We start from the raw sequence: 41,219 nt of genomic DNA, 5'->3' as shown, positions 1-41,219 counted from the left end.
TTTATTGAAGCTTAAATTTATTGCTGAAAACACACCAGATAGCATGCAGAAGTTTTGTATTGATTTAATAGAGAAAGAAATTGATAATAAAATCAAAGAGCTAACAAAGTAGTATGATTCGATATAGTCTCATATCATACTATATCATATTATTGCTATTCCCTAACCTCGTTACTGCTGGGAATAGCGAACCTATTTTTAATTCTATAAAACCTCACTCCATTACAATTATTGGCGAACAACACCGTCACCCTGAATCAATTGAGTTCTTTCAATCTTTAATAAAAGGTTACCTAAAAAAAGACTCTTGCCTTACGGTAGCTTTAGAAATAAATAGTAACCAACAGCCTATTATTGAAAAAATAGAGCGGGGGATGGCGGTTGCTTCTGATTTCGAAATATCACAAATTATTGACCAACCAGCATTACGGAGAATTATAGCACCCCAAAGAGTCAAGACAGATTTTTCAACAATCCTTATTCCATATTCCTAAGCCGCTTCATTCTGCTGTTCATTAGCTAAAATACTTTCTCTATATACATTCATTGGTTTTTTATAGTCCAGGGTTTCATGAAACCGTTGATGATTATAAAACTCAATATAGTCATCAACATCTTCTATTAACGCTCTAATTGAACCATATTCATTTAAATAAATACGCTCACATTTTGCACTTCGCCAAAACCGTTCAATACAAATATTATCCGTTGCTCGTCCTTTTCCATCCATAGAAATAGTAATGCCTTTGTTTTTTAGTCGTTGGGTATGAATTTCACTGGTGTATTGACTGCCTTGATCCGTATTAAAAATTTCAGGTGTTCCGTAGAGAGAAAGCGCTTCATCTAATACATCCATAACTAAAAAAGAATCCATTGTGTTTGATATTTTATGGGCGAGCACTGCTTTTGAGTGCCAATCAATAATCGCCGCTAAATAAACCATCCCTTCTTTGGTTTTAATATAGGTTATATCTGTACTCCAAACTTGGTTAGCGTGTGATATATCAAGATCTCTAAGCTTATAAGTATATTTTTTATGTTCTTTTATGGGGATCGTTGTATTGACTTGTTTTACCGCTAATACGGCTTTCAAGCCCATCTGCTGCCGATAACTCGCCACCGTGTTTAAACTGACTTTAAAACCACCTTCAAGCAACTGCTGGTGTACTTTAGCCGCACCATAAATAGGGATGTCTTTAAAAATGTGATTAATCTGAGTTTTGATCTCTTCTTTCTTTTTATTCTCTCTTTTTTTGTAATAGAGATTGCTTCTATTTAATCCTAATAATGCACACTGCTGTGTTAGAGGTAGAGTGTTAAGCTTGGGCTCAATCAACTGTTTTCTATCAGATGAGTCCAAGCTTTTTAGCTTTTTTTCGAGCCACTCCTTTTCAACCGTCATTTTTCCTACGATTTTTGTGAGCATCTCATTTTGTTCTTGAGCTGCTAACTACAGCGTTATGATGCGGAGCGAATAAAAGCCGCTATTGACTTTTTGCAAGACAATTATCAAGAGGTACACGCAGCAGGGCTAGGCAATTTCAAGGCTGTTAATCGAAAGTTAGACACACGTACATTAGGACAATTTTTAAAGAGATTCGGGTTGAAACATAAGCGCGTAGGAAAAAACCTCGCCGGGAATTACCAGATAACTGAGGACTCATTAATTCAAATGCAGGATATTAATAAACGCCGTAAAGCAAAGAAAATCAGTGTCTATAATCAGTCGCAGGCATGGTCTAAAAGCATAGATGGAATAAAGATGGCTGCCTAAAAAAGTCATCGAAAGTTTCAGAACTAATATGAGGGGACAATAAAGATAGTCCCTAAAGACCGGACTTATGCCACTAGCCAAATGATAATATTTTATTCAGCTATGAGTTTATTACAGGGTAAAGGTCTACAGCCCCACGTATTCATTAAAAAAGGGGACAGATAAACTGTTTATATAACACAACCTATTCATCTGTCCCCTTTCAGCAAACACGGGAATATCACTACCCAGAGGAGCCAACAGCACAACCCGAGGTTGGCTTGACTGAAAAGCGACATAACTTAGATTAATAAATAAATTAACACTGCAAAGGATATAGAGAAATGGACAAAAAAACACCCCTGTTGCACCCCGGGGAACGTGGAGAACTTGAAGGACTGATGAAACGCTTTGGCGTGGATGCCAGTTATAATGAAATTTCAAACGCGCCAGTAATAAAAGGCTCTTCAGGCGTAGAAGGAAATGAACTGAAAGACTTGATAGCGTACACCAAAGTTATTTGCAGGAACTACAAGCTTAGCAGGACGATTGTTGATGAACAGTTAGGATCTATCATTGAAAGCAATGTTATTAATCCCGTTAGAGATTGGCTTACAGGCATTACACGCACCAAGACAAATAACCCAGTCCATGAACTTGTAGATAACTTGCCAGTGGAAGATAAGGAATGGGTTAAGGTCGCCATGTATAGATGGCTAATACAATGCTGTGCAGCCGCTGATATGGCAAAGCATGAAGGTAAGCATCCAGATGCTATCCCCAAATATGAATGTGTGCTGGTGCTAGGTGGAGATCAAGGACTCCATAAAACTTCATTTATTAAATACCTACTCCCTGCGGAACTTCATAAATACATAAAAGACTCTGTTCGCCTAGATACAAAAGACCGGGATTCTATGCTTAATATTATTAGGTGTTGGATACCTGAACTTGCAGGCCTAGATCCTGCGTTGAAGAAGAAAGGGCTGCCCGAGTTAAAAGGATTTTTGGCAAAAGAGGTGGATGAAATAAGATTAACGTACGCTAGGAAACCTACAGTCATACGTAGGCATGTATCGTGTATGACTTCTGTTGAGGGAGAATATCCACCCAAAGGTGCTAGGTGGGATAGAAGGCTTCTACCCGTTATTGCTAAAGGTCGGTTAGATTATCCACGCGTTTCTAATTTTGATTATACAGACTTGTGGGCGTTTATCTGGCATGCCTATACACATGGTGGGCAATGGTGGCTTACGCCCGAAGAAGAGGCTCTACGTGCGGAAATCTTAGGCTATCCTGACAATAGGTCATTGAAAGATATAGTTTTGGAGGTGTTTGAGTTTACTGCTGACAAAACTGGTGAGGCACTTAGCAATAGAACAATAAAAATGACTAGCTCCGAGATAATAAATGAGTTACCTAAGAATATAATAAATAACAGATCGAACCAGATGGCTGTAAAAAAAGTGTTAACGGGTCTTAATGTGAAGCACAATAGGAGGACTTATTTTATGCCGCCTTTAAGTAAAGCTGATAGCTCAACCCATTAGAGTCAGATGAAAATCATGGAAACGTAGCTTAGCGAAGTGGTGATTTTTAGTCCCTGATAGGCGACAGGGCAATTTGCTGATTCGACGTGTGCTAGCAGCACGCTAGAGGAGCAAGAATTGCATTCCGAATAGCCGTCCAGCCAGTGAGGTAGTAATGACGAAGCGGCTTTTGTGCGTAGTCGTTGCGGACGCAGGGCGTTCAGGGCATCTCCCATCCGCTGCGTAGGTGAACGAATTATGGCGACAGGAGTCCCGGAATTTCGTGAGGTAGCATGGCGCGCCTGGATTCCCTTGTATTTTCTTATATAAGGGAATCTTCATATATCGAGTATACGCTAAAAAAAGTTACTTTCCCCTAGGGCTGAGAGTCTGCTAAATTAAAGGTCTACTCAAATTGCTCTGATGAACAAGCGATTGGTTATATTATACAGTTTAAGGGATTGCAGTAATTAAACCCAAAGGGAATCTATGGTTCCCCTTAGCCATGATAATTTATCCTAATTGAGCAAGAAATTGATTTCATTCACGTTTAATAATTAGTTGAAATGAAGTCATACGCGTGTTATCCCCAAAGAGGAGTAACTATAAAACCATAAATTGTAAATGTAATGTTTCGTATAAATATCCATAGGTTGTACATGACAGTAACCCTAGTCTTTGATTATAAAAGGATTATAGATATAGTACAATCTGTGTTATATTGTACACTAAATAGCGTTTTATTATGAAGTTTAAAAAGTTACTTCCTCCCTAGGGTAAAGAGTCCCCAGAATACTGTTGCTTGTTGCAATAAGCCAACCCTTTATTTTGGAATGGTTTACCGTTTAATCTTTGTTTTCTGCAACAGCTATAACAAACCACATACCACACACCCAAATTAGTCAATCGCTTATTGGCGGGCATGTAAGCCCCTTAAAGACCCACAAAAACCCTTAATTGGTGTATATGGTAGGGGTTAGCTGTTAAAGTGCCTTAAAAGCGATATAAAGCGCCTTAGCGAAGAGCTGGCGCGCCATGTGTACTGTGAGTTATCCTTTTTAGAGTACTCGGATTCAATTGTAAAAACATCAGGCGCGCCCAAGATAGAAGATTACAGATACGATAAAAAAGTTACTTACCCCCTGGGCGAAGAAAAAAAACAGGTTCATACGCTGAAAATCAGGGAAACGTAGCCTAAGCGAAGTGATGATTTTTAGTCCGCGATAGCCGTAGGGCCGTTGTTTTGTCGGAGTCTGAGCGTTAGCGAAGGTGGAGACAAAATAAAAGGCCATCCGACACGGCGTCAAGTCATTTGGAGCCTATGTTCCGACCCCTTGTTGGGTCGGGACGAGGTGACGAGGACGAATGGGGGCCGCCGGAGGCATAAGTGGTCGCGTTAAGTTTTTGCTGCTTGCTTGGGCTGGGATGCCCAAAACAAGCTTTCGCAAAAATAGCGACTCCCCGTACCAGGTTTACACAAATACGTATCTTTTGCGACAGAACCCGCCTGTGTGCTTTAACCCGCTGGGATAGATCGTGCCAATTCTAGGAGTCTCTGTCTCACCCCCTCATCCTTAGCCCCGTTTTTCTCAACATACAGTGTGTAATCTTTTGAATCCGTTACCCAAGAGACTAAAGATACAGCGGCCCCTGAATTACTCACATTAACTCTGTATTCCGCAGGTACACCGTGAACCTCTTCATTAATTAACTCCTCAGTCATTTGTATGCGACCTCCACTCGTAATATAATCAACTTCACTCAGTTTCACTACTCCCAAATCATCGAATTTATAAAAACGGTCTATATCTGTCCATTTTCCGTCATGATTAGAGCCTCCCGTGTGTGCGCCAAGTAGTTCCCCATCATCAAATGGCGTACCCTCTAAGTTTGCGGGTTCTTTAACCAGTTGGTTAGCGGCTTCGTCATAAGATAACATCAGATGTTTAAATCTAGGCTCAAGGACTCTAGAAATCGTACGTACATTTGATTCCTCAACTGACGCGTATCCTCGTTCTGCCATCTCTTCAACAGCCTTCTTTGTCAGATCTTTAAATAGTTGAGGTATTGGTTGGTCTTTATATGAAACTATTGAAACCCCCTCCTCCATCGTATCAAAAGAGGGACTTGCTAATGGATCATTTAAGTCTAACTCTTCCTGATCATGATCAGGATCAATCTCCACATGCACCTTTGGTTTGCTAGGCACCTCTGGGACATAATCAGTAAAGGTTTCTCTGACAACCTCAGCAGTCCGTGGTTGCTTAGTCTCACTTACTGGTATATCAGGTTTATTGCCCCAACCTGATAATGCATAAGCTGTACCAAATACCAACAGCAATGCAGGTATAATAATAACGTGTTCTTTGTAATATGCCATCTTCTCATCCTCTATATTTTTAATGAAACTAGGGAATCCTAGTTTCACATGGTCATTTATCTATACTAATTAAAAATTACAACTGTTACTCGATGTTCAAGTTTTTCCATCCCATTGCCATCAAACTCTTACCTTCACCCAGCAGAACAATACTTTAATGATGCTGTTGGCCCTAAGCGCCCGCTGAAAATCATGGAAACGGAGCTTAGCGAAGTGGTGATTTTTAGCCCCTGATAGGCGACAGGAGTCCCGGAATTTCGTGAGGTAGCATGGCGCGCCTGCACTACAAAAAAATAGGATTATTTTCTTATTCATACTTTCATATTATGTGTATTGATATGCCATAAACAACATGTATACTATAACTTTCATAAAGTATGAAAGTAGCAGCATACCTTCATACTTTCGTGTATTGAAAGGTGAGGCAATGAAAAAACCAGACATAAAAAGTTTAGACGGGCTAACGCCTGATGATGCTTTTACACAGACAGCACAGGCCGAGAGTGACAAGGGGCAAAAGGCAGCAAAAAAAACCTTTTCTCTACAGCAAAGGGATATTGACTATATCAATGCTCAAGCGGTGATAATGGCGCAAGAGGTTGGGAAAGTTGTTAGCGCAAGCGAAGCCCTAAGATATATCATTCAAAGAGACAGGAGCGCGAAAGTATGAAAGGTATAGCAATAGTTGGAACTAAGGGCGGAGTAGGGAAAACTTCTATAGCCCATCTTTTAGCGTTAGGCGCAGCATGGAAGAATACCCCTGCTTATTTAATGCACACAGACGACAGAGAGCCTATAGAGGTTAATGGGCGGCCTTATATGTATTATGATGCAAGACAACCCTTTTTATGGGGTTCTGTCGCATAAATCCCCCTTCCCGACGTTATCTGCTATCATAATTATCAATTTCAATAAAAGGTGGATCACATGCTCAGCTTCAAAGGCACTCACTTTCAAAAAGATGTCATTCTTTCGCTGAAAATCATGGAAAAGTAGCTTAGCGAAGTGGTGATTTTTAGTCCCTGATAGGCGACAGGGCAATTCGCTGATTCGACGGGTTCTGTCGCAATAATTATCAAAAGCGCAGACCTCCTGGTCTTCAGGCATAACTATCCTGCTAAAGCCATAAACTGCTTATAAGCAGGAATATTTTCCTCAGACAATTGTCCCTTTCGGATCATATGTGCTGTTTCAATTCCATCAATGGTTGCTTGAGCGGAGTGAAACGCTTTAAAGCCCATCATCGGTTTTGTTATTTTTTTGATAAATCGATGATCCTGTTCGATGATGTTATTCAAATATTTAACCTGTAATATGTCGATCATAGTGGCAAACCCAGCAAGGATTAACAAGAGGTTAATATTGGCTAATCCTGCATAGTTAGCGCCACTTTTATCCATAACGACCTTATCAGGAAAGCCATTATTGTTAATCGTTTGTTTGAAAAAGGCTGTTGCAGCCGCTGAAAATCATGGAAACGGAGCTTAGCGAAGTGGTGATTTTTAGTCCCTGATAGGCGACAGGGCAATTCGCTGATTCGACGTGTGCTAGCAGCACGCTAGAGGAGCAAGAATTGCATTCCGAATAGCCGTCCAGCGAGTGAGGTAGTAATGACGAAGCGGCTTTTGTGCGTAGTCGTTGCGGACGCAGGGCGTTCAGGGCATCTCCCATCCGCTGCGTAGGTGAACGAATTATGGCGACAGGAGTCCCGGAATTTCGTGAGGTAGCATGGCGCGCCTGTTGATATACGTTTCATCCATGCGCCACGATTTATTGGTTTCTCGTTTCTGAGATTTAGCTTTTACAGCAATGGCAGGAGAATAACGGATAACCCAACGGTTGAGCGTAGCATGATCCACTTCAACACCTCTTTCTTCCATAATTTCTTCAAGGTCGCGATACGAAACACCATACCTGACATAAAAGAAAACAGCATAAAGAATGACATCTTTTGGAAAGTGAGTACCTTTGAAGATGAGCATGTGATCCACCTTTTATTGAAATATGAGAATTATGATAGCAGATAACGCGGAGAATGGGGATTTATGCGACAGAACCCAATTAACACAATGGGTAGTGGGCAAAGTTGATATTATTTCAATAAACGTAATCTGGGCATATATGGACGAAAGTCTCTGTAATCCTAGTGGTGAACAAGTATATTCAAGAGCACAAGAAACACTATTCATTTAACGGCTATATATCGCCACAGGGCGCATTTTGCAAATTCTGCGGCGTGCGGGTGCACAATTTATATTAGGAATGATGTACGAACATGGTAAAGGTGTTGATCCGGACGACAAAGAAGCCGTTAAGTGGTACAGGATGGCGGCAGAACAAGGGCATCCTGGCGCGCAAAAAAATTTGGTAAGGGTAGAAAATGGACTGTAGCCTATGGTATTAACATCCTAACCAAGTCGAAACGCTGAGAAGCGTCTATCCGGGATTATCTCCTGATACTGATGAGACAGATTCTTAGTTTAATGGTAAATTAAAATGAAAAAATCAAAATTGTTCCGTTCACTGCCTATCGTGTTAACTGTAGGTTTAATGTCATTTAGTAGTGTTTCTAGTGCTAAGTTGTGGCAGTTTAGTAGAGCAAATTGCTTTCCGCCGGGAGGAGCTGATTATGGAAATGAGTCAATAACATTCATGAGCTCGGAGAAGAGATTGTCGAGGGTTTTTAGCAGGCACTATAAGCATGGAAAGATGAGACATCAGCTTGACACTGGATGGGAATATTTATGGAATAATAACGGGGCAGCCCATAGAGATAATACAGGTCAATCCTTATGGACTGTTGTGGGATTCCATTATTTGAAATCTGGAAATAATAAAACGTTCCTTTCTAAACGTAGCCAAACTGACAATTGTAATTTTTCTTTACCGTACTAAACTTAACAATTGTAATTTGTAACTACTCAGCGTAAATAATTAAAAAAGTTCTTGACAGGGTTTTAGCCTGGTTTTTGTGATTTTTAGTGAACTGCCCAACAGTCGATTAATCCACGCTTTATTGCTTCTATCGCTATAGTCATCACAAAATGTCCCCTTAAACATCTACGACCTCGAAGAGCTTTTTTATTCGCCTTACAATCGCTTAAAACAAGGAAAATTCGGGATTTAAAACCCATGAGATAATAAGCCTGTCCTTAAAGCAATACAGGTTACCCTTTGAAAATAGACTTCATCCGCTGAAAATCCTGGAAACGGAGCTTTAGCGAAGTGAAGATTTTTAGTCCGCGATAGCCGTAGGGCCGTTGTTTTGTCGGAGTCTGAGCGTTAGCGAAGGTGGAGACAAAATAAAAGGCCATCCGACACGGCGTCAAGTCATTTGGAGCCTATGTTACGACCCCTTGTTGGGTCGGGACGAGGTGACGAGGACGAATCGGGGCAGCCGGAGGCATAAGTGGTCGCGTTAAGTTTTTGCTGCTTGCTTGGGCTGGGATGCCCAAAACAAGCTTTCGCAAAAATAGCGACTCCCCGAGATGTTGATTCCGCAATCAGTCATGCCAAACAGTTACTTGAAACTGAGCGTGATATATCTCCTGCGCTAAAATCAGCACTGGAAGTGATTCTATTATTAATCACGGTATTACTCAATCGAGTGACACTGAACAGCAAAAATAGCAGTAAACCACCTGCAAGTGATCCCAACCGTAAAAAAGGGAATCGCAAAAAATCAGATAAGCCTTCTGGCGGACAAGAATCGCATGTCGGCACGACACTTCAAAAAATAGATGACCCGGATGAAATCGAGATCATTACCATTGATCGCCGTACCTTGCCAAAAGGGCGATACACGGCAGATGGCTTTGAAACACGCCAGGTATTCGATATTGATATCTCAAGGGTAGTGACAGAATACCACAGGCGCGCCATGCTACCTCACGAAATTCCGGGACTCCTGTCGCCGTAATTCGTTCACCTACGCAGCGAATAGGAGATGCTCCAGCCGCCCTGCGTCCGCCACAGACTGAGCACAAAGCAGCTCAGTCATGGCTACCACAAATGGCTCTACGGCTATTCGGGATAAAATTTTAGCCTCCCTCGCGCGCTATCGCGCACTTCGGATTGGCAAATTTCCCTGCGCCTTCTGGAGACTATCAGCCCGTCCGGGGCTGACAGCGGGCGCAACGGTTGATAAATGAAAAAGGTCAGTGTTTTATCGCTCCTTTTCCAGATGAGGTTACTAAGGCTGCGCAATATGGTAATGGGATAAAAGCCCATGTGGTTTATCTTTCGCAATATCAGTTATTGCCCTACAACCGAATACAGGAGTATTTCGCTGATCAATTAGGTATGCCGATTAGTGAAGGCTCTATCTATAATTTCAATGAACTGGCCTATGAGAAGTTGGCTGGGTTTGAAACTATCAGTAAAGAACACTTAGTCGAATCACCGTGCATTCATGCGGATGAAACAGGCATTAATATTAATGGTAAGCGCCATTGGCTACATGGGACGTCCAATGATCAGTGGACACACTTCTTTCCCCATGCCAAACGTGGCACAGAGGCAATGAATGACATTGGGATTTTACTCCATTTTCATGGGATTTTATGTCATGATCATTGGAAGCCCTACTATAAATATGACTGTACTCATTCGCTTTGTAATGCACATCATTTGAGGGAATTAACGCGCGCCTGGGAGCAGGATAAACAGGAGTGGGCGCTTGAAATGAAACGACTACTTGAAAAAATGAATGATGCCGTCAATGAAGCAGGTGGCATGCTACTACATAAAGAAGCAGAAAAATGGAAAGTACAATACAGAGAATTACTTGGCAAAGCGGAGATTGAATGCCCACCACCCGATAAGCCTAAAGAAGTAAAACGGGGGCGAATAAAACGCAGTAAAGCTAGAAACTTACTGGAAAGGCTGATTAATTATGAAGAGGATGTCTTGCGCTTCATGACAAATACCTGGGTGCCATTTACCAATAATGCCGCAGAAAATTCGATTCGGATGACCAAGGTTCAACAGAAAATATCCGGCTGCTTTCGTAGTACCAAGGGTGCAGAGATATTTTGTCGTGTCAGAGGGTATTTATCAACTTGCCGTAAACAAGGTCTAAGTGCAACTCAGGCAATGACCCTGGTCTTTGAGGGAAAGTTACCTGAATTTGCTTTATAATTTCATTGGGCTACTCAGCTTCGCTGAGTAGTTACTGTAATTTTTCTTTAACTTAACCTTAAAACGATGTAGCTCAGAGGATTACATCGTTTTAACTATCAATAGGATAGAACTATGAGTACATGTAAAAAATACGGGTTAACAGTGTTTTTTCTAGTAGGCTTGTTTTCAATTTTAGCTTATGCGAGATACACATTAACCGGGGACGAAGGTAATTCTGAAGAGGGAGGTGTAATTGAAAAAGTAAGTAAAGTTGAAAAAGTTTCACCAACTTTTGTTCCAGAAAAAATTCGTCATAACCCATCCCAAAAACCCCCTGAGGTATCAGAGAAGGTGCATTCGGGATATAAGGCGTGGGAGCCACCTTCAGATATGGAATATGCCTATACTGAATATCCTGATACTGAAAATTCAGATACTGAACATTCCGATGAAAATAAAAAGAATATAGAGTCAGAATTTGAAGCTATGGAAGAGTTCTTTGGGGGGCAGGAAGAGGATGTATCCTTCGCTCCAATGGAGGATTTTCCTATACCTGACTATGTTAAAAAGGAAACGGAGTTGTCTATACGACAAATGAAAGAACGGGGGTATGTTGATATGACTGAAAATAGTATAACTCCAATCCGAGACGAGATGACTCCAAAAAGTAAAAAATTTGAGAAGACCCATGAGGAAGCGGTTAAACTTTTAACGGTAGAACCCACTAATTTAGATGAAACACCCTTCGAAGGTAAAAAGGTGGTTTCCAGACAGGTGAGCGGGCTCTATGATGAAGGGAAGTGGACTACTTTAACAAGAGTTTATGAGTTTGACAATTTAAGCTTGGTTCAACTTTCGGAGGATGATTATCATACCGGAGGGGGTAAAGTGGTATTTACCGAAGAGGCAGTTAATGAAAATATTAATGGGAATCCTGCTATATACGAAGTGGGGATAAGTCCCAGCGGGAAAGCTACAACTTCCCTAGTATGGACAACAGATTCTAAATATTATGAATTAACCCTAGAGAAAAACGCATCAAGTAGTAAAGAAATGAAAGAGGAATTCTTAAATTTAGCACGTTCAGTACCTATAGATTAAGAATTTAGGTGGTTGTTCAAATCGTGATCTTCTTATTGAACAACTTGGGATGTTTATCCACATATACCCCGCATTCGTGACTGTGCGAGGTATTTTAATATAAAATCGGGGGTGGGTCGCTTTTGATAAGTATTGCGACAGAATCCAAAGGTTTAAAATAAATGAATAAAATATATACAGTGCAAGTATACCCTGGGAGTGGTTGCTACGGGTGATTGTGGTCTTAATTTTAAAACGTTATGGCATTACTGAAGGTGTGTTGGCATTTGTGGAACGCAAACTGGTTCTGTCGCAATAATTATCAAAAGCGCAGACCTCCTGGTCTTCAGGCATAACTATCCTGCTAAAGCCATAAACTGCCTATAAGCAGGAATATTTTCCTCAGACAATTGTCCCTTTCGGATCATATGTGCTGTTTCAATTCCATCAATGGTTGCTTGAGCGGAGTGAAACGCTTTAAAGCCCATCCTTGGCTTTGTTATTTTTTTGATAAATCGATGATCCTGTTCGATGATGTTATTCAAATATTTAACCTGTAATATGTCGATCATAGTGGCAAACCCAGCGAGGATTAACAAGAGGTTAATATTGGCTAATCCTGCATAGTTAGCGCCACTTTTATCCATAACGACCTTATCAGGAAAGCCATTATTGTTAATCGTTTGTTTGAAAAATGCGGTTGCAGCCTCTTCATCACGGCGCTCAGAAAGCATGAAATCAAGCGTATCCCCGCGACTATCAACAGCTCGGTATAAATAGGTCCACTGCCCCTTCACTTTGATATACGTTTCATCCATGCGCCACGACTTATTGGTTTCTCGTTTCTGAGATTTAGCTTTTACAGCAATGGCAGGAGAATAACGGATAACCCAACGATTGAGCGTAGCATGATCCACTTCAACACCTCTTTCTTCCATAATTTCTTCAAGGTCGCGATACGAAACGCCATACCTGACATAAAAGAAAACAGCATAAAGAATGACATCTTTTGGAAGTGAGTGCCTTTGAAGCTGAGCATATGATCCACCTTTTATTGAAATTGAGAATTAGGATAGCAGATAACGTCGGGAAGGGGGATTTATGCGACAGAACCGTTGAGCGTAGCATGATCCACTTCAACACCTCTTTCGCTGAAAATCCTGGAAACGGAGCTTTAGCGAAGTGAAGATTTTTAGTCCGCGATAGCCGTAGGGCCGTTGTTTTGTCGGAGTCTGAGCGTTAGCGAAGGTGGAGACAAAATAAAAGGCCATCCGACACGGCGTCAAGTCATTTGGAGCCTATGTTCCGACCCCTTGTTGGGTCGGGACGAGGTGACGAGGACGAATCGGGGCCGCCGGAGGCATAAGTGGTCGCGTTAAGTTTTTGCTGCTTGCTTGGGCTGGGATGCCCAAAACAAGCTCAGGCGCGCCATGCTACCTCACGAAATTCCGGGACTCCTGTCGCCGTAATTCGTTCACCTACGCAGCGAATAGGAGATGCTCCAGCCGCCCTGCGTCCGCCACAGACTGAGCACAAAGCAGCTCAGTCATGGCTACCTCAAATGGCTCTACGGCTATTCGGGATAAAATTTTAGCCTCCCTCGCGCGCTATCGCGCACTTCGGATTGGCAAATTTCCCTGCGCCTTCTGGAGACTATCAGCCCGTCCGGGGCTGACAGCGTTCGCAAAAATAGCGACTCCCCGACTTCCATAATTTCTTCAAGGTCGCGATACGAAACACCATACCTGACATAAAAGAAAACAGCATAAAGAATGACATCTTTGGGGAGTCGCTATTTTTGCGAAAGCTTGTTTTGGGCATCCCAGCCCAAGCAAGCAGCAAAAACTTAACGCGACCACTTATGCCTCCGGCGGCCCCGATTCGTCCTCGTCACCTCGTCCCGACCCAACAAGGGGTCGGAACATAGGCTCCAAATGACTTGACGCCGTGTCGGATGGCCTTTTATTTTGTCTCCACCTTCGCTAACGCTCAGACTCCGACAAAATAACGGCCCTACGCCTATCGCGGACTAAAAATCTTCACTTCGCTAAAGCTCCGTTTCCAGGATTTTCAGCGTTTGGAAAGTGAGTACCTTTGAAGATGAGCATGTGATCCACCTTTTATTGAAATATGAGAATTATGATAGCAGATAACGCGGAGAATGGGGATTTATGCGACAGAACCTTAATGAGCCCATCTCAAAATAAATCGGCTATGCAAGACCATATACCGCAATGGCAAGCCAGTAGCTTAACTCAGATCGAGTATTGCAAAGCCCATGATATCAAGCCGCATATTTTCAGTTATTACAAAAAGCAATTCAGCTCAGCGACCTCATCAGTGAAACAATCCAGCCAATTAGTTCCAGTAAAACTTGTTTAGGCGCGCCTATGCTACCTCACGAAATCCCGGGACTCCTGTCGCCGTAATTCGTTCACCTACGCAGCGAATAGGAGATGCTCCAGCCGCCCTGCGTCCGCCACAGACTGAGCACAAAGCAGCTCAGTCATGGCTACCACAAATGGCTCTACGGCTATTCGGGATAAAATTTTAGCCTCCCTCGCGCGCTATCGCGCACTTCGGATTGGCAAATTTCCCTGCGCCTTCTGGAGACTATCATCCCGCCCGGGGCTGACAGCGACTGAAGACACGCTCATCGGCTCAAGGTTATCTGCTGGTTTGTCAGTGATCAAAATAACTCATAGTAATGGTTTCAGCCTGGAAATCCTTGCCGATACGGAGCTTTCATCTTTAAAGCCATTATTAGAATTACTTAGGTCGGTATCATGATAAACGGACTGTCTGTTAATTACGTATACCTGGCGACAGGCGTGACTGATATGCGTAAATCGATTAATGGCTTGTCACTGATTGTTTCGGAACAGTTTGAACATGATCCATTTACAGGCGCGCCATGCTACCTCACGAAATTCCGGGACTCCTGTCGCCATAATTCGTTCACCTACGCAGCGGATGGGAGATGCCCTGAACGCCCTGCGTCCGCAACGACTACGCACAAAAGCCGCTTCGTCATTACTACCTCACTGGCTGGACGGCTATTCGGAATGCAATTCTTGCTCCTCTCGCGTGCTGCTAGCACACGTCGAATCAGCGAATTGCCCTGTCGCCTATCACTCGATGTTCAAGTTTTTGATATTGAGAAGGTAAAATCAGGTATTCTGAGGTTGTTGTAATTTTATCGGTGTAAGCCCATGTTAATGAATGCCCCAGCCACCTTTATCCAAAGCTATATTGACGATTTAAATGATGCGCTCAATCAGCTAAAACCCGGAGCCGCTTTGACACGGATTCAAGCCGCTTGGTTGGGCACTTGTTTAACGTGCATACTGCTAATGAACTCTGTTTGCTGGGCTAAGTTTGAGCGAGCAAGCCTTGGAGATTGCAAAGTAGCCGCATTATCCTGGGTGTTTCGTAAAGCAAGTATACCCTGGGACTGGTTGCTACGGGTGAGTGTGGTCTTAATTTTAAAACGTTATGGCATTACTGAAGGTGTGTTGGCCTTTGATGAATCAGACCGAGCACGATCTAAGTCTACAAAACGTATTTATAAGGTTTACAAGCAGAAACACAAAGGCTCCGGCGGGTATGTTAATGGACAAACGATAGTATTATTGCTGCTAGTTACCTCATCCATTACAGTGCCTGTCGGTTTTTTCTTTTATATGCCGGATCCAGCCTTAAAGCAGTGGGATAAAGAAGATAAACGGTTGAAAAAGAGCGGTATAGCAAAAAAAGATCGGCCTATTAAGCCTGAACGTGACAGTGCCTACCCGACCAAAACAGAGATTGCATTAGGCTTATTAAAAGAGTTTAAAGTTGCGCATAGCCTGATTAAAATTAAAGGCGTACTGGCTGATGCGCTGTATGGTGAAAAAGCCTTTATGGACGAAGCCGCTAAAGAATCTGGAGGCTCGCAGGTGATTAGCCAATTACGTAAAAACCAAAAAATTGAATATAGAGGTAGAATAAGGTCAGTCGAGAGCTACTTTAATTCGATTAACAAAGGCATTGATCAGATAATACGTGTACGTGGCGGCAAAGAGATTAAAGTGACTGTCAGCAGTGCACGATTAAAGGTGAGTTCTCACAGTAAAAAACGCTTTGTCATTGCCTTAAAATATGACGGTGAAAACGACTATCGCTATTTAGTGGCGACAGACCTGACTTGGCGCACACAAGATATTATTCAAGCCTATACGTTGAGATGGCTGATTGAGGTTTTCTTTGAGGACTGGAAGCTTTATGAAGGATGGGGGCGTGAGGCCAAACAATTAGATGAAGAGGGATCAAGCCGTGGCCTGATTCTGAGTCTTTTGTTTGACCATTGCCTCCTCCTTCACCCAGAGCAAATAGCCCGCATTGAAAGCAAACTACCTGCGTATACCGTAGGAAGCTTACAGCGCAAGTCTCAAATGGATGTACTGCTTGAGTTCATCACGTCATTGCTAGAGTTTCCAGATCCTGGTGATAAGCTGAAAGAGTTAGGTGAATTAATAAAGGATGTGTTTCAACTGCTGCCATCAGGAAAACATATGATTGGCAGAGATTTAGGGCGCTTAGGGCCAACAGCATCATTAAAGTATTGTTCTACTGGGTGAAGGTAAGAGTTTGATGGCAATGGGATGGAAAAACTTGAACATCGAGTATCAGGGACTAAAAATCACCACTTCGCTAAGCCCCGTTTCCATGATTTTCAGCGAGGGAAGTTTCCTTGCAAGCTACAATTTCGGAGTTTTCAAAGAAAGAATGAAACTCTATGGTTAAATTAGAATTTAAAAAACAAAGAGCTTCTGACGTGGGTTTTAATTTAAATTAAGTCACCTCTAAACTATCTATTTTTTTATGCAACCTAGAGAGGTGTTCTCCTGACATATCTAATAATGGCTCAAACATAAAAGAATTAATGTGGATATTCTCTGGTGTCATTAAGTTTACTTGTTCAATAAGCTTAATGTTGTCTGATTCAGTATCTATTGATTCAAAATAAACCTTATATTCTTTGATTAATTTATCTGTTTGATTCGAGTTGATATTTGCGACCAAATCTGGATTGTTTATTTTTGAAATAAGAAATTCTTCTGCTTTCAGCCTTATTGAAATAGACAGAACAATCTTTTTTTCTAAATCATTAAAAGAACCATTTTGAGTTATTTTAGTCGCCTCATTAAAAATCAGGTTTTTAACATTGTCTTCACTTTGGGTAAGATTTCCAAAATCTTGCCCTTTAAGAATTTTACCGAATATATCAATCAATGATTTAACTGTAATATTATCGGTATCCCTCTTAATGTGTAATAAAGATGTTAATTGCTTAAATTCTTCATCAAATCCGCAATATTCAGCCAAATTTCTCACAAAAGGTATCATGGCAATGAGTATTTCTTCGTTATTTTCTTTATGTATCTGTGCCTTCCATTTTTGGAAAGGATCTTTATACATTGATTCTTTTATCAAGCTAATACTTTCAGCGTTCTTTGAAATATGAAAGTTTGCTCCATTTAAGTCAAAGCGTTTCCAGATTGTTCGGTAGAAGTCGTAATTATGAGTTAGTATAATTTGTTTGAAGTCTCCTTCATGCAAAATATCATGTAGGTATTCTACGATGGCATATTTATTTTTATAATCAAAAGAATCGGCTATATCATCTACAATGAAAAGTGTTGGTATATTACCTTGTTTCCTGGCTTCGACTTCAAAAATAATATTAAGGATATAAAGCGCACGCTTTTCACCATTACTGAGAATATCAATAAGGTCTTTGCGATCAACTGAAACAGGCTCTCCCCCTTCATCTGAAAACTGAAACTCAATATTTGGTGTGTCACGTTTGAGGATTACATCTTGTTTGTTAGCTATACTTACTTTGAATGGAACTGAAAAACGACTATTGAATATATTTATAACTTCTTGCCATTTTGTCACTTGAGTAGATGCTGTATCGGTAATCTCTTCTATTCTTTTCTTGCCATTATCATATTCAGCCATAAGTAGGTTGAATGACTCTATGTGTTTTATAATATATGCTTTCCAAAGTTTTTCTTTAAATAATTCTGGATTAGTAAGCTCTGGAATTATACTCATATTATTAAGTAAAAACTCTCGAAAAGAGCGTAAATCTTGATTTGCTTTTAATTTAGTATCAATTTCTGTGAATGATTTTTTAAGTTTTGGGTCATCCATTATGGATCTCATTTCATCAGCGATTACTTCTTTAAGCTGGTCTTCTGAGGTGATTTCTTTCTTTTCTGTGTCTGCATTAAGATATATTGTATGGTCTGCTTTAAAAAATCCGTGTGTTTTTAATTGTCTTGCGATTTCTCCAGCTTGATAGTGATTAAATATCCCTTTACGAAAAAATGCAGAATTATCTAAAAGCGAATCATAATTTTTTGTGTATTCACTTAATTTATCTTTTAAATCTTTCGTAGATAAAAACTTTTCAACTTTTTCATTAAATATGTTTATATATGATATGTTAGCTAATAGACTTTCTTCTTCATTTACTTCTGTTCGTACTCGTTCAAGTGCTCTTAAAAAATTATCTTTTTCTTTTGAAAATACAATAGAAACGATGTCTTCAAGACCTTTATTTATTCCAGATGAGTCACGTAAAAGTTGGACAAAATCTTTTTCTTTGCTTTCTATAGTTTTTAATATTCTATCATATTCGGATTTTAGTGTTTTATTAACCATCAAAGTAGAGATTCGGCTTGATTCATAATCAGAAACATAAGGCTCAATGACAAATATTTCATCTACATTAATAGCATTACTATTTTCATCGGTGATTTTTTGAACAGGGTTTCTATCTGGATACATTCTGTCCTTACTTTGAATATTATCGCTGTAATCCTTAAAAGTACGAGCAAATGAGGTTTTCATCATGCCATTTGGTGCATAAATTAAATTTGCTTTCTTTTTTGAAAAATCAAATTCAGCATCGAAAGATCGAATGCCATAGCAATTTTTGATATGTACAGTAATTTTTTGCATCGGTAATACTCTATTTAAATATAACTAAAGTTTCGGACTTCAAAGAATCAATAAACAATCTAGTAACTTTATAGCACCCCAAAGAGTCAAGACAGATTTTTCAACAATCCTTATTCCATATTCCTAAGCCGCTTCATTCTGCTGTTCATTAGCTAAAATACTTTCTCTATATACATTCATTGGTTTTTTATAGTCCAGGGTTTCATGAAACCGTTGATGATTATAAAACTCAATATAGTCATCAACATCTTCTATTAACGCTCTAATTGAACCATATTCATTTAAATAAATACGCTCACATTTTGCACTTCGCCAAAACCGTTCAATACAAATATTATCCGTTGCTCGTCCTTTTCCATCCATAGAAATAGTAATGCCTTTGTTTTTTAGTCGTTGGGTATGAATTTCACTGGTGTATTGACTGCCTTGATCCGTATTAAAAATTTCAGGTGTTCCGTAGAGAGAAAGCGCTTCATCTAATACATCCATAACTAAAAAAGAATCCATTGTGTTTGATATTTTATGGGCGAGCACTGCTTTTGAGTGCCAATCAATAATCGCCGCTAAATAAACCATCCCTTCTTTGGTTTTAATATAGGTTATATCTGTACTCCAAACTTGGTTAGCGTGTGATATATCAAGATCTCTAAGCTTATAAGTATATTTTTTATGTTCTTTTATGGGGATCGTTGTATTGACTTGTTTTACCGCTAATACGGCTTTCAAGCCCATCTGCTGCCGATAACTCGCCACCGTGTTTAAACTGACTTTAAAACCACCTTCAAGCAACTGCTGGTGTACTTTAGCCGCACCATAAATAGGGATGTCTTTAAAAATGTGATTAATCTGAGTTTTGATCTCTTCTTTCTTTTTATTCTCTCTTTTTTTGTAATAGAGATTGCTTCTATTTAATCCTAATAATGCACACTGCTGTGTTAGAGGTAGAGTGTTAAGCTTGGGCTCAATCAACTGTTTTCTATCAGATGAGTCCAAGCTTTTTAGCTTTTTTTCGAGCCACTCCTTTTCAACCGTCATTTTTCCTACGATTTTTGTGAGCATCTCATTTTGTTCTTGAGCTGCTAATAGATCCTCTTTGTAATCTTTAACGGCTTTGGAGGGCTCCATTGCTATTTCTGCATTGTCTAAGAATATTTTTTTCCAGTTTTGTAGGTTCTTAGGTGTGATGTTATTTGCACTGGCAATTTCTTGCAGTGTTTTTTCATTCTTTAAAACTTCTAATACCAACTTGCTTTTAAATTCAGCACTGTAGACCGTTCTTTTTCTGCTCATTTTAATACTCCAATTTTTTACAAATAGTAACTAATTTGGAATAAGATTGCTTTGATTTCTTGTCTGGATTTGCTGGGGGATTATAATCATCATGATCATTTCAATAAAAGTATCACTGCTCGCTAAAGCACTATTTCAAAAAGATGTCATTCAGCTGTTCTTTTAGTCAGGATCGTTTGAGCGACCTAAGATTTAAGACACGAGTTTGAAGATCATGCTATCAATCTATAGCACCCCAAAGAGTCAAGACAGATTTTTCAACAATCCTTATTCCATATTCCTAAGCCGCTTCATTCTGCTGTTCATTAGCTAAAATACTTTCTCTATATACATTCATTGGTTTTTTATAGTCCAGGGTTTCATGAAACCGTTGATGATTATAAAACTCAATATAGTCATCAACATCTTCTATTAACGCTCTAATTGAACCATATTCATTTAAATAAATACGCTCACATTTTGCACTTCGCCAAAACCGTTCAATACAAATATTATCCGTTGCTCGTCCTTTTCCATCCATAGAAATAGTAATGCCTTTGTTTTTTAGTCGTTGGGTATGAATTTCACTGGTGTATTGACTGCCTTGATCCGTATTAAAAATTTCAGGTGTTCCGTAGAGAGAAAGCGCTTCATCTAATACATCCATAACTAAAAAAGAATCCATTGTGTTTGATATTTTATGGGCGAGCACTGCTTTTGAGTGCCAATCAATAATCGCCGCTAAATAAACCATCCCTTCTTTGGTTTTAATATAGGTTATATCTGTACTCCAAACTTGGTTAGCGTGTGATATATCAAGATCTCTAAGCTTATAAGTATATTTTTTATGTTCTTTTATGGGGATCGTTGTATTGACTTGTTTTACCGCTAATACGGCTTTCAAGCCCATCTGCTGCCGATAACTCGCCACCGTGTTTAAACTGACTTTAAAACCACCTTCAAGCAACTGCTGGTGTACTTTAGCCGCACCATAAATAGGGATGTCTTTAAAAATGTGATTAATCTGAGTTTTGATCTCTTCTTTCTTTTTATTCTCTCTTTTTTTGTAATAGAGATTGCTTCTATTTAATCCTAATAATGCACACTGCTGTGTTAGAGGTAGAGTGTTAAGCTTGGGCTCAATCAACTGTTTTCTATCAGATGAGTCCAAGCTTTTTAGCTTTTTTTCGAGCCACTCCTTTTCAACCGTCATTTTTCCTACGATTTTTGTGAGCATCTCATTTTGTTCTTGAGCTGCTAATAGATCCTCTTTGTAATCTTTAACGGCTTTGGAGGGCTCCATTGCTATTTCTGCATTGTCTAAGAATATTTTTTTCCAGTTTTGTAGGTTCTTAGGTGTGATGTTATTTGCACTGGCAATTTCTTGCAGTGTTTTTTCATTCTTTAAAACTTCTAATACCAACTTGCTTTTAAATTCAGCACTGTAGACCGTTCTTTTTCTGCTCATTTTAATACTCCAATTTTTTACAAATAGTAACTAATTTGGAATAAGATTGCTTTGATTTCTTGTCTGGATTTGCTGGGGGATTATATTCTTTATGCTGTTTTCTTTTATGTCAGGTATGGCGTTTCGTATCGCGACCTTGAAGAAATTATGGAAGAAAGAGGTGTTGAAGTGGATCATGCTACGCTCAATCGTTGGGTTATCCGTTATTCTCCTGCCATTGCTGTAAAAGCTAAATCTCAGAAACGAGAAACCAATAAATCGTGGGGCATGGATGAAACGTATATCAAATTGAAGGGGCAGTGGACCTATTTATACCGAGCTGTTGATAGTCACGGGGATACGCTTGATTTCATGCTTTCTGAGCACCGTGATGAAGAGGCTGCAACCGCATTTTTCAAACAAACGATTAACAATAATGGCTTTCCTGATAAGGTCGTTATGGATAAAAGTGGCGCTAACTATGCAGGATTATCCAATATTAACCTCTTGTTAATCCTCGCTGGGTTTGCCAATATTTTCGACATATTACAGGTTAAATATTTGAATAACATCATCGAACAGGATCACCGCTTTATCAAAAAAATAACAAAACCGATGATGGGATTTAAAGCGTTTCACTCCGCTCAAGCAACCATTGATGGAATTGAAGCGGCACATATGATCCGAAAGGGACAATTGTCTGAGGAAAATATTCCTGCTTATAAGCAGTTTATGGCTTTAGCAGGATAGTTATGCCTGAAGACCAGGAAGTCTGAGCTTTTGATAATTATTGCGACAGAACCTATTGAACACCTGGTAGAACTTATCGTAGCCTCTGCCATGCAAAATGATGAAGAACACTGGCAAGCATTACAAAAGGCTAATCATTCCCTTTTTGTTTTTTGCAAAGTATTTTTCGAGTTGAATCAAGCACATTTGAAGGTCATTAAAACCATCTTTTGTAAAGCCGAGGTAAACCTCTCTTTTTTTAAGATTAATTCCGCTAAAACAACCTATTGCTTCTACATCATCTGAATTTCTCCCCGTTCTAAAATCCAGCCTATTGCCCAGCTTATCTAGAAGCTCTTCTTTATCTCTATCATTTTTCAGATCATAGAGGATGACTGTAGAATTATTATTTGTGTATCTTTTCTTCAAGTTTCTAAAATTAGGGAATGCTGATTGGCATTTCACATTCATCTCATCATGAATATCATATTCATGACATACAACACTCACACCACGTGCATCAAAATTAAAAAGGCTAAATGATTGATCATCATTAAGATAACTGCTTATTTGATAACTAGGCCTTGCTAGGCTGTTTTTACAAAAATAATAAGTCTTAAATGATCCTAGGGTTTCAACATCCCGAATTAAACAACCGGCAACGGCCGATGAACAACTACCGATAATTAGCAATCCAATAGTAACCTTTAATCTTACTTGATTATTCCAATATAAAAACGAAGCGCGACTAAACATTAATTAACCCTAGCACATTAGAAATCATCGGCATATTTAGTTTTAGAACGATAACCTTCAGATTTTTTTATCTTTGTGCCGCTAGCTGAGCTAGAAGAAGCCCCTTCAGACCTTTGACCAGATTCACCTCTAGCAACACTATTATCTATTGTGGCGCGAGTATCTGCGGCCGCTTCTGACAATGAATCTTTCCAGCCCATACGAACCATAATAGTTTTCCCATCTGGGTCCATGCACTCGTCCAGCTTAATAATGCCAGATAATACTGATTCTGTTTCTGCCCCAATAAAGTCTGCATATTTAGTAATTTCTTCAGCATATCCTTCAGTTGATCCATCCCCCGATGTTTTCTCTACACTTTCCATTAGCTCTTCATTCAGCGTACCTGCTTTAACTTTTGTCTTAATCCATTCTGAAAAGTCGCGTTTACCTTTCATTTCAGCTTGCCGTCTTGCTTTATTTATAAGGCTACGCTTAGGTACAATAAATGATTGTTCTGCAAAGATAGAAAATGATCGAATCTTTCCATCTTCTGACATATTGGGGACCACACCTGATGTCGTCCCATTATCTGCCAAGTAATCATCACAAGAGCCAGCCATTACAGCAGTGGATGCTACAAGCAGTCCAAATAAAAGTACATTTTGTTTACCAATCATTATTGGATTTACTCCTTAGTTTTTCAAATTTTTGATTTATTTCTTTTTCAGTGCGTGAAACAGTGTGGCCTCTATTGTGAGAATATTTTTGTTTGGGGACTTTACCTGATAGCTTGTTGATCAGCAAGACGGACTTATTTGCAATCATATTAATGTGCGCCTGTATACCTGCCTTACCAGTAAGCTTATGACGATTAAAAACTACATTCCGCGATAAAACGACTCGTGATGTTGCTGGATCAATAACTTTAATGGCAATAGTTGCATTAAACTCATTACTTATAATTGTCATATCACCGACTTTTCGATGTCGTTTTTCAGGTGAGTAATGCATTACACTCGTAATAACTATGCGGTCGGCACCAGCCATATTACCAATTCGAGCTATTTCTGAAATATCACCATTTTTGGCAATAAACTCCATTTCACTCTTAATTTCTGGGAGACTTTCACGATCCAATATATTGAAGTAGTTAGATGATGAAAGTTGGCTTTCTATTGAGTCTTGCAAGCTCTCAGTAAATAATTTCGTATCAACATTTGTATTTTTTGCTTTATACGTTGGCAGCAATATCACAAGCGTTTTTTTACTCGTATCAATACCTTTGTCATATTTGGCAAGGTTTACACTTACAGTTACCAACACTCCTGTATCAATTGCCTTACTTGAGACGATATTGTATGAATGAATCATGCCCTTGGTTTTTGTTCTAATAGCCTCTGTCATGACTGTTGTTTCAAGAGCAGAACCATCATTACCACCTTTAGAGGTAGTTTTCTCTTCAGAAACCAGACTATCCATATTCATTGTTGATGTTGAAAACTGTTGTCCAAAAACTTGAGATATTGCCTGCTTAAGGGCTGTATTTAACGCTTGGGCAGAATTCGTCCCAGTACCTTCAACTGTTACTGAAATAATTTTTACTCCAGCTCCATCAGCCGTCGGTGTAACAGTACTATTGGTTTTTAGATTAGAGTCGTTCTGATCTTGGGCTGAAGATGGTGATTTAATCGTTTGAGCAGCTCTTGCTGCCATCTCTGAAAGGCTTGGCTTCCACCCCATGCGAACATAAACAGCCTTATCAACTTTGTCGACACATTCATCAAGCTTAATTATGCCTGAAAGAACCGAGCTAGTATTACTGGATATTTGATCTGCATATTTAGTAATTTCTTCAGCATTTCCTTCAGTTGATCCATCACTCGATGTTTTTTCTAGATTTTCCATCAATTCCTCATTGAATGTACCCGCTTTGATTTTTGTTTTAATCCATTCTGAAAAATTACGTTTTGCCTTTAATTCTGCCTGGCGCCTGGCTTTATTTATAAGACTGCTTTTAGGGGCAATAAATGATTGTATGCCATACATAGATAAAGATCTTAATTGGCCATTTTCTATACGAGGGACAATTCCTGAAATAGCATTAGCTTCAGCTAGATAATCATCACAAACATTTGCATACACATCGACTGAGAGAAGGAAGCCAAAGCTAAAAGCAATTATTATTCGTGTCATACTGAAGGCTCTTATTGTAAATGATTGGTAATCATGCCGGTCTGTAACCCGACCGGCTATTTTCGTAATTTATATTAAAAATCCGATGCGCCGGGCATATCGCTAATGTTATCTGGCATAGCAATATCCGCAGCCATCATCATATTGACAACAGCAGGAACTTTCATAAAGAAGTCTTTTGCGCCGGTTGCCGCAACTGGAGCTAGCTTAATTACGCCTACAAAGTTCGCCATTTGTGTCATTGGGGCATCTGCAGCTTTTGAGGCAACATCACTAACACCCTTTACACCTTCAAGGTATTTAACACCACCAATAACATACTGAAACATAGACTCAGTTAGCTTAGCTTTCTGCTCTTCACTCAAAGATGCAAGCTGCTCTTTATCCCCGCTAATCTTTTCCATGATCGAACCAGAAGCTTCTGCAGTTTCACCCAAGTTAAAACTTCCAGATACTGAACCGTCTTTTGTTATTGCTTCAACTTGTGCCTTTAAAGCTGCTGCATCTTCTTTATAACCAAGAGCTTCAGCCATTGTGATACTACTAAGGGCCAACAGACGCGTTCCAGTATAAACCTTCTTTTCAGCGCTATCACCCGTTGATGCCAGATCTCCCCAGTTGACATTAGAAGCGGCACTCCCCGTACTTACGCCAGGCACCTTGATGTCAGGTAAACCGAATGCATTAGCATTTGAGATTGGCAGAGCCAGGGCAAATGTCATTGCGATAGCACCTGAGGTTAGTTGTTTTTCAAAAACCTTCTTCATTTTAAATTTCCTCATAATTATTAAATTAACGAACACCTTTTTTTTGTAGTTGATCAACCACGATGGTTACAGCGGCTAGAGCGGACTTATTAAGAGCTTCGTTGGTTGCGTAATCTTCAGTTTCCCCAAGCCCATAAACTTGCTTTGCACTTACTTTTGCAATAGCTCTAGATTTACCGTTTTGGAACATATAGACTTGGTAATTAACACTCGCAGCCACCTTGAACAACCCTGTAGCAGCATCTGTAATTGGCAGGTCTAGATCAACTCTGCCCATGCCTAAATAACTCCACTCAGCATCTCTTACAGCATTTTTAATCGCCGATTTAGTGCGACCTTTAAGCACACCTTTATCTGTAGCCTGATCATAAATTTCATCCATGTAGGGGGCACCGTAATCAGAAAGATCATTGTATTCCATTGGTTCAAAGCCAGCATTGATTAGTGATTCTTCAATCGCGCCAGAGAGTGTTTCCTGATAACTTTCATCAATTTCCCATGTGCTAGCAGTGCGCTTTCGAGTAGTAGATCCACCTGATGCACGACGAGAAAAAGTTTTAGATCCTACCGAGTCGACTGTCTTATTGCCATTAGATGCAGCCTGTTCGGATACGCTATTAAGCCCTTCAGATTCTTTAACATCAACCCGCTTTTTATCATATCCCTTTGAAGATATTTTCACTCTAGCAATTAGAACACTGCCAAAATCAGAAGCCATACCCAACCCTTGATTTCCGCTAGCACTCAAATCATTAAATAAGGCAGTTACACTCCCATCATCGAAACTTACACGTAAAGAAACTTTATAGTTTTTTGCTTCTTTATCATTTTTCTCTTGAACAACTATCTCTTCCATTATCAGATCTTCAAGGTTTCTTAAAATCTCTTCTTTATTGGAACGATAAGTTGATTTTCTCGCTACCGAAAAACCGCCTACATATTTTTTCCAAGCTGAAATACGCGCTTTTGCCAAGCCTTTCTCTCGAGTATCGCTGTTATAAGATTTGTAAGGCAAACTTGCTCTTGCTGTAATCTCTTTTGCATATAATGATGTGGAAAACGTGACTATCAGCATTAATAATAATGCTTGTTTAGTTAGTTGATTCATAAGTAGCACCATTTATCTGAATTAGTTTAAAAGTTCTTCATGAACATGGAAAATGCTTCTTTTGTTTGGTTTTGATTCTTCGACGACTTTTTGTAAAAATCATCACTATCGTCAGGCATATTTAGTGCTTTAGCTATATTTGACAAAAGAGCCAACAATGTTTTTTCGTATTGTGTTTGGTCATTAATTTGCGTTCCTTTACGATAAAATCGACAAGGCATACTTTTTAAAGGTAAATCTAAGATACTATCTCCAAAACTATCTTCAACTGAAAAATTTAGACGAGCTGCATGACAAACAGTATTGCCACTACCATTAGCTTTTTCCTTCTGCAATTTGCCCAATTTCGCTAAATTCAATTTTATTGCAACATCTGGTTCAGGTAGCTCTATTACTCTATTTCCAGAACTAAGACGAGTTTTGAGTTTTCCGCCAACAATATGCCCTACACTAGATGGTAGCATTTGAATGCCAGTTTCAGTCATTAATACACCTTCGAACACCTGAGCTAGCTGCATAGTAAAATAATTCATAGCATCTTTACTATAGCCAATCACATCATTAACTTTAGTACTGCTACTGACTTCAACAATTTGCGCTCTACGAACCTTGTCACTAGGTAATGAATATTTCTTAGCGCGACTAAGTGCATCTGAAGCAAAATTTATTTTCAACTCATTGCTTACAAGCATCGCTTTTACAATGCCGTACATTTCTTTGTCGGAAATCTTGCCGTTCGATGCCGTGTCGTAACGAATATATGTTGGAACCGCGCCAACCAACTTGTTGCTATCTAAATCCATAAATAAAAGGCTTCCAAAGATAGCTATCGAGTTAAGTGTATTTTTATTCGTATAATGAGAGTTTACTGTTTCATCAACAATCAGGCGTTCATAAGTGATGGCTAAAGCAACGCCAATAGCATTAGTTCCCGGCTCTGCTTGTGTAAATTTAACCTTTCCACCTGCAATTTTTTGGCCCTTGAACACAGTACGACTAAATACTTCAAAGCATGACGTGTTATCACATGAATGATCATCAAACACTCTTGAAGAGTAAGGATACAGTGTATCCCTTTTTGCATAATCCCCCATAAAGCCGACACCAGCCCAATGAAAGTCTTGAGCACTTACTGATACTGAAAAAGCTAATAAAGATAAAAAGCTAATAATATAAAAGGATAAGCCTCTAGGATGAGTGCTGTTGATAAAATAACTCATCGACAATTAACTCCCATTTTGCAGCAACCAGCACAACTAGTTATCTCTTCGCTTGCCTGCAAGCCTCTTTCAGAACACCAACGCTCTGCTAGACCAACAGCTGTTTTTCTATGTTTATCAAGGTAACGGATCACAATATGGACATTACTGCTGGCTACTACTTCAGGTTCAGTCAATGCACAAACCCCAAAGCTTGCAGTCTGATCATTAATTATCACCTCATTACGTGGAGAAGAAGTACAACCAAATAAACTTAATACTGCAATAGCAAGTACCACATAAATAAACTTCATTCGCTGAAAATCAGGGAAACGGAGCCAAAGCGAAGTGATGATTTTTAGTCCGTGGTAGGCGACAGGGCAATTCGCCAATCCGAAGTGCGCTAGCAGCGCGCGAGGGAGGCAAAGAATTGCATTCCGAATAGCCGTCAAGCCATGTGTGGGAGCCTTAACGGAGCAGGGTTTTGCGCGTAGTTGTAGAGGGCCGCAGGGCGACCAAGGCATCTCCCATTCGCTGCGTAGGCGAATGAATGTTGGTGACAGGAGTCCCAGAATGTTGTGAGGTAGCATGGCGCGCCTGTGGTCTACCTATTTCTGTCTCTGTTTCAAAAACTATAAATTTATGCTCAATTGCAAAACCTGCTCGTTTCATTGCATGAAGGTTTTTTCAGAAAGGAATTGTCGGCAACGTTCTAGTTCCTGGGCTGCCTCTTTCGGTAATGATTACTCATGACATGGAGGAATCTCTTTTTCATCATCTGTGCTCCACTCTTTCAACCAACTGCTGACTTCTTTACCCGTTAAATGTCGTCCCGTTTCTTGATAAGACTTCCATGAATCTAAAGCTTCCTGTTTGAAATTTTCTCTTGCTTCTTCACGGTCAACATAATCTTTTATTGCTTCACGCATAATCCAGTGTGCTGAACGGTGACGTAAGTTTGCAAGATGTTGAATGCGATTTTTTTAAATTGTCATCAAGTTTGACTGATGTAGCCATGGAAAATATCCTTTATTATGAGGTAGTACCTTTTAGTACTGAAGTTTCCCAATTATTGAGTAGCTGAAATACACAATGCTGGTGTATCGAGGTTTATTTTAGGTGGTTTTGCCATGTTTATAGCAAACCCCTACTTAATTCCCCTTAGGCAATAGCATTTGAAACGAATGAAAAGACTATTTTTTTCATATAGTTGTAGCATAGTTTCAATTTTACCATAAATAATTATTGGGAAACTTCAGTTTTAGTAGTATAGCATGGAATTATTTTCTTACATCAGAATAAACTAATTGGTTCTGTCGCAATAATCATCAAAAGCGCAGACCTCCTGGTCTTCAGGCATAACTATCCTGCTAAAGCCATAAACTGCTTATAAGCAGGAATATTTTCCTCAGACAACTGTCCCTTTCGGATCATATGTGCCGTTTCAATTCCATCATTGAACCATATTCATTTAAATAAATACGCTCACATTTTGCACTTCGCCAAAACCGTTCAATACAAATATTATCCGTTGCTCGTCCTTTTCCATCCATAGAAATAGTGATGCCTTTGTTTTTTAGTCGTTGGGTATGAATTTCACTGGTGTATTGACTACCTTGATCCGTATTAAAAATTTCAGGTGTTCCGTAGAGAGAAAGCGCCTCATCTAATACATCCATAACTAAAAAAGAATCCATTGTGTTTGATATTTTATGGGCGAGCACTGCTTCTGAGTGCCAATCAATAATCGCCGCTAAATAAACCATCCCTTCTTTGGTTTTAATATAGGTTATATCTGTGCTCCAAACTTGGTTAGCGTGTGATATATCAAGATCTCTAAGCTTATAAGTATATTTTTTATGTTCTTTTATGGGGATCGTTGTATTGACTTGTTTAACCGCTAATACGGCTTTCAAGCCCATCTGCTACCGGATAACTCGCCACCGTGTTTAAACTGACTTTAAAACCATCCTCAAGCAACTGCTGGTGTACTTTAGCCGCACCATAAATAGGGATGTCTTTAAAAATGTGATTAATCTGAGTTTTGATCTCTTCTTTCTTTTTATTCTCTCTTTTTTTGTAATAGAGATTGCTTCTATTTAATCCTAATAATGCACACTGCTGTGTTAGAGGTAGAGTGTTAAGCTTGGGCTCAATCAACTGTTTTCTATCAGATGAGTCCAAGCTTTTTAGCTTTTTTTCGAGCCACTCCTTTTCAACCGTCATTTTTCCTACGATTTTTGTGAGCATCTCATTTTGTTCTTGAGCTGCTAATAGATCCTCTTTGTAATCTTTAACGGCTTTGGAGGGCTCCATTGCTATTTCTGCATTGTCTAAGAATATTTTTTTCCAGTTTTGTAGGTTCTTAGGTGTGATGTTATTTGCACTGGCAATTTCTTGCAGTGTTTTTTCATTCTTTAAAACTTCTAATACCAACTTGCTTTTAAATTCAGCACTGTAGACCGTTCTTTTTCTGCTCATTTTAATACTCCAATTTTTTACAAATAGTAACTAATTTGGAATAAGATTGCTTTGATTTCTTGTCTGGATTTGCTGGGGGATTATAAATACGAAATCCTGAAAAGGTCAGTCTTAATCCCTTCATAAACAGGGCTACTTTCTAACCTGGGGTTCTGTGGCAAGAACTTATCGTGACGGCAAAACTTGGTTATAACTGACCTTTATGCAGCTAATGAATAAAACTGTCCTGCAGGAGACAAACCATCCCCTCCGAACATTTGTCCTTTTTTGATCATTTTCATTATCTCAATACCTGCTAATGTTTTTTGGGCGCTATGGAAGTTTTTAAAACCCAACATAGGGCGAGTTATTCGTTTAATGTTCCTATGATCTTGTTCGATAATATTATTCAAATATTTACATTGACGGATTACAATGGGTTCCACTTTAGGGGTATCTGAGTCTTCCTTATTGATGCTATTAAGCGCTGCTTTATTGGAACCACTCTTATCAATATTGACTAATTCAGGGCGGCCATTTCTCTTAATGGCTTTCTTAAAAAAGCGCTTGGCTGCTTTCATATCACGCTTTGCGGTGAGTAAGAAGTCAATGGTATTGCCTTCTTTATCAACGGCACGATAAAAATATTTCCACTCTCCTTTGACTTTAATATAGGTTTCATCCATCCGCCACCGTCCATTAACAGGACGCTTCTTTTTATGAAATTCTTTCTCTAATTCAGGTGCATAATTTATCAACCACCGATTAAGGGTGCTGTGGTCAACATGATAGCCTCGTTCTTCAGCTATTTCCTCAAGATTGCGATAACTGAGTGGATAAGCCAAGTACCATCTGACATTTAGGAGAATGATTTCTTTTTCAAAATGACGCCATTTAAAACTAAGCATATGAACCTTATTTTATTCGAATTGAGACTCATGATAGCAGGTAACGCGGAGAAGTGAACTTTATGCGACAGAACCTGTTCAAGTACTAGCTTCATCATAGGAAGCTAAACTACATTTTTGATATAAGCAATGATGGGTAAGTTTCTTTTAAAGAGTAGACGCCTCAACTACGCAAAAAAAACCAAAACAACCTAAGTGATAATTCGTTTATATCTCATTGTATATATATTTATTGATTTCTTAAGAAAAAAAACCAAAAAAAAATCAAAACCATAAACCCTAAAACATTATTAAAAACAACCCCTTAAAGGGATTGTATTTAACTATAAATGCATTATATATAAACATAAAAACCAAGAAAAATAAAAACAACGTAAATGACAAAGGGTTTATATCTCATTGTATATATATATTTATTGATTTCTTAAAAGAAAAAACCAAGAAAAAGCAAAACAAATTAATAAGGAGAAGGCTTTAGAAGAAAGCTTAATCTATACCCTTTATAGCTGTATAAAATACATTTATAGTTAAAGACGCCCCCCCCCCTTAAGGGGGGGGGGCGTCTTTAACAGGTTTTTAAGGGTTTAGGGTTTTTGTTTTTAAGAAATCAATAAATATATATATACAATGAGATATAAACCCTTTGTCATTTACGTTGTTTTGCTTTTTCTTGGTTTTTGTTTTTATGTTTATATATAATGCATTTATAGTTGAGAATATTCCACTTAAGATATTGTTTTTAATAAAGTTTTAGAGGTTTTGGGTTTTGATTTTTTTTGGTTTTTTTTCTTAATAAATCAATGAATATAAATTACTTATCATTTGCGTTGTTAGGTAAAGCCATTCGTTACACTATTAACCAGTGGGGTAGCTTGATCCGCTATATTGATGACGGTAATATACAAATTGATAATAATGCAGCTGAACGGCATATCAAACCGTTTGTGATTGGACGTAAAAACTGGCTGTTTAACCAGACACCACGCGGTGCAAATGCCAGCGCACTACTTTACAGTCTTGTGCAAACAGCCGTTGCTAATAACCTGGAACCTTTTGATTACCTGAAATACCTATTAACTGAACTACCCAAGCTGGGTAGGCATTATGAACCAGAAGCACTGGATCAGTTTTTGCCCTGGAACTTGATTGAAAAAATTAAGCCTCTAAAGTAATTGGGGCAGCTTGTTTAGGTGGAGAGAATTGACGCTTACGATCATATGCTCAGCTTCAAAGGCACTCACTTTCCAAAAAAGATGTCATTCTTTATGCTGTTTTCTTTTATGTCAGGTATGGCGTTTCGTATCGCGACCTTGAAGAAATTATGGAAGATAGTTAATAACTGAAGTTTCCCAATTATTGAGTAGCTGAAATACACCATGCTGGTGTATCGAGGTTTATTTTAGGTGGTTTTGCCATGTTTATAGCAAACCCCTACTTAATTCCCCTTAGGCAATAGCATTTGAAACGAATGAAAGACTATTTTTTTCATATAGTTGTAGCATAGTTTCAATTTTACCATAAATAATTATTGGGAAACTTCAGGTTAATAAAACCCATGTTAAAAAATCAAACTAAAAATCATCACTTCGCTTAGGCTACGTTTCCCTGATTTTCAGCGTTGGATGCTTGAGGAACTGCTATCATCTAGTAAACCATGAGCTACATCATTGCGTAAATTACTCCCCAAAGGGTCGGTAAAAATCGATTTTATTTCAAATACCAAATCTTCACCAAACACTTCTTTACACTCAGGTAAGTCCATCAAACTACTTAGACATATTTCATGCTCAATGTGGTTGTTAGTTATAGGACGTGTATGAGCTCCAACTCGTTTTAATTCAACACGAATCATGTTTTCAAATTGGGGGCAAAGTAAATGAATAGCATTACCAAAATCACGATTAAAACCCAACCACAAAGCGTAAGCGGTTAAATTTTCTCTGCCTTTAGGAACTAATACCGAGCACTCACATAGAGAGATTAAAATAGGCAGGGTAACTGAATACTCATCATGAAGCTTATATAAAGCGGGTAAAATATGTCCTTCTGCAGCAAAAAATGTATTTATCCGAAAGTTTGTTTGAATTTGATGATTGAGAGCAGCATCCTCGCCATCAGAACTTATGCCAGGTACATTTGCAACACAACGACCATCTTGAGCTATTATTGTCGAGGTAATATCATTGATAATAGATGGATTTTCTATTAACTTTTGCGCAATTTCTTTGATATCTTTAAAACTAAGGGGGATATATACAGTAGAAAAATACAAGAGAGCTATTCTTAATGACTCTTTCCCCGATACGTGCTCTTTGGATTTTTTTATACTATCCGAAATATCAACCGGTGGTGATTCTAGCTCCACCATCTGAGCTCATCTCCTTACACACAAGTCTGATATAAGAGTGTAAAATCTCATTATTTAGTAACGATGACTGAGACTTGGGCAGAAATGGAATTTTGTAATTTAGATTTAGGTGAACTTGGGCTCAATCAACTGTTTTCTATCAGATGAGTCCAAGCTTTTTAGCTTTTTTTCGAGCCACTCCTTTTCAACCGTCATTTTTCCTACGATTTTTGTGAGCATCTCATTTTGTTCTTGAGCTGCTAATAGATCCTCTTTGTAATCTTTAACGGCTTTGGAGGGCTCCATTGCTATTTCTGCATTGTCTAAGAATATTTTTTTCCAGTTTTGTAGGTTCTTAGGTGTGATGTTATTTGCACTGGCAATTTCTTGCAGTGTTTTTTCATTCTTTAAAACTTCTAATACCAACTTGCTTTTAAATTCAGCACTGTAGACCGTTCTTTTTCTGCTCATTTTAATACTCCAATTTTTTACAAATAGTAACTAATTTGGAATAAGATTGCTTTGATTTCTTGTCTGGATTTGCTGGGGGATTATAGGTATTGAAGTAACTTTGGTTCAGGCAAAAGAAATCAACCCGCCTAAAGGGAAGTCACCGCTCATATGGCGCTTATTAAGCAATCGAAGGGTAGAAAGTGAAGATCAAGCCTGTGAGTTGATTGACTGGTATCGCTGTCGCTGGGAAATAGAAATGTTTTTTGATATTTTGAAAGTGGGCTGCAAGGTTGAAAAGCTTCAATTATCCAGTAAAGAGCGCATTGAAAAAGCCTTAGTCATGGCCATGGTTATTGCTTGGCGGGTGATGTATCTTATGCGCTTAGGTCGCATCTGTCCTGACTTGCCTGCTGAATTAATCTTTGATCCTTTAGAATGGAAATCATCTTATGGTTTATTGGACAAAAAGATACCCAAAAAAGTGCCTACACTGAATGCCGTGTTAAGAAATTTAGCGACATTGGGTGGTTTTTTAGGGCGTAAATCAGATGGTGACCCTGGTGCGAAAAGTATTTGGATCGGTTTTCAGAGGATTCAGGACTGCGTATATGGTATTCAAATGGCCAGAAAGCTAAAAGGCGTATTTTAGGACTTGTGTGTAAGGAGGTGCATTAAAGCGGCGATAGCGGCAAAAAACATTTTCTCGTGAAAAGCAATGTTTGCTTTGATGCTTTCTGATTCTGACATATTCAATGTTTCCTATATTATTTAAGGGGAAATTTGTTACTTTTTATTTTCTTGAATGCGAAGAGCTACAAGCCAAACATTTATAATAAACACCAAATCTACCATTTTTTTATGAAAGCATACCGCTACATACATGACAAACTTCTAGCTCTTCACCTTTATCCCATTTCCACAAACGAAAGGTAAAGACGATAAATAAAAGAACACCTAAAACCAGAATAATTAAACTAATCCAGCTTGATCCTGTTTATATATTTTCTGCTAAAACAAATAGATTTCGTGAAGCTGTCATGCGCTCATAAAATATTTGCCCTATAGTTTGAATAATCAGAGAACTAGCCATGCATATTATTGCTGGTGCATATAAACGGATAAGCATTTTGTTTTGTGGACTTATACCCAGTATATCTGTAAGCGTCAATTAAAGTACACATTCTAAACCAATATAAAAAATGGCAGACTAATACCTCCAATTAACTCAGGAGTAATTTATGAGTCCATCTCAAAATAAAGCGGCTATGCAAAATCATATACCGCAATGGCAAGCCAGTCGTTTAACTCAGGTCGGGTATTGCAAAGCCCATGATATCAAGCCGCATATCTTCAGTTATTACAAAAAGCAATTCAGTTCGCTCGCTCCACCAGTGTTACAAGCCAAGCAATTGGTTCCGGTAACACTGGTTGCAGAGGACATGTTGAACGGATCAGGCGTACCTGCTGATTCATCAGTTATCAAAGTGACTCATTCTAATGGCTTCAGTCTGGAAATTTGTGCCAGTACAGAACTTGCATCATTAAAGCCGCTACTGAAACTGGTTAGGTCTATCTCATGATAAACGGGCTTGTTGTTAATCAAGTGTTTTTGGCGACCGGCGTTACTGATATGCGTAAATCTATCAATGGTCTGTCACTGATTGTTTCGGAACAGTTTGGCCATGATCCCTTTGCCGGAAGTATTTTTGTCTTTTGTAACCGCTCTCGCGATAAACTGAAAATACTCTATTGGGAGTGTAATGGGTTCTGGCTTTATTATCGGCGCCTGGATAAGGGGAAGTTTCAGTGGCCAACCGAGTTAAACGAACATCCGTTATCATTAACCTTACGTGAATTACACTGATTACTGGAGGGTTTATCCTATCGGCAAGCGCAAGCTCATACCGCTATTTCTGGCTTAATAAATAATTGATTTGTTGCCGTTATTTTACGTGGAAAATATCTAATAAAACAGCCAGTTAAATGCTTATTTAACCCTGTTTGGTGGTATAATAAACACCATGAAATCACTTCCTGAAACACTGCCAGACGAGACGAATGTACTGCACAAAATGGTGCTGGACTATCAGTCGACAGTGGATCAATTACAGGAAAAACTGACATGGTATGAGGAGCAGTTTCGTCTGTTGCAACATAAGCGTTTTGGCACCTCCAGTGAGAAATGTCCGGGTCAAATGGAGTTGTTTAATGAAGCGGAGTCCATTCTTGATAGCTTAAAGCAGGATGATTCCGACCCTGAAGAAACCCTAAGCTATCAGCGTAAAAAGCCAGGCCGCAAGCCATTATCCAGAGATATCCCGCGCGAAGTTATCCGTTATGAATTACCTGAAGCAGAGCGTTTTTGTGCCTGCGGTCATGCATTGCATGAGGCTGGCGAAGACAAGTCAGAGCAGCTAGAAATCATTCCTGCCCAGATCAAAGTCATTGAACATATACAGATCAAGTATGGCTGCCGCACCTGTGAAAATGGCATTATCAGTGCACCAAAACCCGCACAGCCCATTCCTCGTAGTTTTGCCTCGGCAAGTTTATTAGCTTACATTATTGTCGCCAAGTTCATGGATAGCCTGCCACTTTACCGGCAGGAAACCATTTTCAAGCGCTTAAGTGTTGACCTTTCTCGTGCCACGCTATCTAACTGGGTATTAAAGTCCGCTGAATTGCTCCTGCCCTTTTATGATCGACTGCATGCTCTGCTGATTCTACAGAAGATCCTCCAGGCCGATGAAACAACCTTAAATGTGATTCGGGATGGTCGAGAGACGAAATCGAAATCCTATATGTGGCTCTATCAGAGTGGTGGGCATGAATCCGAGCACCCGATCGTTTTGTATGATTATCAGCCAACGCGGGCAGGAGCGCATGCTGAAAGCTTCTTGCGGGCCTTTTCAGGTCACTTGCAGGTAGATGGCTATGCAGGCTATCATGCACTGGCATCAGATGATTGTATCCTCGTGGGGTGTATGGCACATGCGCGGCGTAAATTCGATGAAGCGCTAAAAGCCCTCCCTAAAGAGAGTCGCAAGAATAAAATGGGGCTGGCTCAAACTATAATCCCCCAGCAAATCCAGACAAGAAATCAAAGCAATCTTATTCCAAATTAGTTACTATTTGTAAAAAATTGGAGTATTAAAATGAGCAGAAAAAGAACGGTCTACAGTGCTGAATTTAAAAGCAAGTTGGTATTAGAAGTTTTAAAGAATGAAAAAACACTGCAAGAAATTGCCAGTGCAAATAACATCACACCTAAGAACCTACAAAACTGGAAAAAAATATTCTTAGACAATGCAGAAATAGCAATGGAGCCCTCCAAAGCCGTTAAAGATTACAAAGAGGATCTATTAGCAGCTCAAGAACAAAATGAGATGCTCACAAAAATCGTAGGAAAAATGACGGTTGAAAAGGAGTGGCTCGAAAAAAAGCTAAAAAGCTTGGACTCATCTGATAGAAAACAGTTGATTGAGCCCAAGCTTAACACTCTACCTCTAACACAGCAGTGTGCATTATTAGGATTAAATAGAAGCAATCTCTATTACAAAAAAAGAGAGAATAAAAAGAAAGAAGAGATCAAAACTCAGATTAATCACATTTTTAAAGACATCCCTATTTATGGTGCGGCTAAAGTACACCAGCAGTTGCTTGAAGGTGGTTTTAAAGTCAGTTTAAACACGGTGGCGAGTTATCGGCAGCAGATGGGCTTGAAAGCCGTATTAGCGGTAAAACAAGTCAATACAACGATCCCCATAAAAGAACATAAAAAATATACTTATAAGCTTAGAGATCTTGATATATCACACGCTAACCAAGTTTGGAGTACAGATATAACCTATATTAAAACCAAAGAAGGGATGGTTTATTTAGCGGCGATTATTGATTGGCACTCAAAAGCAGTGCTCGCCCATAAAATATCAAACACAATGGATTCTTTTTTAGTTATGGATGTATTAGATGAAGCGCTTTCTCTCTACGGAACACCTGAAATTTTTAATACGGATCAAGGCAGTCAATACACCAGTGAAATTCATACCCAACGACTAAAAAACAAAGGCATTACTATTTCTATGGATGGAAAAGGACGAGCAACGGATAATATTTGTATTGAACGGTTTTGGCGAAGTGCAAAATGTGAGCGTATTTATTTAAATGAATATGGTTCAATTAGAGCGTTAATAGAAGATGTTGATGACTATATTGAGTTTTATAATCATCAACGGTTTCATGAAACCCTGGACTATAAAAAACCAATGAATGTATATAGAGAAAGTATTTTAGCTAATGAACAGCAGAATGAAGCGGCTTAGGAATATGGAATAAGGATTGTTGAAAAATCTGTCTTGACTCTTTGGGGTGCTATATTCCGTAAGGAATATTTTCGGCCTTAGCTAATTCAGGTACGCTCATATTTAAGGGGGGAAGCATTTTGTTAATGATGGCATCTTTTCTTTCTTTTGGGTATTGAGTTGTCATGGTTTTATTTTTCTTCCCCTTGTTTGAGTTATTATTTTTCAAATAAGGCGAAAACTATCCTGACACGGGGGGATACAGCCCCTTGATGTTTCCAGTGGGCAAGAAATGAACCAAGGGCAAGGCGAGGGGCGCAAGCTAAAGCTTGATTAAACCAAGCAATTCATGCTGTCAATAAGCATAATATTATGTCTGTTATTCATTTTTGCAAGAGCCTCACCCTTTTAATTAATGTTAAGAATGTATATTCTTAGCCACATTCTTTGAAAGCTCTGATATTTTAATTTTCCATTCTGGAGCGTCTTTATTGCTATACATTCGACAGTTACGTAATAATTCTTGAAGCTTTGGAAGCATTACCGATACATCATCGGATGAAGCTATCATTATGTCTCTAAAATCAGCTAAGGCTATAGGAACAATATGAATATCAATCTTTTGGTCATTTTTGAGATACCATTCACCAAGGCGAAAAGTATTTGCTGTGTTAGTATCAATACTAACGGCTAAAAATAGTCCAAACACCTGTTTACCAGATGAGGAAAAACATTCGACATACTTTGCTACATGACGACGTACAGGCTCACCTTCTGCTGCTTCCTGACGAGATGAGGTGGTTAATGTTACTTCAACGACTAATATCATATTATCGAATTCAAAAATTATATCAGACCCATTTCCTGGTGCGGTACCAACAGGTAAAAAATCTTGATCTATTTTAAAGCGTCTTGCTTCCCAAGGTTGGTTTACCAATGAATTAATAGCAAGGAAAGCACGCCAAATTGTCCATTCAAAATAAGCAGGGGCTTCTGATTTTGGAATTCCAATAGTATTGCCATTAGCTAATTCTTTTGATGATTTCCTTGTAATAAGCAAATCCATATATCCTATTATTTCTTCTATATAGTTCGATTGCTGTGTTGCATAATCTAATTCATTAAGTTCTGATAGTTGAGCTTCTATTTCATGTCTAATAATAGCTATATCGGCTGGCGTATCTGTATTTTTTTCATCTAAAGAGTAAGGATTTCCTCGGCTATTTAGCTGAGAGACTAAATCATTCAGGACTGCCATTGCTCCAACTGGTTCATCTGTAGGCAGAGTAGCACCTGAACATAATGATTGTATATATGATAAATCATTACTTGGTATGCTAGTGTCGTTGACTAATTCTTCAATAAATATTCGTTTTTCTGGAACAAGAGCTATTCCTTTTCCTTTGCTTTGTACTAAGCCTGTTGCTTTTAGGTAACGTAAATTTGTATCGGCATAATCTTTAAATGTTCCAGATTGTAAATTATATGTATTAGCGGCAGCATCTAGTGCTTCTTGATCAAATATTCGTTTTCTACTTGCTGTTTCTCTATCTGCTCTAAAACCTAAAATACGATCTGTAACTGTTGTCACACCATCATTTTTAGAAGTAATCTGTACTATTAATCCCATTTCTAAGAAATTAAGTTTACTTTCCCCAGTTCTTATTTCTAGCTCGATCATTATGGCTAAGGTATGCCGAAGTGGAGAAAACACCTCGCAATTATGCCTATTTTCTAAAACTGAAGGGATATAATAAGCAGCTAGTGAACGTAAAAAACATTCTTGCCAACCCGTTACAATTTCAGAGTTAATTAAACGCTTTCCATTTTCTGTAATTGTATCGGCTAATCCTAGTTCATCTTGAAACTTAGATTGTTGTCCTGTTAGCTTAGGATATAAGAATCCTAGTTTTGAAAGTACTGATCTCCATTTTCTTCCAACACTATAGGTTACATCACCTTTTGAGGAAACAATGCCATTATTTGCCAATAATTTACACAATTCCTTTTCTTTTTCTTCCCCTCTTAAATTCCCTTGTAGGGATGATGAACTTAACGCAATCAGCCCATCTCGTAAACGATACGGACTCCTTACTGTAGTATTTCCTAAGTACCAAATTATCAAATCAATATCCTATAAATAAGTATTCTTTAACTTCATTTTTGTTGTTATTAACCTGTGTCCTTGATTTCCTACTGAATAGCGATAATCAATTGAAATAACTTCTACATGTTGTTTATATTTTGCCATAAGAGCAACCATTTCATTTAAGGTAGGTAAGGAGTTAGATGAATAAGATACAATCAAAATACTATCTTTTAATTTTTTAAATAAATTATCAAAAGCATTAAATGCACCTACTCTAGTAGAGAACGGAGTTGGATAGCTCTTGAATTTTTTTGTTTTTGTATGCCATTGCATT

General features: G+C 38.9%; 48 protein-coding genes, 1 other RNA gene and 12 pseudogenes. 27 read left to right on the top strand and 34 right to left on the bottom strand.

The window, feature by feature from the left end:
- Positions 1-490: 490 nt before the first annotated feature.
- Positions 491-1,429: pseudogene (locus K6984_RS23290) on the bottom strand (IS3 family transposase); the annotation flags it as partial.
- Positions 1,430-1,495: 66 nt separating this feature from the next.
- Here K6984_RS23290 and K6984_RS23285 point away from each other — a divergent pair.
- Positions 1,496-1,774 carry a hypothetical protein gene (locus K6984_RS23285; protein ID WP_221897624.1) on the top strand — a complete coding sequence of 93 codons (279 nt, stop codon included), beginning with the start codon at positions 1,496-1,498 and terminating at the stop codon, positions 1,772-1,774.
- A gap of 323 nt (positions 1,775-2,097) precedes the next feature.
- Positions 2,098-3,303 (top strand): virulence-associated E family protein, encoded by a 1,206-nt coding sequence (locus K6984_RS23280; protein WP_221897623.1) that lies wholly within the window; start codon positions 2,098-2,100, stop codon positions 3,301-3,303.
- 2 nt (positions 3,304-3,305) lie between these two features.
- Here K6984_RS23280 and K6984_RS23275 read toward each other — a convergent pair whose 3' ends face one another.
- A complete protein-coding gene (locus K6984_RS23275; RefSeq protein WP_221897622.1) occupies positions 3,306-3,518 on the bottom strand; it encodes a hypothetical protein in 213 nt (70 codons plus the stop codon).
- Between K6984_RS23275 and K6984_RS23270 the strand changes: the two genes are divergently transcribed.
- Positions 3,475-3,612, top strand: a complete 138-nt coding sequence (locus K6984_RS23270; RefSeq protein ID WP_221897621.1) for a hypothetical protein — start codon at positions 3,475-3,477, stop codon at positions 3,610-3,612. The two genes, K6984_RS23275 and K6984_RS23270, sit on opposite strands and share 44 nt — an antisense overlap.
- A gap of 758 nt (positions 3,613-4,370) precedes the next feature.
- On the opposite strand, the gene K6984_RS23265 is transcribed toward K6984_RS23270, so the two are convergent.
- The 4 genes from K6984_RS23265 to K6984_RS23255 all read right to left on the bottom strand — a co-directional run bounded on the left by K6984_RS23265 (position 4,371) and on the right by K6984_RS23255 (position 5,946).
- Complete coding sequence (locus K6984_RS23265) at positions 4,371-4,574, bottom strand: hypothetical protein (RefSeq protein ID WP_221897620.1); 204 nt, start codon at positions 4,572-4,574, stop codon at positions 4,371-4,373.
- A gap of 27 nt (positions 4,575-4,601) precedes the next feature.
- Positions 4,602-4,730, bottom strand: a complete 129-nt coding sequence (locus K6984_RS34660) for a hypothetical protein (RefSeq protein ID WP_263458596.1) — start codon at positions 4,728-4,730, stop codon at positions 4,602-4,604.
- Positions 4,731-4,798: 68 nt separating this feature from the next.
- Entirely contained in the window at positions 4,799-5,662 is an 864-nt protein-coding gene (locus K6984_RS23260) for a hypothetical protein (protein ID WP_221897619.1), read from the bottom strand.
- Between the two features lie 134 nt (positions 5,663-5,796).
- Positions 5,797-5,946: a hypothetical protein gene (locus K6984_RS23255; RefSeq protein WP_221897618.1), complete on the bottom strand. Its 150-nt coding sequence runs from the start codon at positions 5,944-5,946 to the stop codon at positions 5,797-5,799.
- Between the two features lie 143 nt (positions 5,947-6,089).
- On the opposite strand from K6984_RS23255, the gene K6984_RS23250 reads away from it, so the two are divergent.
- Positions 6,090-6,332, top strand: coding sequence for a hypothetical protein (locus K6984_RS23250; RefSeq protein ID WP_221897617.1), 243 nt, complete (start codon positions 6,090-6,092; stop codon positions 6,330-6,332).
- Between the two features lie 283 nt (positions 6,333-6,615).
- Here K6984_RS23250 and K6984_RS34655 read toward each other — a convergent pair whose 3' ends face one another.
- The 3 genes and pseudogenes from K6984_RS34655 to K6984_RS23235 all read right to left on the bottom strand — a co-directional run.
- The gene (locus K6984_RS34655; RefSeq protein WP_263458848.1) at positions 6,616-6,741 is read right to left on the bottom strand and encodes a hypothetical protein; all 126 of its coding nucleotides are present in this window, start codon (positions 6,739-6,741) and stop codon (positions 6,616-6,618) included.
- A 30-nt stretch (positions 6,742-6,771) separates the two neighbouring features.
- Positions 6,772-7,122 (bottom strand): annotated as a pseudogene (locus K6984_RS23245) (DDE-type integrase/transposase/recombinase); the annotation flags it as partial.
- A gap of 163 nt (positions 7,123-7,285) precedes the next feature.
- Positions 7,286-7,644 (bottom strand): annotated as a pseudogene (locus K6984_RS23235) (hypothetical protein); the annotation flags it as partial.
- A 238-nt stretch (positions 7,645-7,882) separates the two neighbouring features.
- Between K6984_RS23235 and K6984_RS23230 the strand changes: the two are divergent.
- The gene (locus tag K6984_RS23230) at positions 7,883-8,053 is read left to right on the top strand and encodes a tetratricopeptide repeat protein (protein ID WP_275967705.1); all 171 of its coding nucleotides are present in this window, start codon (positions 7,883-7,885) and stop codon (positions 8,051-8,053) included.
- 24 nt (positions 8,054-8,077) lie between these two features.
- Positions 8,078-8,139: hammerhead ribozyme type II (locus K6984_RS23225), an RNA gene on the top strand.
- A 690-nt stretch (positions 8,140-8,829) separates the two neighbouring features.
- Here K6984_RS23225 and K6984_RS23220 read toward each other — a convergent pair.
- Both K6984_RS23220 and K6984_RS34650 read right to left on the bottom strand, forming a co-directional pair.
- On the bottom strand, positions 8,830-8,976 hold the full coding sequence (locus tag K6984_RS23220; RefSeq protein ID WP_221897615.1) for a hypothetical protein: 147 nt from the start codon (positions 8,974-8,976) through the stop codon (positions 8,830-8,832).
- Between the two features lie 27 nt (positions 8,977-9,003).
- Positions 9,004-9,132, bottom strand: a complete 129-nt coding sequence (locus tag K6984_RS34650; RefSeq protein ID WP_263458847.1) for a hypothetical protein — start codon at positions 9,130-9,132, stop codon at positions 9,004-9,006.
- Between the two features lie 2 nt (positions 9,133-9,134).
- Here K6984_RS34650 and K6984_RS23215 point away from each other — a divergent pair.
- The 4 genes and pseudogenes from K6984_RS23215 to K6984_RS23200 all read left to right on the top strand — a co-directional run.
- Positions 9,135-9,545: pseudogene (locus tag K6984_RS23215) on the top strand (DUF6444 domain-containing protein); the annotation flags it as partial.
- Between the two features lie 115 nt (positions 9,546-9,660).
- Positions 9,661-9,813 carry a hypothetical protein gene (locus tag K6984_RS23210; protein WP_221897613.1) on the top strand — a complete coding sequence of 51 codons (153 nt, stop codon included), beginning with the start codon at positions 9,661-9,663 and terminating at the stop codon, positions 9,811-9,813.
- Positions 9,791-10,801: pseudogene (tnpC, locus tag K6984_RS23205) on the top strand (IS66 family transposase); the annotation flags it as partial. The gene K6984_RS23210 and the pseudogene tnpC (K6984_RS23205), both read left to right, overlap by 23 nt.
- 114 nt (positions 10,802-10,915) lie before the next feature.
- Positions 10,916-11,884 carry a hypothetical protein gene (locus tag K6984_RS23200; RefSeq protein ID WP_221897295.1) on the top strand — a complete coding sequence of 323 codons (969 nt, stop codon included), beginning with the start codon at positions 10,916-10,918 and terminating at the stop codon, positions 11,882-11,884.
- A 335-nt stretch (positions 11,885-12,219) separates the two neighbouring features.
- Here K6984_RS23200 and K6984_RS23195 read toward each other — a convergent pair.
- A pseudogene (locus K6984_RS23195) lies at positions 12,220-12,902 on the bottom strand (IS6 family transposase).
- A 97-nt stretch (positions 12,903-12,999) separates the two neighbouring features.
- Complete coding sequence (locus K6984_RS34645) at positions 13,000-13,134, bottom strand: hypothetical protein (RefSeq protein ID WP_263458846.1); 135 nt, start codon at positions 13,132-13,134, stop codon at positions 13,000-13,002.
- 277 nt (positions 13,135-13,411) lie between these two features.
- On the opposite strand from K6984_RS34645, the gene K6984_RS23190 reads away from it, so the two are divergent.
- From K6984_RS23190 to K6984_RS36545, 5 genes and pseudogenes are all read left to right on the top strand, one after another.
- Positions 13,412-13,576 carry a hypothetical protein gene (locus K6984_RS23190; protein ID WP_221897611.1) on the top strand — a complete coding sequence of 55 codons (165 nt, stop codon included), beginning with the start codon at positions 13,412-13,414 and terminating at the stop codon, positions 13,574-13,576.
- 85 nt (positions 13,577-13,661) lie between these two features.
- Positions 13,662-13,790, top strand: coding sequence for a hypothetical protein (locus K6984_RS34640; RefSeq protein WP_263458596.1), 129 nt, complete (start codon positions 13,662-13,664; stop codon positions 13,788-13,790).
- 203 nt (positions 13,791-13,993) lie between these two features.
- Positions 13,994-14,245, top strand: coding sequence for an IS66 family insertion sequence element accessory protein TnpA (gene tnpA / locus K6984_RS36550; protein ID WP_420831704.1), 252 nt, complete (start codon positions 13,994-13,996; stop codon positions 14,243-14,245).
- A 126-nt stretch (positions 14,246-14,371) separates the two neighbouring features.
- Complete coding sequence (locus K6984_RS23180; protein ID WP_221897610.1) at positions 14,372-14,653, top strand: hypothetical protein; 282 nt, start codon at positions 14,372-14,374, stop codon at positions 14,651-14,653.
- A pseudogene (locus K6984_RS36545) lies at positions 14,650-14,730 on the top strand (hypothetical protein); the annotation flags it as partial. The gene K6984_RS23180 and the pseudogene K6984_RS36545, both read left to right, overlap by 4 nt.
- Here the strand turns inward: K6984_RS36545 and K6984_RS31580 are convergent.
- A complete protein-coding gene (locus tag K6984_RS31580; RefSeq protein ID WP_230988260.1) occupies positions 14,728-14,880 on the bottom strand; it encodes a hypothetical protein in 153 nt (50 codons plus the stop codon). The pseudogene K6984_RS36545 and the gene K6984_RS31580 sit on opposite strands and share 3 nt — an antisense overlap.
- Here K6984_RS31580 and K6984_RS31575 point away from each other — a divergent pair.
- Genes K6984_RS31575 through K6984_RS23165 form a run of 3 tightly spaced genes read left to right on the top strand, consistent with a single transcriptional unit; the run spans position 14,837 to position 16,648 of the window.
- Positions 14,837-15,031 carry a hypothetical protein gene (locus K6984_RS31575; RefSeq protein ID WP_221894995.1) on the top strand — a complete coding sequence of 65 codons (195 nt, stop codon included), beginning with the start codon at positions 14,837-14,839 and terminating at the stop codon, positions 15,029-15,031. The two genes, K6984_RS31580 and K6984_RS31575, sit on opposite strands and share 44 nt — an antisense overlap.
- Before the next feature lie 44 nt (positions 15,032-15,075).
- Positions 15,076-16,482, top strand: coding sequence for a transposase (locus K6984_RS23170; RefSeq protein WP_221897609.1), 1,407 nt, complete (start codon positions 15,076-15,078; stop codon positions 16,480-16,482).
- Between the two features lie 10 nt (positions 16,483-16,492).
- On the top strand, positions 16,493-16,648 hold the full coding sequence (locus K6984_RS23165; protein ID WP_221897608.1) for a hypothetical protein: 156 nt from the start codon (positions 16,493-16,495) through the stop codon (positions 16,646-16,648).
- A 48-nt stretch (positions 16,649-16,696) separates the two neighbouring features.
- On the opposite strand, the gene K6984_RS23160 is transcribed toward K6984_RS23165, so the two are convergent.
- The 3 genes from K6984_RS23160 to K6984_RS23150 form a co-directional block, all read right to left on the bottom strand.
- Entirely contained in the window at positions 16,697-18,877 is a 2,181-nt protein-coding gene (locus K6984_RS23160) for an ATP-binding protein (protein ID WP_221897607.1), read from the bottom strand.
- Positions 18,878-19,000: 123 nt separating this feature from the next.
- Positions 19,001-20,167, bottom strand: a complete 1,167-nt coding sequence (locus K6984_RS23155; RefSeq protein ID WP_087870166.1) for an IS3 family transposase — start codon at positions 20,165-20,167, stop codon at positions 19,001-19,003.
- 280 nt (positions 20,168-20,447) lie between these two features.
- The gene (locus K6984_RS23150; protein WP_087870166.1) at positions 20,448-21,614 is read right to left on the bottom strand and encodes an IS3 family transposase; all 1,167 of its coding nucleotides are present in this window, start codon (positions 21,612-21,614) and stop codon (positions 20,448-20,450) included.
- A gap of 69 nt (positions 21,615-21,683) precedes the next feature.
- On the opposite strand from K6984_RS23150, the gene K6984_RS23145 reads away from it, so the two are divergent.
- Positions 21,684-22,343, top strand: coding sequence for an IS6 family transposase (locus K6984_RS23145; RefSeq protein ID WP_230988259.1), 660 nt, complete (start codon positions 21,684-21,686; stop codon positions 22,341-22,343).
- A 120-nt stretch (positions 22,344-22,463) separates the two neighbouring features.
- Here the strand turns inward: K6984_RS23145 and K6984_RS23140 are convergent, their stop codons facing one another.
- The 7 genes from K6984_RS23140 to K6984_RS23110 form a co-directional block, all read right to left on the bottom strand.
- Positions 22,464-23,078, bottom strand: a complete 615-nt coding sequence (locus K6984_RS23140; RefSeq protein WP_087870724.1) for a hypothetical protein — start codon at positions 23,076-23,078, stop codon at positions 22,464-22,466.
- A 17-nt stretch (positions 23,079-23,095) separates the two neighbouring features.
- Positions 23,096-23,737 carry a hypothetical protein gene (locus tag K6984_RS23135; protein WP_087870723.1) on the bottom strand — a complete coding sequence of 214 codons (642 nt, stop codon included), beginning with the start codon at positions 23,735-23,737 and terminating at the stop codon, positions 23,096-23,098.
- Entirely contained in the window at positions 23,727-25,253 is a 1,527-nt protein-coding gene (locus K6984_RS23130; RefSeq protein WP_221897606.1) for a CsgG/HfaB family protein, read from the bottom strand. Before K6984_RS23130 ends, K6984_RS23135 begins: the two co-directional genes overlap by 11 nt.
- Before the next feature lie 74 nt (positions 25,254-25,327).
- Complete coding sequence (locus K6984_RS23125; RefSeq protein ID WP_087870721.1) at positions 25,328-26,020, bottom strand: hypothetical protein; 693 nt, start codon at positions 26,018-26,020, stop codon at positions 25,328-25,330.
- A 25-nt stretch (positions 26,021-26,045) separates the two neighbouring features.
- A complete protein-coding gene (locus K6984_RS23120) occupies positions 26,046-27,128 on the bottom strand; it encodes a hypothetical protein (protein WP_221897605.1) in 1,083 nt (360 codons plus the stop codon).
- Positions 27,129-27,154: 26 nt separating this feature from the next.
- On the bottom strand, positions 27,155-28,348 hold the full coding sequence (locus K6984_RS23115) for a hypothetical protein (protein ID WP_087870719.1): 1,194 nt from the start codon (positions 28,346-28,348) through the stop codon (positions 27,155-27,157).
- Entirely contained in the window at positions 28,345-28,851 is a 507-nt protein-coding gene (locus K6984_RS23110; RefSeq protein ID WP_221897604.1) for a hypothetical protein, read from the bottom strand. Before K6984_RS23110 ends, K6984_RS23115 begins: the two co-directional genes overlap by 4 nt.
- A 26-nt stretch (positions 28,852-28,877) precedes the next feature.
- Here K6984_RS23110 and K6984_RS34635 point away from each other — a divergent pair, with 26 nt between their 5' ends.
- Positions 28,878-29,006 carry a hypothetical protein gene (locus K6984_RS34635; protein ID WP_263458845.1) on the top strand — a complete coding sequence of 43 codons (129 nt, stop codon included), beginning with the start codon at positions 28,878-28,880 and terminating at the stop codon, positions 29,004-29,006.
- Between the two features lie 64 nt (positions 29,007-29,070).
- Here K6984_RS34635 and K6984_RS23105 read toward each other — a convergent pair.
- From K6984_RS23105 to K6984_RS23090, 5 genes and pseudogenes are all read right to left on the bottom strand, one after another.
- Positions 29,071-29,344: pseudogene (locus K6984_RS23105) on the bottom strand (CopG family ribbon-helix-helix protein).
- 345 nt (positions 29,345-29,689) lie between these two features.
- Positions 29,690-29,779 (bottom strand): annotated as a pseudogene (locus K6984_RS36540) (IS6 family transposase); the annotation flags it as partial.
- A complete protein-coding gene (locus K6984_RS23100) occupies positions 29,758-30,249 on the bottom strand; it encodes a DDE-type integrase/transposase/recombinase (RefSeq protein WP_221897603.1) in 492 nt (163 codons plus the stop codon). The pseudogene K6984_RS36540 and the gene K6984_RS23100, both read right to left, overlap by 22 nt.
- On the bottom strand, positions 30,221-30,808 hold the full coding sequence (locus K6984_RS23095; RefSeq protein WP_221897207.1) for a transposase: 588 nt from the start codon (positions 30,806-30,808) through the stop codon (positions 30,221-30,223). Before K6984_RS23095 ends, K6984_RS23100 begins: the two co-directional genes overlap by 29 nt.
- A 200-nt stretch (positions 30,809-31,008) precedes the next feature.
- Complete coding sequence (locus tag K6984_RS23090) at positions 31,009-31,695, bottom strand: IS6 family transposase (protein ID WP_221897602.1); 687 nt, start codon at positions 31,693-31,695, stop codon at positions 31,009-31,011.
- Between the two features lie 830 nt (positions 31,696-32,525).
- On the opposite strand from K6984_RS23090, the pseudogene K6984_RS23085 reads away from it, so the two are divergent.
- Both K6984_RS23085 and K6984_RS23080 read left to right on the top strand, forming a co-directional pair.
- A pseudogene (locus K6984_RS23085) lies at positions 32,526-32,867 on the top strand (IS66 family transposase); the annotation flags it as partial.
- Between the two features lie 45 nt (positions 32,868-32,912).
- Positions 32,913-33,025: pseudogene (locus K6984_RS23080) on the top strand (IS6 family transposase); the annotation flags it as partial.
- 282 nt (positions 33,026-33,307) lie between these two features.
- Here K6984_RS23080 and K6984_RS23075 read toward each other — a convergent pair.
- Together K6984_RS23075 and K6984_RS23070 are read right to left on the bottom strand one after the other, a co-directional pair.
- Positions 33,308-34,063, bottom strand: a complete 756-nt coding sequence (locus tag K6984_RS23075; protein WP_221897600.1) for a DUF4209 domain-containing protein — start codon at positions 34,061-34,063, stop codon at positions 33,308-33,310.
- Between the two features lie 105 nt (positions 34,064-34,168).
- Positions 34,169-34,513, bottom strand: coding sequence for a transposase (locus K6984_RS23070; RefSeq protein WP_221897599.1), 345 nt, complete (start codon positions 34,511-34,513; stop codon positions 34,169-34,171).
- A gap of 100 nt (positions 34,514-34,613) precedes the next feature.
- Here K6984_RS23070 and K6984_RS23065 point away from each other — a divergent pair, with 100 nt between their 5' ends.
- The 5 genes from K6984_RS23065 to K6984_RS23045 all read left to right on the top strand — a co-directional run bounded on the left by K6984_RS23065 (position 34,614) and on the right by K6984_RS23045 (position 38,817).
- Positions 34,614-35,144 (top strand): IS4 family transposase, encoded by a 531-nt coding sequence (locus K6984_RS23065; RefSeq protein ID WP_221897598.1) that lies wholly within the window; start codon positions 34,614-34,616, stop codon positions 35,142-35,144.
- A 589-nt stretch (positions 35,145-35,733) separates the two neighbouring features.
- A complete protein-coding gene (gene tnpA / locus K6984_RS23060) occupies positions 35,734-36,075 on the top strand; it encodes an IS66 family insertion sequence element accessory protein TnpA (RefSeq protein ID WP_221893783.1) in 342 nt (113 codons plus the stop codon).
- Positions 36,076-36,104: 29 nt separating this feature from the next.
- Entirely contained in the window at positions 36,105-36,359 is a 255-nt protein-coding gene (gene tnpB, locus K6984_RS23055) for an IS66 family insertion sequence element accessory protein TnpB (protein WP_221897597.1), read from the top strand.
- Between the two features lie 157 nt (positions 36,360-36,516).
- Positions 36,517-37,620 carry an IS66 family transposase gene (tnpC, locus tag K6984_RS23050; RefSeq protein WP_221897596.1) on the top strand — a complete coding sequence of 368 codons (1,104 nt, stop codon included), beginning with the start codon at positions 36,517-36,519 and terminating at the stop codon, positions 37,618-37,620.
- A gap of 30 nt (positions 37,621-37,650) precedes the next feature.
- Positions 37,651-38,817 (top strand): IS3 family transposase, encoded by a 1,167-nt coding sequence (locus K6984_RS23045; protein WP_087870166.1) that lies wholly within the window; start codon positions 37,651-37,653, stop codon positions 38,815-38,817.
- Between the two features lie 49 nt (positions 38,818-38,866).
- On the opposite strand, the gene K6984_RS23040 is transcribed toward K6984_RS23045, so the two are convergent.
- The 3 genes and pseudogenes from K6984_RS23040 to K6984_RS23030 form a co-directional block, all read right to left on the bottom strand.
- Entirely contained in the window at positions 38,867-39,025 is a 159-nt protein-coding gene (locus K6984_RS23040) for a hypothetical protein (protein ID WP_221897595.1), read from the bottom strand.
- Positions 39,026-39,214: 189 nt separating this feature from the next.
- Entirely contained in the window at positions 39,215-40,921 is a 1,707-nt protein-coding gene (locus K6984_RS23035) for an AlwI family type II restriction endonuclease (RefSeq protein ID WP_221897594.1), read from the bottom strand.
- A 1-nt stretch (position 40,922) separates the two neighbouring features.
- Positions 40,923-41,219, bottom strand: a pseudogene (locus K6984_RS23030) (Dam family site-specific DNA-(adenine-N6)-methyltransferase); the annotation flags it as partial.

It is taken from the genome of Bathymodiolus japonicus methanotrophic gill symbiont, assembly GCF_019721995.1.
In the GTDB taxonomy this organism is placed as follows: domain Bacteria; phylum Pseudomonadota; class Gammaproteobacteria; order Methylococcales; family Methylomonadaceae; genus Methyloprofundus.
The sequence above is the reverse complement of the archived record's forward strand: the minus strand, read 5'-3'. Positions and strand labels throughout refer to the sequence as shown.

What these genes read in the sequence shown, in the direction of transcription:
- tnpA (WP_221893783.1), top strand. Translation starts at nt 35,734, where the DNA reads ATGAGTCCATCTCAAAATAAAGCGGCTATGCAAAATCATATACCGCAA.
- K6984_RS23200 (WP_221897295.1), top strand. Translation starts at nt 10,916, where the DNA reads ATGAGTACATGTAAAAAATACGGGTTAACAGTGTTTTTTCTAGTAGGC.
- K6984_RS31575 (WP_221894995.1), top strand. Translation starts at nt 14,837, where the DNA reads ATGGGAGATGCCCTGAACGCCCTGCGTCCGCAACGACTACGCACAAAA.
- K6984_RS23220 (WP_221897615.1), bottom strand. Translation starts at nt 8,976, where the DNA reads ATGGCCTTTTATTTTGTCTCCACCTTCGCTAACGCTCAGACTCCGACA.
- K6984_RS23070 (WP_221897599.1), bottom strand. Translation starts at nt 34,513, where the DNA reads ATGAGCAGAAAAAGAACGGTCTACAGTGCTGAATTTAAAAGCAAGTTG.
- K6984_RS23095 (WP_221897207.1), bottom strand. Translation starts at nt 30,808, where the DNA reads ATGAGCAGAAAAAGAACGGTCTACAGTGCTGAATTTAAAAGCAAGTTG.
- K6984_RS23045 (WP_087870166.1), top strand. Translation starts at nt 37,651, where the DNA reads ATGAGCAGAAAAAGAACGGTCTACAGTGCTGAATTTAAAAGCAAGTTG.
- K6984_RS23110 (WP_221897604.1), bottom strand. Translation starts at nt 28,851, where the DNA reads ATGCCTTGGTCGCCCTGCGGCCCTCTACAACTACGCGCAAAACCCTGC.
- K6984_RS23130 (WP_221897606.1), bottom strand. Translation starts at nt 25,253, where the DNA reads ATGACACGAATAATAATTGCTTTTAGCTTTGGCTTCCTTCTCTCAGTC.
- K6984_RS23210 (WP_221897613.1), top strand. Translation starts at nt 9,661, where the DNA reads ATGGCTACCACAAATGGCTCTACGGCTATTCGGGATAAAATTTTAGCC.
- K6984_RS23135 (WP_087870723.1), bottom strand. Translation starts at nt 23,737, where the DNA reads ATGATTGGTAAACAAAATGTACTTTTATTTGGACTGCTTGTAGCATCC.
- K6984_RS23155 (WP_087870166.1), bottom strand. Translation starts at nt 20,167, where the DNA reads ATGAGCAGAAAAAGAACGGTCTACAGTGCTGAATTTAAAAGCAAGTTG.
- K6984_RS23115 (WP_087870719.1), bottom strand. Translation starts at nt 28,348, where the DNA reads ATGAGTTATTTTATCAACAGCACTCATCCTAGAGGCTTATCCTTTTAT.
- K6984_RS23120 (WP_221897605.1), bottom strand. Translation starts at nt 27,128, where the DNA reads ATGAATCAACTAACTAAACAAGCATTATTATTAATGCTGATAGTCACG.
- K6984_RS23125 (WP_087870721.1), bottom strand. Translation starts at nt 26,020, where the DNA reads ATGAAGAAGGTTTTTGAAAAACAACTAACCTCAGGTGCTATCGCAATG.
- K6984_RS23260 (WP_221897619.1), bottom strand. Translation starts at nt 5,662, where the DNA reads ATGGCATATTACAAAGAACACGTTATTATTATACCTGCATTGCTGTTG.
- K6984_RS23170 (WP_221897609.1), top strand. Translation starts at nt 15,076, where the DNA reads ATGTTAATGAATGCCCCAGCCACCTTTATCCAAAGCTATATTGACGAT.
- K6984_RS23250 (WP_221897617.1), top strand. Translation starts at nt 6,090, where the DNA reads ATGAAAAAACCAGACATAAAAAGTTTAGACGGGCTAACGCCTGATGAT.
- K6984_RS23275 (WP_221897622.1), bottom strand. Translation starts at nt 3,518, where the DNA reads ATGGGAGATGCCCTGAACGCCCTGCGTCCGCAACGACTACGCACAAAA.
- K6984_RS23100 (WP_221897603.1), bottom strand. Translation starts at nt 30,249, where the DNA reads ATGGGCTTGAAAGCCGTATTAGCGGTTAAACAAGTCAATACAACGATC.
- K6984_RS23140 (WP_087870724.1), bottom strand. Translation starts at nt 23,078, where the DNA reads ATGTTTAGTCGCGCTTCGTTTTTATATTGGAATAATCAAGTAAGATTA.
- K6984_RS23075 (WP_221897600.1), bottom strand. Translation starts at nt 34,063, where the DNA reads ATGGTGGAGCTAGAATCACCACCGGTTGATATTTCGGATAGTATAAAA.
- K6984_RS23265 (WP_221897620.1), bottom strand. Translation starts at nt 4,574, where the DNA reads ATGGCCTTTTATTTTGTCTCCACCTTCGCTAACGCTCAGACTCCGACA.
- tnpC (WP_221897596.1), top strand. Translation starts at nt 36,517, where the DNA reads ATGAAATCACTTCCTGAAACACTGCCAGACGAGACGAATGTACTGCAC.
- K6984_RS23190 (WP_221897611.1), top strand. Translation starts at nt 13,412, where the DNA reads ATGGCTACCTCAAATGGCTCTACGGCTATTCGGGATAAAATTTTAGCC.
- K6984_RS34645 (WP_263458846.1), bottom strand. Translation starts at nt 13,134, where the DNA reads ATGGCCTTTTATTTTGTCTCCACCTTCGCTAACGCTCAGACTCCGACA.
- K6984_RS23150 (WP_087870166.1), bottom strand. Translation starts at nt 21,614, where the DNA reads ATGAGCAGAAAAAGAACGGTCTACAGTGCTGAATTTAAAAGCAAGTTG.
- K6984_RS23090 (WP_221897602.1), bottom strand. Translation starts at nt 31,695, where the DNA reads ATGCTTAGTTTTAAATGGCGTCATTTTGAAAAAGAAATCATTCTCCTA.
- tnpA (WP_420831704.1), top strand. Translation starts at nt 13,994, where the DNA reads ATGAGAATTATGATAGCAGATAACGCGGAGAATGGGGATTTATGCGAC.
- K6984_RS23160 (WP_221897607.1), bottom strand. Translation starts at nt 18,877, where the DNA reads ATGCAAAAAATTACTGTACATATCAAAAATTGCTATGGCATTCGATCT.
- K6984_RS23180 (WP_221897610.1), top strand. Translation starts at nt 14,372, where the DNA reads ATGGCTACCACAAATGGCTCTACGGCTATTCGGGATAAAATTTTAGCC.
- K6984_RS23280 (WP_221897623.1), top strand. Translation starts at nt 2,098, where the DNA reads ATGGACAAAAAAACACCCCTGTTGCACCCCGGGGAACGTGGAGAACTT.
- K6984_RS34635 (WP_263458845.1), top strand. Translation starts at nt 28,878, where the DNA reads ATGTTGGTGACAGGAGTCCCAGAATGTTGTGAGGTAGCATGGCGCGCC.